Origin of the sequence: Mesorhizobium neociceri (assembly GCF_013520985.1) — a bacterium.
In the GTDB taxonomy this organism is placed as follows: domain Bacteria; phylum Pseudomonadota; class Alphaproteobacteria; order Rhizobiales; family Rhizobiaceae; genus Mesorhizobium; species Mesorhizobium neociceri.
Window position 1 is genome coordinate 1 of record NZ_JACDTY010000021.1, and the last position, 56,884, is coordinate 56,884.

Annotated in this window: 49 protein-coding genes, 3 pseudogenes and 1 riboswitch (1 of these 53 cut by a window edge); of the genes and pseudogenes, 21 read left to right on the plus strand and 31 right to left on the minus strand. The window is 62.7% G+C overall.

Features of this window, described 5'->3' with window-relative positions; genetic code table 11:
• The first annotated feature begins 249 nt into the window (after positions 1-249).
• Entirely contained in the window at positions 250-417 is a 168-nt protein-coding gene (rpmG, locus tag H0241_RS28875; protein WP_006201775.1) for a 50S ribosomal protein L33, read from the plus strand.
• A gap of 405 nt (positions 418-822) precedes the next feature.
• On the opposite strand, the gene H0241_RS28880 is transcribed toward rpmG, so the two are convergent.
• Together H0241_RS28880 and H0241_RS28885 are read right to left on the minus strand one after the other, a co-directional pair.
• Positions 823-2,196: a PleD family two-component system response regulator gene (locus H0241_RS28880; protein ID WP_181061179.1), complete on the minus strand. Its 1,374-nt coding sequence runs from the start codon at positions 2,194-2,196 to the stop codon at positions 823-825.
• Between the two features lie 33 nt (positions 2,197-2,229).
• A complete protein-coding gene (locus H0241_RS28885; RefSeq protein WP_023667574.1) occupies positions 2,230-2,601 on the minus strand; it encodes a response regulator in 372 nt (123 codons plus the stop codon).
• A 238-nt stretch (positions 2,602-2,839) separates the two neighbouring features.
• Here H0241_RS28885 and H0241_RS28890 point away from each other — a divergent pair, with 238 nt between their 5' ends.
• On the plus strand, positions 2,840-3,139 hold the full coding sequence (locus tag H0241_RS28890) for a DUF3572 domain-containing protein (protein WP_181061255.1): 300 nt from the start codon (positions 2,840-2,842) through the stop codon (positions 3,137-3,139).
• Positions 3,136-3,788, plus strand: a pseudogene (locus H0241_RS28895) (hypothetical protein). The gene H0241_RS28890 and the pseudogene H0241_RS28895 overlap by 4 nt, the downstream one beginning before the upstream one ends.
• 23 nt (positions 3,789-3,811) lie before the next feature.
• Here the strand turns inward: H0241_RS28895 and H0241_RS28900 are convergent.
• The 4 genes and pseudogenes from H0241_RS28900 to H0241_RS28910 form a co-directional block, all read right to left on the minus strand.
• Positions 3,812-5,332 carry a hypothetical protein gene (locus H0241_RS28900; protein WP_181061180.1) on the minus strand — a complete coding sequence of 507 codons (1,521 nt, stop codon included), beginning with the start codon at positions 5,330-5,332 and terminating at the stop codon, positions 3,812-3,814.
• 102 nt (positions 5,333-5,434) lie between these two features.
• Positions 5,435-5,509: pseudogene (locus tag H0241_RS35855) on the minus strand (GNAT family N-acetyltransferase); the annotation flags it as partial.
• Positions 5,510-5,518: 9 nt separating this feature from the next.
• On the minus strand, positions 5,519-7,036 hold the full coding sequence (locus H0241_RS28905) for a hypothetical protein (RefSeq protein WP_181061181.1): 1,518 nt from the start codon (positions 7,034-7,036) through the stop codon (positions 5,519-5,521).
• A 65-nt stretch (positions 7,037-7,101) separates the two neighbouring features.
• A complete protein-coding gene (locus H0241_RS28910; protein ID WP_181061182.1) occupies positions 7,102-7,677 on the minus strand; it encodes a GNAT family N-acetyltransferase in 576 nt (191 codons plus the stop codon).
• Positions 7,678-7,746: 69 nt separating this feature from the next.
• On the opposite strand from H0241_RS28910, the gene H0241_RS28915 reads away from it, so the two are divergent.
• Positions 7,747-9,075, plus strand: a complete 1,329-nt coding sequence (locus tag H0241_RS28915; protein WP_181061183.1) for a DNA polymerase IV — start codon at positions 7,747-7,749, stop codon at positions 9,073-9,075.
• Positions 9,076-9,085: 10 nt separating this feature from the next.
• Here H0241_RS28915 and H0241_RS28920 read toward each other — a convergent pair whose 3' ends face one another.
• Together H0241_RS28920 and H0241_RS28925 are read right to left on the minus strand one after the other, a co-directional pair.
• The gene (locus H0241_RS28920) at positions 9,086-9,589 is read right to left on the minus strand and encodes a hypothetical protein (protein ID WP_181061184.1); all 504 of its coding nucleotides are present in this window, start codon (positions 9,587-9,589) and stop codon (positions 9,086-9,088) included.
• 177 nt (positions 9,590-9,766) lie between these two features.
• Positions 9,767-10,042, minus strand: a pseudogene (locus H0241_RS28925) (hypothetical protein); the annotation flags it as partial.
• A gap of 108 nt (positions 10,043-10,150) precedes the next feature.
• Between H0241_RS28925 and H0241_RS28930 the strand changes: the two are divergent.
• Together H0241_RS28930 and H0241_RS28935 are read left to right on the plus strand one after the other, a co-directional pair.
• Entirely contained in the window at positions 10,151-11,707 is a 1,557-nt protein-coding gene (locus H0241_RS28930) for an AMP-binding protein (protein WP_181061185.1), read from the plus strand.
• Between the two features lie 116 nt (positions 11,708-11,823).
• Complete coding sequence (locus tag H0241_RS28935; protein ID WP_181061186.1) at positions 11,824-12,705, plus strand: DMT family transporter; 882 nt, start codon at positions 11,824-11,826, stop codon at positions 12,703-12,705.
• 11 nt (positions 12,706-12,716) lie between these two features.
• Here the strand turns inward: H0241_RS28935 and H0241_RS28940 are convergent, their stop codons facing one another.
• From H0241_RS28940 to H0241_RS28975, 8 genes are all read right to left on the minus strand, one after another.
• Positions 12,717-13,520: a potassium channel family protein gene (locus tag H0241_RS28940; RefSeq protein WP_181061187.1), complete on the minus strand. Its 804-nt coding sequence runs from the start codon at positions 13,518-13,520 to the stop codon at positions 12,717-12,719.
• 64 nt (positions 13,521-13,584) lie between these two features.
• The gene (locus H0241_RS28945) at positions 13,585-13,983 is read right to left on the minus strand and encodes a nuclear transport factor 2 family protein (protein WP_181061188.1); all 399 of its coding nucleotides are present in this window, start codon (positions 13,981-13,983) and stop codon (positions 13,585-13,587) included.
• Between the two features lie 113 nt (positions 13,984-14,096).
• Positions 14,097-14,465: a VOC family protein gene (locus H0241_RS28950; RefSeq protein ID WP_181061189.1), complete on the minus strand. Its 369-nt coding sequence runs from the start codon at positions 14,463-14,465 to the stop codon at positions 14,097-14,099.
• Between the two features lie 156 nt (positions 14,466-14,621).
• Positions 14,622-18,116 (minus strand): DNA polymerase III subunit alpha, encoded by a 3,495-nt coding sequence (gene dnaE, locus H0241_RS28955; RefSeq protein ID WP_181061256.1) that lies wholly within the window; start codon positions 18,114-18,116, stop codon positions 14,622-14,624.
• Between the two features lie 244 nt (positions 18,117-18,360).
• Positions 18,361-20,580 carry a xanthine dehydrogenase family protein molybdopterin-binding subunit gene (locus tag H0241_RS28960; RefSeq protein WP_181061190.1) on the minus strand — a complete coding sequence of 740 codons (2,220 nt, stop codon included), beginning with the start codon at positions 20,578-20,580 and terminating at the stop codon, positions 18,361-18,363.
• Positions 20,581-20,583: 3 nt separating this feature from the next.
• Positions 20,584-21,042, minus strand: a complete 459-nt coding sequence (locus H0241_RS28965; RefSeq protein WP_181061191.1) for a (2Fe-2S)-binding protein — start codon at positions 21,040-21,042, stop codon at positions 20,584-20,586.
• A gap of 231 nt (positions 21,043-21,273) precedes the next feature.
• Positions 21,274-22,209 (minus strand): AraC family transcriptional regulator, encoded by a 936-nt coding sequence (locus tag H0241_RS28970; protein ID WP_407941785.1) that lies wholly within the window; start codon positions 22,207-22,209, stop codon positions 21,274-21,276.
• Between the two features lie 198 nt (positions 22,210-22,407).
• A complete protein-coding gene (locus H0241_RS28975; protein ID WP_181061192.1) occupies positions 22,408-24,420 on the minus strand; it encodes an acetyl-CoA carboxylase biotin carboxylase subunit in 2,013 nt (670 codons plus the stop codon).
• 239 nt (positions 24,421-24,659) lie between these two features.
• Between H0241_RS28975 and H0241_RS28980 the strand changes: the two genes are divergently transcribed.
• The 7 genes from H0241_RS28980 to H0241_RS29010 all read left to right on the plus strand — a co-directional run bounded on the left by H0241_RS28980 (position 24,660) and on the right by H0241_RS29010 (position 29,885).
• Positions 24,660-25,787: an S-(hydroxymethyl)glutathione dehydrogenase/class III alcohol dehydrogenase gene (locus H0241_RS28980; protein ID WP_181061193.1), complete on the plus strand. Its 1,128-nt coding sequence runs from the start codon at positions 24,660-24,662 to the stop codon at positions 25,785-25,787.
• Between the two features lie 67 nt (positions 25,788-25,854).
• Complete coding sequence (gene gfa / locus H0241_RS28985; RefSeq protein ID WP_181061194.1) at positions 25,855-26,424, plus strand: S-(hydroxymethyl)glutathione synthase; 570 nt, start codon at positions 25,855-25,857, stop codon at positions 26,422-26,424.
• Between the two features lie 64 nt (positions 26,425-26,488).
• Positions 26,489-26,956, plus strand: a complete 468-nt coding sequence (locus H0241_RS28990; RefSeq protein ID WP_181061195.1) for a YaiI/YqxD family protein — start codon at positions 26,489-26,491, stop codon at positions 26,954-26,956.
• A gap of 22 nt (positions 26,957-26,978) precedes the next feature.
• Complete coding sequence (locus H0241_RS28995; RefSeq protein WP_181061196.1) at positions 26,979-27,659, plus strand: DUF1345 domain-containing protein; 681 nt, start codon at positions 26,979-26,981, stop codon at positions 27,657-27,659.
• A 135-nt stretch (positions 27,660-27,794) separates the two neighbouring features.
• Positions 27,795-28,661, plus strand: coding sequence for a cytochrome b/b6 domain-containing protein (locus H0241_RS29000; protein ID WP_181061258.1), 867 nt, complete (start codon positions 27,795-27,797; stop codon positions 28,659-28,661).
• 1 nt (position 28,662) lies between these two features.
• Positions 28,663-29,454 (plus strand): molybdopterin-binding protein, encoded by a 792-nt coding sequence (locus H0241_RS29005; protein ID WP_181061197.1) that lies wholly within the window; start codon positions 28,663-28,665, stop codon positions 29,452-29,454.
• A complete protein-coding gene (locus H0241_RS29010) occupies positions 29,454-29,885 on the plus strand; it encodes a GNAT family N-acetyltransferase (RefSeq protein WP_181061198.1) in 432 nt (143 codons plus the stop codon). Before H0241_RS29005 ends, H0241_RS29010 begins: the two co-directional genes overlap by 1 nt.
• Here H0241_RS29010 and H0241_RS29015 read toward each other — a convergent pair.
• Complete coding sequence (locus tag H0241_RS29015) at positions 29,882-30,883, minus strand: hypothetical protein (RefSeq protein ID WP_181061199.1); 1,002 nt, start codon at positions 30,881-30,883, stop codon at positions 29,882-29,884. The genes H0241_RS29010 and H0241_RS29015 overlap by 4 nt on opposite strands.
• A 175-nt stretch (positions 30,884-31,058) precedes the next feature.
• A riboswitch (glycine riboswitch) is annotated at positions 31,059-31,145 on the plus strand.
• A 149-nt stretch (positions 31,146-31,294) separates the two neighbouring features.
• Between H0241_RS29015 and gcvT the strand changes: the two genes are divergently transcribed.
• Genes gcvT through gcvP form a run of 3 tightly spaced genes read left to right on the plus strand, consistent with a single transcriptional unit; the run spans position 31,295 to position 35,597 of the window.
• A complete protein-coding gene (gene gcvT / locus H0241_RS29020) occupies positions 31,295-32,395 on the plus strand; it encodes a glycine cleavage system aminomethyltransferase GcvT (protein WP_181061200.1) in 1,101 nt (366 codons plus the stop codon).
• Positions 32,396-32,400: 5 nt separating this feature from the next.
• On the plus strand, positions 32,401-32,769 hold the full coding sequence (gcvH, locus tag H0241_RS29025; protein ID WP_112564620.1) for a glycine cleavage system protein GcvH: 369 nt from the start codon (positions 32,401-32,403) through the stop codon (positions 32,767-32,769).
• A gap of 17 nt (positions 32,770-32,786) precedes the next feature.
• Entirely contained in the window at positions 32,787-35,597 is a 2,811-nt protein-coding gene (gene gcvP, locus H0241_RS29030) for an aminomethyl-transferring glycine dehydrogenase (protein WP_181061201.1), read from the plus strand.
• 12 nt (positions 35,598-35,609) lie between these two features.
• On the opposite strand, the gene H0241_RS29035 is transcribed toward gcvP, so the two are convergent.
• From H0241_RS29035 to cpaB, 9 genes are all read right to left on the minus strand, one after another.
• Positions 35,610-36,716 (minus strand): GGDEF domain-containing protein, encoded by a 1,107-nt coding sequence (locus H0241_RS29035; protein ID WP_235984538.1) that lies wholly within the window; start codon positions 36,714-36,716, stop codon positions 35,610-35,612.
• Positions 36,717-36,940: 224 nt separating this feature from the next.
• A complete protein-coding gene (locus H0241_RS29040; protein ID WP_181061203.1) occupies positions 36,941-37,411 on the minus strand; it encodes a hypothetical protein in 471 nt (156 codons plus the stop codon).
• A gap of 173 nt (positions 37,412-37,584) precedes the next feature.
• Entirely contained in the window at positions 37,585-38,550 is a 966-nt protein-coding gene (locus H0241_RS29045) for a type II secretion system F family protein (protein WP_181061204.1), read from the minus strand.
• A gap of 1 nt (position 38,551) precedes the next feature.
• Positions 38,552-39,517: a type II secretion system F family protein gene (locus tag H0241_RS29050; protein ID WP_181061205.1), complete on the minus strand. Its 966-nt coding sequence runs from the start codon at positions 39,515-39,517 to the stop codon at positions 38,552-38,554.
• Between the two features lie 4 nt (positions 39,518-39,521).
• A complete protein-coding gene (locus H0241_RS29055) occupies positions 39,522-40,943 on the minus strand; it encodes a CpaF family protein (RefSeq protein WP_181061206.1) in 1,422 nt (473 codons plus the stop codon).
• Entirely contained in the window at positions 40,940-42,154 is a 1,215-nt protein-coding gene (locus H0241_RS29060) for an AAA family ATPase (RefSeq protein ID WP_142865011.1), read from the minus strand. Before H0241_RS29060 ends, H0241_RS29055 begins: the two co-directional genes overlap by 4 nt.
• 44 nt (positions 42,155-42,198) lie before the next feature.
• Positions 42,199-42,465 carry a hypothetical protein gene (locus tag H0241_RS29065; RefSeq protein ID WP_181061207.1) on the minus strand — a complete coding sequence of 89 codons (267 nt, stop codon included), beginning with the start codon at positions 42,463-42,465 and terminating at the stop codon, positions 42,199-42,201.
• A 4-nt stretch (positions 42,466-42,469) separates the two neighbouring features.
• A complete protein-coding gene (locus H0241_RS29070) occupies positions 42,470-43,870 on the minus strand; it encodes a type II and III secretion system protein family protein (protein WP_235984539.1) in 1,401 nt (466 codons plus the stop codon).
• Positions 43,871-43,948: 78 nt separating this feature from the next.
• Entirely contained in the window at positions 43,949-44,875 is a 927-nt protein-coding gene (gene cpaB / locus H0241_RS29075; RefSeq protein WP_328824871.1) for a Flp pilus assembly protein CpaB, read from the minus strand.
• 237 nt (positions 44,876-45,112) lie between these two features.
• Here cpaB and parE point away from each other — a divergent pair, with 237 nt between their 5' ends.
• Both parE and H0241_RS29085 read left to right on the plus strand, forming a co-directional pair.
• Positions 45,113-47,167, plus strand: a complete 2,055-nt coding sequence (gene parE / locus H0241_RS29080; RefSeq protein ID WP_181061209.1) for a DNA topoisomerase IV subunit B — start codon at positions 45,113-45,115, stop codon at positions 47,165-47,167.
• A 44-nt stretch (positions 47,168-47,211) separates the two neighbouring features.
• The gene (locus H0241_RS29085; RefSeq protein ID WP_181061210.1) at positions 47,212-49,281 is read left to right on the plus strand and encodes an FUSC family protein; all 2,070 of its coding nucleotides are present in this window, start codon (positions 47,212-47,214) and stop codon (positions 49,279-49,281) included.
• A gap of 4 nt (positions 49,282-49,285) precedes the next feature.
• Here H0241_RS29085 and H0241_RS29090 read toward each other — a convergent pair whose 3' ends face one another.
• Positions 49,286-50,407, minus strand: a complete 1,122-nt coding sequence (locus H0241_RS29090) for a DUF2336 domain-containing protein (protein ID WP_181061211.1) — start codon at positions 50,405-50,407, stop codon at positions 49,286-49,288.
• 151 nt (positions 50,408-50,558) lie between these two features.
• Between H0241_RS29090 and H0241_RS29095 the strand changes: the two genes are divergently transcribed.
• Both H0241_RS29095 and H0241_RS29100 read left to right on the plus strand, forming a co-directional pair.
• Positions 50,559-51,011, plus strand: a complete 453-nt coding sequence (locus H0241_RS29095; RefSeq protein ID WP_181061212.1) for a MaoC family dehydratase — start codon at positions 50,559-50,561, stop codon at positions 51,009-51,011.
• Positions 51,011-51,892 carry an HpcH/HpaI aldolase/citrate lyase family protein gene (locus H0241_RS29100; protein WP_181061213.1) on the plus strand — a complete coding sequence of 294 codons (882 nt, stop codon included), beginning with the start codon at positions 51,011-51,013 and terminating at the stop codon, positions 51,890-51,892. Before H0241_RS29095 ends, H0241_RS29100 begins: the two co-directional genes overlap by 1 nt.
• Positions 51,893-51,901: 9 nt before the next feature.
• On the opposite strand, the gene H0241_RS29105 is transcribed toward H0241_RS29100, so the two are convergent.
• Complete coding sequence (locus tag H0241_RS29105) at positions 51,902-52,486, minus strand: nitroreductase family protein (protein ID WP_181061214.1); 585 nt, start codon at positions 52,484-52,486, stop codon at positions 51,902-51,904.
• A gap of 166 nt (positions 52,487-52,652) precedes the next feature.
• On the opposite strand from H0241_RS29105, the gene H0241_RS29110 reads away from it, so the two are divergent.
• The gene (locus H0241_RS29110) at positions 52,653-53,618 is read left to right on the plus strand and encodes a hypothetical protein (protein WP_181061215.1); all 966 of its coding nucleotides are present in this window, start codon (positions 52,653-52,655) and stop codon (positions 53,616-53,618) included.
• A 33-nt stretch (positions 53,619-53,651) separates the two neighbouring features.
• Here H0241_RS29110 and H0241_RS29115 read toward each other — a convergent pair whose 3' ends face one another.
• The 3 genes from H0241_RS29115 to thrS form a co-directional block, all read right to left on the minus strand.
• On the minus strand, positions 53,652-54,482 hold the full coding sequence (locus H0241_RS29115; protein WP_181061216.1) for an outer membrane protein: 831 nt from the start codon (positions 54,480-54,482) through the stop codon (positions 53,652-53,654).
• Positions 54,483-54,649: 167 nt separating this feature from the next.
• Positions 54,650-55,588, minus strand: coding sequence for a lysophospholipid acyltransferase family protein (locus tag H0241_RS29120; protein WP_181061217.1), 939 nt, complete (start codon positions 55,586-55,588; stop codon positions 54,650-54,652).
• A gap of 85 nt (positions 55,589-55,673) precedes the next feature.
• On the minus strand, positions 55,674-56,884 hold the 3' portion of the coding sequence (thrS, locus tag H0241_RS29125; protein WP_181061218.1) for a threonine--tRNA ligase. Its footprint extends 763 nt past the window's final position; the window shows 1,211 of its 1,974 coding nt (coding positions 764-1,974); the start codon falls outside the window, past its right edge; its stop codon occupies positions 55,674-55,676.

The window sequence follows — 56,884 nt, forward strand, 5'->3', positions numbered from 1 at the left end:
CCCGAAACTTCCGCATTCTCCGGTCCTGTAGCCATGCTGCCCGTCTCATCCCCAGCCTCCGTTCGCTGGCGATAAAACCGGACAACTCATCTGCTACCTAATCCGGACAACTCGTGTGCTTACGACAAGCGCGCGCGCCGGGCTTGACTTTCCGGGCACGTTCTTTATGTGTCGCGCCAAGTTTCCCGCGTCCGGGTGTTTTCCCCCGCTCCAGCGGCCAAAACCCCACGAACATAACGGACTGATACAATGGCCAAAGCCGCAAACATCAAGATCAAGCTTCTGTCGACCGCCGACACCGGTTTCTTCTACGTGACCAGCAAGAACAGCCGTACCAAGACGGACAAGCTGTCCTTCCGCAAGTACGACCCGGTCGCCAAGAAGCACGTCGAGTTCAAGGAAACCAAGATCAAGTAATCTGGTTTTCATACGCTATGCAAAAACGCCGCCCTTTCGGGCGGCGTTTTTGTTTCAAGCTGCGAAATACGTGAACCCTCCGCAGTTTGGCGCGGACTGTTCATGTCATTTTTGGCAAAAAGGGGGCCGGTCGGCGTATGGCAGCGGTACGAGGAGGCCACTATGTGCCAGCGCCGGCCGGCCGACCCCACGGACCCAGGAGATGCGGCGGACCTGAGCATCATGGGGTATCGGTCGGAGCGATGCGGCTGTCTACCCTCGTGCCCACATCGCCTTTGTTCTTGCGTTGCACATTTGCGCAACAACGCTGGAAAATCAATAGTTTCTTAACCAAGGCTCGGGAATCGCTTGGATTAAGGTAAATTCCTAACCCTGTCGGGTTGACTGGATAATCCGGCGTCGAGCCTACGCCGCCTTGGCGACGACGCGGTTGCGGCCGCCGCTTTTGGCCTCGTAAAGCGCCACATCGGCGCGCTTCATCAGCGCCGCGACCGTGTCCGCGCCGTTCAGAACCGACGACACGCCGACGCTGACGGTGACTTCGATCGTCTTGCCTTCATGACCGATGGCAAACGGCATCTGGGCGATTTCGGCGCGAATGCGCTCCGCAACCTTTTCCGCCACCGTTGCGTCCGTGTCCGGCATCACAACCACGAATTCCTCGCCGCCAAAGCGGCAGGCAAGGTCGATGCCCCTGACATTCTTGCGCAGCCGCCGCGCGAATTCGCGCAGCACGTCATCGCCGCCATCATGGCCATGCGCGTCATTGACGGTCTTGAAGCGGTCGAGATCGGTGATCATCACCGACAGAGGCCGCCGTCGCGCCACGGCGCGGTCAAACAGCGTCTGCAGGTGGCTGTCGAGGTAGCGGCGGTTGTGCAAGCCAGTCAGCCCGTCGGTCACCGCCATCTCGATGGTCTGGGTGACGCTGGCGCGCAGCTGGTCGTTGTAGCGCTTGCGGCGCACCTGCGTGCGCAGCCGCGCCATCAGCTCGTGCTGGTCGATCGGCCGCATCAGATAGTCGTTGATGCCGAGTTCGAGGCCGCGGATGATACGGCCCTCCTCGCCTTCTTCGGCAAGCAGGATGATCGGCAGGAAGCGGGTGCGGTCGAGCGAACGCAATTGCGAGCATAGCCGCAGCGGATCGAAATCGGCGAAACCGGTCGAGATCAGCACGCACTCATACGGCGCCTCGGCGGCCTGGAAGAAACCGGCATGCGGATCGGTGGCGATGTCGAGTTCGGCGCTGCCGCGCAGCATTTTCTGGATGCGCTCGAAGGAGGATTTGCGCTCGTCGATCAACAGCACCTTCGGCGTCGCGTCCTCGGAGGTGAAGCTGCGGCTCAACAGCGCCTCGATGCCGATGTTGCGGGTGGTCGAGGCGCGCAGGCGCAACTCATCGGTCAGCGACTTCAGCCTGACCAGGCTTTTCACGCGCGTCATCAGCTGCAGATCGTTGACGGGCTTGGTCAGGAAATCGTCGGCCCCCGCCTCAAGGCCGCGCACCCGGTCCGAAACCTGGTCGAGCGCGGTGATCATGACCACCGGGATATGCGACGTCGCCGGATCGCTTTTCAACCGCTTGCAGACCTCGAACCCGTCCATGTCGGGCATCATCACGTCGAGCAGCACGACATCGACCTTGCCGTTTTCGCAGGTCTCGATCGCATCCAGCCCGTTGGACGCCGTCAGCACCTCGAAATATTCGGCCAGCAGCCGAACTTCGAGCAGCCGGACATTGGCAGGGATGTCGTCGACGACGAGGATCCGCGCAGTCATTTCACAAGGCTCCGGCTCGAATGGGTGCTGGCATCAGGCATCACCCAGATAGGATTTGATGGTCTCGATGAAACGCGGCACCGAGATCGGCTTGGAGATGTAGGCCTCACAGCCGCCCTGGCGAATACGTTCCTCGTCGCCCTTCATGGCGAAGGCCGTGACGGCAATCACCGGAATGGAATGGAGGTCATCATCCTCCTTCAGCCATTTCGTCACTTCCAGGCCTGATACTTCCGGCAGTTGGATATCCATCAGGATCAGGTCCGGCCGGTGCTGGCGCGCCAGATCGAGCGCCTCGAGGCCGTTGCGCGTGCGCACAGTCTCGTAACCGCTGGCTTCGATGAGGTCCCGAAAGAGCTTCATATTAAGCTCATTGTCCTCGACGATCATCACCTTCTTAGGCATCGATTTCCCGTCCCGGCCGGGCTTCTGCCTGAAGCCTGCCGTCATGCGCCCTTGTCCGAGCACACCAAACCCTCCTTCACTCTACGACAATATGATTGACGAAACGGAAACCCGCAGCTGTAAAAGCCATTCGGAATCCACCTCGAAAACCACATTGGATTGGGGCGGTGGCTTGCCGCAAGCGACGCTTGCCATTACTGCGGAAAAGAGACTCATTTCCGCAAACCAGAAGGTAATGATGGCAAACGCAGCGTCAATGCGCGAGGAGGCGGAAACCATTGCCGTGAGGGCACTGGGCTTCGTCGCCGCGGATCCCGAACTCCTGCCGCGCTTCCTGGCCATAACCGGCATCGAGGCGTCCGCCATCCGGCGCGCCGCGGCCGAACCGGGGTTCCTTGCCGGCGTGCTGCAGTTCATCCTCGCCCACGAGCCGACCTTGCTGCGTTTTGCCGAGGAAACCGGCACACCGCCCGCGTCAGTCGGCAAGGCGTTGCGCGCGCTGCCGCTTGGCGGCGATGACCATGAGCACTCGATATGAGCGACGATCCCGAGACGGCACGCCAGATCGCCGAACTTGCAGCCGACGACCGGCCGCTGTTGATCCTCGACGTCGATGATGTCGTGCTCGAATTCATCCGGCCATTTCCGCATTTCCTGAAATCGCGCGGCTTTGGGCTCACACTGGCCTCCTTCCGCCTCACCGGCAACATCGCCGAAACGGCGAGCGGCCGGCTGATCGAACAGCCGGAGGTGACGGCACTGCTTGGCGATTTCTTCGACGCGCAGGCCGACTGGCAGAGCGTCACCGACGGCGCCGAACAAGCGCTTGCCAGTCTCGACGGCCGCGCCGAGATCGTGCTTTTGACCGCCATGCCGCACCGCCATCGCGCGGCGCGCCGCGCCCATCTCGACGCGCTCGGACTGCCCTATCCTCTGTTGACCACCGAAATGGCCAAGGCCCGGCTGTGGCCAAGTTGCGCGGTAGCAAAGGCCGGCCGGTGGCCTTTGTCGACGACCAGCCCTCCAACCTCATCTCGGCGCGCAATTCGGTCGCCGACATCAATCTCTTCCATCTGATGGCCGACAACTCGCTGCGCGCTTTCATGCCGCCGGTGCCCGACGACATCATTTCAGTCGAGGATTGGCGCGACGCCGCGCCGAAAATAGCGAGCGCGCTCGGGCTCTGACCCAAGCTTCACAAGCCTGAAGATCAGGGCTGCAGCTTCGCCCCTGCCCCGCCGCTATTGCCCTCGCCGGGGCTAGCATCCTGACCGTCTTCCACGACCGGATCGGGCCCTTTCAGCATGGCGCCGTTGACCGTCACCGACCCATCGTGCTTCGCGTTGATCACCCATTCAATCCGGCCATCCGGCAGCGCCTTGGCAAATCCCTTGATGGCCAGCGCGCCGGTAAAAGCCTGCGAGGCCTGCGGGTCGGTCTTCGCCGCCTCCTGCAGGCTTGCCACGATCGTGTCGTAGCCGGTTACGTCGATCGTCACGTTGGCGTCGGGCTTCTTGCCGGGGAAGGTCATTTCGCCTTCCATGGCGACCTCGATGTCGCCGTTCTTAACCGTGCTGTGTCCAAGTACGAACTTTGGTGTCTTGGCCAGGAAATCGGCGGAAATCTCATCGCCGAAATCTGCCGGAAGCGGTGGATCCTTACTGAAATCGAGGGTTTCTATGGTTTTCCTCGCCATACTGTCGAGATCGATGTTGGCGCCGCCGAAATTCAGGTCGAGATCCGTCGGCAGCAGCGCAACGCTCCAGCTTGGCAGCATCTGCTGCGGCACCGTCAGGCCGGAGGCCTTGATGGCGTAGTTGATCTTGCCGTCCTTGGCGATGCCGTCCATGCCGACTGAGGTGCTCAGTTGCGCGGCACCGAACTTGCCGACCGGGCTTTCCACCTCAAAATCCTTGAAGCCATAGGTGCCATCGATCCGCTCCCACAGCGGCAGTGCGGCCGTCAGAAGCGACTTGAACTCCACTTCATTCGCCTTGAGCTTGGCCTCGTCGTCGGTGGCCGCAATGAAAGCAAACAGGTCGAGCAACGCCTTTGTCCGCAAACCCTTGCCGGTCGCATCCACGGAAAGTTCCGGCGCTTTTACAGCCAGCGGCAAACTCAGCCCTTTTTCGGGATCATTGACTTTGACCGTTTCGACGAAGTTCGCCAGCTTTTCCGAGGCCGTGAAATCGATGCCGCCATTCGCGGATTTGGTCGAAGCTAATGTTGCGGTGCCAGAGCCGATGCTGACGTTTGCCTGTTGCTTGGTCTCCCGGATCGCCATCGTCATGCCGCCTATCGAGACGTTTGCGCTCGCGAAAGCGGCCAGATCGGGGTCATAAACTCCATTGAATTTATGGTCCGATATCGAGACATCGACGTGCTGCGGCCCTTCAGGACCAACGAAATCAAAGGATCCCTTTGGAGACACCTCCATCGAAACGTCCCACCGAGCGTCCTGGCGTGGCTTGACCAGCATGGCGTACGGCGTGAGGTCGAACTTGAAGGCCTGCTGCGTTGCCAGCATTTCCGCCAACGGCTTGAAGTCGAACGCAAGCTTGTAGGCATCGCCTTCGACGGAGACTTTTACAAATCCAATGTCGAACGGCTTCTTGCCGAAATAGTGCGCCAGATTGTCGGAAAGCTGCTGCGCGCCCTGGCTGTCGACCGTCTGGCCAAACGCCGGCGCACTGCAGGCAAGAAGCAGAACAAATGGCAATACGCGCTTCATATCGATCCTCCACTCTATTGCGGCCGTCAAAACCGTTTCTGCCACTGGTAGGGAAATACCATCACAGCCGCAAGACAAGACCCATGGGATTGCTGGCGGCTGCTACAGCGCCAGCCGCATCAGCGGCCGGCCGGCCTTGCGTTCGACAAGCCGCTCGAAGCCGGCCTTTTCGAATACCGCAAGCGCTCAGGGTTTCAGCTTCGCCCCTGCCCCGCCTCCATCCGGAACGGTAGCTTTGCTCGGATCGAAAATGGAGTTATCCTGCACGGCATCGGCCGGCTTCAACATGGCGCCGTTGACGATGATCGAGCCGTCGGCCTTGGCGACCACCACCCACTCCAGTCGGCCGTCCGGCAGCGTTTTGGCAAATCCTTTGACGGCGAGTGTAGCCGGGAAAATCTCAGCAGCCTGCGGGTCAGTCTTGGCGGCTGCCTGAACAGCCTGCACGATCTTGTCGTAGCCCGCGACGTCCACCGTCATCGTCGCATCCGGTTTCATGCCCGGGAACGTCATCTCGCCTTCCATCGTCACTTCGACGCTGCCGTTCTTCACTATGCTATGCCCGAGCACGATCTTCGGGTTGTTCGCCATGAAATCGGCGGCCAAAGCATTGCCAAACTCGTCCGACAGCGGCGGATCCTTATTGAGATCAAAAGCTTCGATCGCTTTTTTCGCCATCGTATCGAGATCTATGTTGGCGCCTCCGACGTTCAATTCGAGATCGGTGGGCAGCATGGCGACGCTCCAGCCTGGTACAAGTTGCGGGGGAACGGTCAGCCCCGCCGCCTTGATGCTGTAGTCGATCTTTCCATCGTTGGAGATGCCGCCGATGCTAGTCATTACACTGAAATCTCTGAGCCCAAAATCACCCCGTGCCGTTGCAAAGGTCACGCCCTCGAAGCGATAGGACTCTTCCAGCCGCTCCCACAGGGGCAATGCACTTGTCAGCAGTGATTTGAGCTCGGCCTGATTTGCCTTCAGTGAGGCTTCGTCCTGGTTGGCGACGGCAAAACCGAGAAGATCGAGCAACGCCTTCGTGCGCACGCCATTCCCGGTAATCTTGGCCGACACCCTAGGTGACTTCATCGTGAACGGCACTTTCAGTCCCGTCTCATCTTGGTCAACCATGGCCGTTTCGACGAAATCAGCGATCGTCTGCGTCACGGCAAAATCAACGCCGCCGCCTGCGGATTTGCCAGCAGCCAAGATCGACGTTCCGGCGCCGACGCTGAGGTCCATAGGCTCCTTGGGATCTCTGGACGCCACTTGCATGCCGGCCATCGAGCCCGCCCCGCTGGTGAAAGCTGCCAATCCCGGATCGTAGATGCCGCTAAATGCGGAGCCGGAAACGGAGAACCGCGCCCCGTGCGGCCCCTCGACGTCGACGAAGGCGTTGGGCGTTAGATCTGACGACACGCTCCAGCTTCCGTCGTTGCGCGGTTTGACCAGAATCGCAAATGGCGCGAGGTTAAATGTCAGAGGGTCCTTGCGGGGATTTGCCCTAAGCACTGCATTGAAGTCGAGGGCTATCCGATATGCATCGCCGTCGGCCGAAATCTTCAGAATGCCGCTGTCGAGCGCCTTCTTGCCAATGTAACGCGACAGATTATCCGACAGCTGCCTTGCACCTTGACTATCGACAGCCTGCCCCCAGGCTGGCGTACCGATTGCGAGCAGCAAAACAAATGGCAAAACACGCTTCATCTTGACCCCCATTTTGAACGCAAAAACGCTTCAAGCATTGATAGTAAGATACCGTCACAACCACACTACAGCACCAGTCGCATCAGCGGTCGGCCTGCCTTGCGTTCGACAAGCCGGTCGAAGCCGGCCTTTTCAAACACACGCGACGAGCCGACGAACAGCCCAATCGAGCGCGAATCGCGTGACACGTCGATCGGGCAGGCCTCGACCAGCCGCGCTTTGTTCTGGCGGGCAAAAGCGATGCCGCCCTCGACCAGACGATGGCTGATGCCCCTGCCGCGTGCATTGGCGCGGATGAAGAAGCAGGAGATCGCCCAGACGCCCGGATCGCTGGCGTCGGACGGATCGACCGGCGCCGAGCCCCTGCCCCGATTGTTCCATTCGGGCACGTCGGCGCGTGGGCCGATCTGCATCCAGCCGACCGCTTGGCCACCCTCGAAAGCCAACAGCCCCGGCGGCGGCCCGGCCTCGATACGCGTCTTGATAAGATCCCTGTTGCGCTGCTTGTCGCTGCCGCGCCGCGCCGCCGGGGCCAGCCGGAAATAGGTGCACCAGCAGCCGTAACAGGCGCCCTGCTTGCCGAAGAGATCCTCGAAATCCGCCCATAGTTCGGGCGCCAGCGGCGCTATGGTCGTGCTCATGCGTTCTCTCCCGGCTAACCGCGCTTGTAGCGGCTTCCGTCCTGACGTACCATTGCATCTGTTCTCTTTATGTTCGCAGCGATGGCGGCCCCTGTCAACAATCCCGAGCACGGTTTTTGCCGCGACTGCCTGACCCTTCAGCGCAGCGATGTCAGACGCTGCGAGTGCTGCGGCAGCCCCCGGCTGGCCCGTCATCCCGAGCTTTATCGCCTGCATCTCGCCCATATCGATTGCGATGCCTTCTATGCGGCGATCGAAAAGCGCGACAACCCGGCGCTGAAGGACAAGCCGCTGATCATCGGCGGCGGCAAGCGCGGCGTCGTCTCCACCGCCTGCTACATCGCCCGCATCAAGGGCGTGCGTTCGGCGATGCCGATGTTCAAGGCGCTCGAAGCCTGTCCAGAAGCGGTCGTCATCCCGCCCAATATGGAAAAATACGTCCGTGTCGGCCGCGAGGTGCGCGCGCTGATGCAGGCGCTGACGCCGCTGGTCGAGCCGCTTTCCATCGACGAGGCATTTTTGGACCTTGCCGGCACCGAGCGCCTGCACGGCATGCCGCCGGCAGTGGTGTTGGCGCGCTTTGCGTTGACCATCGAAAAGGAGATCGGCATCACCGTTTCGGCCGGCCTCTCCTACTGCAAGTTCCTGGCCAAGGTGGCGTCCGATTTCCGCAAGCCACGCGGCTTTTCGGTGATCGGCGAGGCCGAAGCGCTGGGTTTCCTGGCCGAGCAGCCGGTGACGTTGATCTGGGGCGTCGGCAAGGCTTTCGCCGCGACGCTCGAACGCGACGGTATCCGCACAATTGCCCAATTGCAGCGCATGGAGCGCGCCGATCTGATGCGCCGCTATGGCGTGATGGGCACCCGGCTCTACCATCTGTCGCGCGGCCAGGATGACCGCCGTGTCGACCCCGACCAGGATGCAAAAAGCGTCTCGGCCGAAACCACTTTCGATACCGACATAGCTGAAATGGATGAACTGGTTCCGGTGCTGCGGGGGCTGTCTGAAAAGGTCTCGGCCAGGCTGAAGAAGTCAGGCATTGCCGGGCGCACCGTAGTGCTGAAGCTGAAGTCGCAGGACTTCAAGCTGCGCACCCGCAACCGCCAGCTCGGCGACCCGACAAGGCTGGCCGACCGCATCTTCCAGACCGGGCTCGACCTCCTGCGCAAGGAAGCGGACGGCACGAAATACCGATTGCTCGGTATCGGCGTCAGCGATCTCTCGGATGACGAGAAGGCCGACCCGCCCGATCTCGTCGACGTCGGCTCGCGCAAGCGCGCCATGGCCGAAAGCGCCATCGACACGCTGCGCGACAAGTTCGGCAAGAAGGCGGTGGAAACCGGCTACACCTTCGGCAGAGGCCGCAACGCCAACCCGCCCGAGCCGATCGAGGATTGACGCTCTGGGGTCAGATGCGCTGCAGATCGATGCGGCTCGTCACCACGCTCTTGCCGGTTTTCGGATCGACGTCGGTCACAGTCAGTCGCATTCCGTCGCCGCTGGTTTTCTCGACCGTCAACCGCGCCTTGCGGTCGCCATTGACCTCCGTCGCCCAGCTAATGCCGAGATTGATCGCGTTGCCCGAGCGGCTGCCGGCGAGTTGCGCAGGACCGGTGCGCGATCCGACATAGACGCCGGTGTACTTCGCCCCGCTGGCCTTCAGATCCGCGCTGATGGCGCGCGTCACCACGACAAGACCACGGCAGTTGCCGTCAAGCGACAATGAGGTCGAGGTCGCGTCGGAATTGAAAGTACAGGAGACATTCACCGTCGGTGCGTCGGTGGTGACCTTGACAATTCCTCTTCCGGCAAAATTTCCCTGGAACGAGCGCAGGAAATCAGCCTCGTCGGCACGAGCGTCCGCCGCAGCCATCAAGCAACCGGCAAGGACAAAGCATGCTAGTGATTTCATCATACTCTCCCCCGGGACGTATTGGAGATGCCACGCGTCCAGCGAAGCCGGCACCACGCAGACCTAGAACGCCTGCCCGCAAAACGGGTTCCGCTTTCAATATGACTGTTTTTGACGCCGCCCGGCCCAGTGCTGGCCGTTCGAATGCGTCGACTGGCGGTTGCGGCGGAAGCCAACCTAGGTGCGGTTGAGATCGATCCTGCTTGTCACGACCGTCTTGCCGGTCTTGGGATCGATGTCGGTCACGGTCAGGCGCATGGCGTCGGCGCCGATCTTCTCGACGGTCATCTGGGCGTCGCGATCGCCATTGACGATCTTTGCCCAGCGGATGTCGAGGTTGATCGCATCGCCGGTGCGGCTGCCGCTGAGTGCCGCCGGTCCGCTTTTGGAGCCGACATAGGTGCCGCTGTAGGTCGCTCCGCTGGTCGTCAGATCGGCGCGGATTTCGCGCGTCCGGGATCGGCGCCAGTAGCAGTTACCGAGGCGATTGTGGCAGTGCCTTGACCTCGGCATTCCGCCGTTGTTTGCTGGCGGGCCTGATGATCGATCCGGGGGTGGTCCATGTCTATCGCTGGCATTCTCGATCGGGCAGCCCGGATTGCACCGAACGCTGTTGCGATTGCACACGGACCCCGCGCGCTTCACACATATGCGGCGCTGAAAGCCCGCTCGGAGGCAATTGCCGGATTCCTCAAGAACCGGTTGAATCTGGCCGCAGGCGAACGCGTCGCACTCCTGATGAAGAATGCGCCCGAGTACGTCGAGGTGATGTTCGGCATCTGGAAAGCAGGCTTGGTCGCCGTGCCGATGAACGCGAAGCTGCATCCCCGGGAAATAGCCTACATGCTGGAGCATTCGGGCACGACGGCGGCATTCGTGACGGTCGACCTTGCCGGCGCGCTTAACGAGGCGGGGCGCTCTGTCCCGGGGCTAAAGAGCATCATCGACGTGGCGAGCAGCGAGTACAGCGATGCGCTGAAATGCGAAGCGGTCGAAGGCCGATGGGCGGCCCTTCCTGAAGACTTGTGCTGGCTCTTTTACACGTCAGGTACCACCGGCCGTCCGAAGGGGGCTATGATCACCCATCGCAACATACTGGCAATGTCCGCCAGCTACTTCATTGACATCGACACGATTGCGCCGGGCGATTCGATCCTGCACGCGGCACCCATGTCGCACGGCTCGGGGCTCTACATCTTTCCTCATGTGTTGGGCTTGGCTACTCAAATCATCCCCGAATCAGGCGGCTTCGATCCGCTGGAAATTCTTGAACTGGCTAAGGTACATCAGAGACTCAGTCTTTTCGCGGCGCCGACCATGGTGCACCGGCTCGTCAATCATCCGGCAATTGGCGACTTGGATCTGTCGGGGCTGAAAACGATCATCTACGGCGGCGCGCCCATGCTGGTGGAAGACGTCAAGCGCGCCCTGGATGTGCTGGGTCCGCGCCTTGCGCAGTTGTACGGCCAGGGGGAGGCCCCAATGTGCATCACGGGGCTCGCTAAACGTTTCTACGCCGACCGCTGGAACCCCAGGTGGGAGGCGCTGATCGGATCGGCAGGCTTCCCGCAAGCTGTCGTCGACTGCGCGGTGATGGATGCAGACGACCGGCCGCTGCAAGCCGGCGAGATGGGCGAGATCTGCGCGCGTGGCGAGTCGGTGTTCGCCGGCTATTGGCAGAACGAGGAAGCTAGCGCGGCCGCGCTACGCAACGGCTGGCTGCATACGGGCGACGTCGGGGTCATGGACAAGGACGGGTTCCTGACTCTGCTCGACCGATCGAAGGACCTGATCATCTCCGGCGGCAGCAACATTTATCCTCGGGAAGTCGAGGAGGTGCTGCTGAAGCACGAGGCGGTCTCTGAAGTTTCGGTTGTCGGCCGCCCTCACGCCGAGTGGGGAGAGGAGGTTGTCGCCTTTGTCGTTGCAAGGCCCGGCAGCAACCCGACAGCAGCCGAACTTGACGCCTTGTGCCAAAACCATGTCGCACGCTTCAAGCGGCCAAAGGCTTACCGGTTCCTCGCCGAGCTGCCGAAATCAAGCTATGGGAAGACCTTGAAGCGCGAACTGCGCGACATGCTGGCGGAGGAAACTTCGCGCGACACTGCGGTGAATTAATTCCAGGCCGCAGGGTGACGCTCTCGACCGTGAGGACGATCAGCCGGATGACGGTGGCCCAGTCGAATGCGGCGACTAGCGGTTGCGGCGCGGCCGTGGTCTTGCGACATAGCGCCATGGTCCCTGCTCCCTCGATCCCCAAGGCCGCGTTCTGGATGGCGCTGTCGATCGCCTCGTTCCTGGCGATGTCGGTCGCCGGCCGCGCAACGACCGCCGAGCTCAACGTCTTCCAGGTGCTCGAACTGCGCTCGGTGATCGGCTTTTTCATCCTGTTGCCGCTGGTGATGATGAGCGGCGGTTTCGCCGCGATGCGCACGCAGCGGCCGCTGGCCCATATCGCCCGCAACGTTATCCACTATACCGGCCAGGCGGCATGGCTCTATGCACTGACGCTGATCCCGCTTGCGGTGCTGATCTCGATCGAATTCACCACGCCGATCTGGACTGCCATCCTGGCCGTCAGCTTCCTTGGCGAAAGACTGTCGCGGCCAAGGCTGGCGGCGATCGTGCTCGGCCTGATCGGCGTCGTGGTCATCGTGCGCCCCGGCGTCGGCTCCATGGATCCGGGCCACCTTGTCGTTCTCGGCGCCGCGGTCTGCTTCGGCATCTCGCTGGTGCTGGTCAAGTCGCTGACGCGCACCGACAGCGTCGTGCGCATCATCTTCTGGATGCTGGTCATCCAGTCGGCGGTCGGCCTCGCGCCGGCGCTTTATGAGTGGCGCAATCCCTCGCTGGCGCTCTGGCCGTGGATTTTCGTCATCGCCTTCACCGGCATGTCGTCGCATTTCTGCCTGGCGCGCGCGCTCGTCTATGCCGACGCCACCATCATCTCGCCGATGGATTTCCTGCGCGTGCCGCTGTCGGCGCTGGTCGGCTGGCTGCTTTACAGCGAGCAGATCGACATCTTCACCGCCGGCGGCGCCGCGCTGATCCTGATGGGCAATCTGCTCAACCTGCAGCGCAAGGCCGTGAAACCGGCCGAGGTCGCAGCTTCGTAGCGATCCGCCGGTCAATTCCCCTCATCAGGTATGTTGAGCAAGTGGCCACAGGCCTTGCAATGCACGGCATCCGGCTCGTGCCGCTGCAGGCCGCAGTGCGGACAGGGAAAGAACACTTTGGCAGGGCGGAAGATCGCCGTCGCCAGCCGGACGAACAGCGATATGCCGATGATCATGGTGACGATCGCGGTCAGCTTGCCGGCTATGCCTGGCAGCACGATGTCGCCGAAACCGGTCGTCGTCACCGTAGCGACGGTGAAATACAGCGCATCGATATAGTTCTCGAGGCCGGCGCCGGTGCGGAAGAAGAAGGTGTAGACGAAGCCTGTGATGATAAACAGGAACGTCAAAAGATTGATGACCGCGTGGCTCGCCTCGCGCCAGGGCCTCAGTCCGCGCATCTCGAAATGCCGCCACAGCGAGCCGCTGCGCGACAGCGACCACAGCCGCAGGATGCGCAGGAAAGCCAGATTCGCCAGCGCCGTCGGCATCAGCAGCGTCAACAGGATGAAGACATCGACCCAGGATGTCGGCTGCTTCATCAGCCGAAGCATGTCGTTGGAGGCCAAGAGCCGGGCAATCAAATCAGCGGCGACCAGGGCGGCGACGGTATAGTCGAGCCACAGGAATGACGGCTTGTCCTGGAGCACGGGCGTGGCGATGAAGAAGGCGATGATGGCGAGGTCGATGATAACCGCCGCCAGTTGAAACCGAAAGGCTGCCGGTGTGCGGCCGTGATAGAGCTTGCGCAGCCTGTCACGCAGCCGCGCCATGACAGAGCCTTGCTGCAATCCGTCCTTGTCATGCTCTTTCATGACAAGGTGCGTAGCGTCCGCGGCCGAGGACGTCCAGTAGGCTTGGCCGAGCCGGTGAACGTCGTCAGCCTTCCACCACTTTGCCGTCGGGCCCGACAAGGCGCCAGGCCGAGGCAGTATCGTAGATGAACCGCTCCTCGACGATCCGTTCGCCGCGCCAGCGCTGTAGGGCCACCTCCTCCAGCCGCCGCACGGTGCCAGCCTTGTCGATCCTGTCGAAGGTCCAGCGGATGGCGACATGATCGCCGTCGACCAGGAACGTCTGGACCGGATGCGTGTGCATCCTCTCGATCCGGTCGAGCGCGGCCTGCTCATGCGCCATCAGCGTTTCGATGCCACGCCGTGGAACGCCGAGATTCTCCTGCATGGTCGCATCGTGATGGTAGAAGTCGGCGATCGCCTTGACATGGCTGCCTTCGACCACCTCCTTGAGGAAGGCTTCGACGCGTTCGCGGCTGGGCATGGTTGTGCGTTCCTTTGAAGTTCGTGCTCAACGCATGTGGTTCAAAGGAACTTCACTTCAACCATGCGAGGCATGCTGGCCCTATCGGCTGCAATGTCAGGCCCAGAACAAAGTCACTTCGCGATGTGCTGGCCGACATCGATGCGATTGCCGTCGGGATCCTCGAAGACGAAGGCGCGCAAGCCATAGTCATGATCGCGCAGGCCTTTGACGATGCGAAGGCCGTGCGCCTTGCAGGCGTCATGCATGGCATCGACGTTTCCGACCATCATATGCGTGACGTTGAAATGCACGGCGCGATGATCCTTCTGCAGGGTCAAATGCAGTTCGGCATCGTCGCGTTCCAGGATCATGAAGCCGACCGGGTCGCCATTCTCGAGTGTCTTGGAAAAGCCGAGCACACCGCAATAGAAGGCGGTGCTTTGCATGTCAGCGACAGGCAGCATGGCGGCAATACGGCCGAGACGGATAGGGTTGGTCATCGTAACTTCAGAACGGTGAAGAACCGCGCGTTGCTCCATGGACGGTGCCATGTCGGCAATTCGGATTCCTGATTATCGGTTCGATGAGACGGTGCCCACAGATCAAAAACTACAGACGATCCCCGTGCCGGTAAACCCGTTTTGCCGAAAATCGGCTTACACCAGTTCCACCTCGACCACACCCGGCACGGCGCGCATCGCGGACGCGATCTGCGGCGAGATGCGGTAGCGGTTTGGCAGTTCGATCTCGATTTCGCCCTGGCCGGCGTCCTTGATCAGCACGAAGCTGACCTGGCCCTCGCCCTTCACCGCCAGCTGGCCGGCCAGCATGCCGATCGGTGCGGCGTCGCGCACGAAGATGCGCAGCGCCTTCTGGATGCGGCTTGCCTCATCCTCCAGCGACTGCACCGTCTGGATGCGCAGGTTGACGCCTTCCGGCCTGTCCTCGGCCGAAACCGTAATCACCACCGAGCGGCCGGGTTCGAGCAGGTCGCGATACTGCGCCAGCCCCTCTGAAAACAGCACGGCTTCATACTGGCCCGACGTGTCGGAAAAGGCGATGACGCCCATCTTGTTGCCGGTTCGGGTCTTGCGCTCCTGCTTGGTGGTGACGGTGCCGGCAAGCCGCCCGGCGGCGGCACCGCGCTTCACCGCAGCCGAGAACTCGCCCCAGTTCTGCACCCGCATCTTCAGCAGCGCCGCCTTGTACTCGTCGAGCGGATGCGCCGAGAGATAGAAGCCGACGACCTGGAATTCGCGATGCAGCCGGTCGGCGGCAAGCCATGGATCGGTCTGCGGCAAATTGAGCGCTTGCGACTGCGCGCCAAGTGAAGCGCCGAAAATGTCGTGCTGGCCCGAGATGGCATTTTGCTGCGCCAGTGAGGCTAGTCCCATCATCCGCTCGACGCCGGCCATCATCTGGGCCCGGTCATGGCCGAAACAGTCGAGCGCACCTGCCATGATCAGGCTTTCGAAGACGCGCTTGCCGACGATCTTCGGGTCGACCCTCTCGCAGAAATCGGCGAGGTTCTTGAACGGCTTTTCGCCGCGCATCGCGACGATGTGCTCGACCGCCGCATCGCCCACGCCCTTAAGCGCGGCCAGCGAATAGTAGATGCGGTTCTCGCCGACCTCGAAATTGCGGAAGCTGGTCATCACCGACGGCGCCACCACCTCGATGCCGAGCCGCAGTGCATCCTGGCGGAAATCGGCGAGCTTGTCGGTGTTGCCCATGTCGAGCGTCATCGACGCCGCCAGGAACTCGACGGGGTAGTGCGCCTTGAGAAAGGCGGTCTGGTAGGACACGACGGCGTAGGCGGCAGCGTGCGATTTGTTGAAGCCGTAGTCGGCGAACTTGGCCAAAAGGTCAAAGATGAAGTCGGCCTGCGGCTTGCCGACGCCGCGCTCGACGGCGCCGGAGACGAAGCGCTCGCGCTGCTTGTCCATCTCGGCGCGGATCTTCTTGCCCATAGCGCGGCGCAGAAGATCGGCTTCGCCGAGCGAATAGCCCGACAGCTCCTGCGCGATCTGCATCACCTGTTCCTGGTAGACGATGACGCCTTGCGTCTCCTTCACCAGATGGTCGATCTTGGGATGGATCGAGGCCATCTCCTCCTCGCCATGCTTTCTGGCGTTGTAGGTCGGGATGTTCTCCATCGGACCCGGCCGGTAGAGTGCCACCAGCGCGATAATGTCCTCGATGCAGTCGGGCCGCATGCCGATCAGCGCCTTGCGCATGCCGGCACTTTCCACCTGGAACACGCCGACCACTTCGCCGCGCGACAGCATGGCGTAGGTTTCGGCATCGTCGAGCGGGATATTGGCCAGATCAATCTCGATGCCGCGGCGGCGGATCAGCTTCACCGCCGTCTCCAGCACCGTCAGCGTCTTCAGGCCAAGGAAGTCGAACTTCACCAGCCCGGCCTGCTCGACATATTTCATGTTGAACTGCGTGACCGGCATGTCCGAGCGCGGATCGCGGTACATCGGCACCAGCTCCGACAAAGGCCTGTCACCGATGACGATTCCGGCGGCGTGCGTCGAGGCGTGGCGGTAGAGCCCTTCCAGCTTCTGCGCCATATCGAGCAGCGTCTGGACGATCGGTTCCTTCTCGGCCTCTTCGGCAAAGCGCGGCTCGTTGGCGATGGCATCTGCCAGCTTGACCGGATTGGCCGGGTTCTGCGGCACCATCTTGGACAGCTTGTCGACCTGGCCATAAGGCATCTGCAGCACGCGGCCAACGTCGCGCAGCGCCGCGCGCGCCTGCAACGTACCAAAGGTGATGATCTGGCCGACCTGGTCGCGGCCGTATTTCTGCTGGACGTAGCGGATGACCTCCTCGCGCCGGTCCTGGCAGAAGTCGATATCGAAGTCGGGCATCGACACGCGGTCGGGATTGAGGAAGCGCTCGAACAGCAGCGAGAAGCGCAGCGGGTCGATATCGGTGATGGTCGTCGAATAGGCGACCAGCGATCCAGCGCCCGAACCGCGGCCCGGCCCGACCGGAATGCCTTGCGCTTTGGCCCATTTGATGAAGTCGGCAACGATCAGGAAGTAGCCGGGGAATTTCATCTTCTCGATGATGGAGAGCTCGAAATCGAGCCGCTCGCGATATTGCTCGACCGTGTAGCCGGCAGTGGGTCCATGCGCCGCCAGCCGCGCCTCCAGCCCCTCTTGGGCCTGGCGCCGCAGTTCGTCGGCCTCCGCCTTCAACGCCGCCTCATTGTCGGCGACGTCGCCGCCGGTAAAACGCGGCAGGATCGGGTTACGGTTCTTGGGATAGTAGGAGCAGCGCAGCGCGATCTCGACGGTGTTGTCGATCGCCTCCGGCAGATCGGCGAACAGCCGCGCCATATCCGCCTGGCTGCGCAGGAAATTGTCCGATGTCAGCCGGCGGCGATTGTCTGCCGCGACCACCGAACCCTCGGCAATGGCAATCAGCGCGTCATGTGCATCATAATCGTCGCGGGCGGAAAAGAACGCCTCATTGGTGGCGACCAGCGGCAGGTCATGGATATAGGCAAGATCGACCGATGATTTTTCGATGGCGCGGTCATAGCCGGAAACCCGGTCCAGCTCGACATAGAGCCGGTCGCCAAACAGCGCCTTGAGCGCCAGCAACCTCGCTTCGGCAAGATCGCGGCGGTCCTCCTTCAAGGCCCGGCCGATCGGACCGCGCGGTCCGCCGCTGAGGCAGATCAGTCCGTCGCAATGGCCTTCCAGCATTGCCGTCGTCAGATGCACCGCCTCGCCAGGCGGTGTCTCAAGATAGACCTGGCTGACCAGCCTGACCAGATTGCCGTAGCCTGCCTCTGTGGCGGCGAGCAGCACCACGGCATGTATCTCCGGCCCATGGCGGCGGCGATCGCGCTGCGCGTCGCTGGTCTCGCCGGAAAAGGCGAGATCGATCTGGCAGCCGATGATCGGCTGGATGCCTTCCTTCACCGCCTTCTGGGCGAATTCCAGCGCGCCGAACAGATTGTTGGTGTCGGTGACGGCGATTGCCGGGCACTCGTCCTTGACGGCATGACCGACAACGGCGGCGACCTGCAAGGCGCCTTCGAGCAGCGAGTACGCCGAATGCACGCGCAAATGGATAAACGGCCGCGCCGGCGCCTCCGGTCTTGCCGCCTTGGCAATCGCCTCGCGCAGCAAGGGATCGCGTGTGGTCTTTTCGTCTGCCACTCGAGTTGGCTTTCAATCTGGTCAGCGAATCTGGTTGTCGTCGTAATCTAGGCTGCTGTGTCGCCGCCCGCCAGCATTCCCGACCCCGATATCTGCCGATCGCCGATAAACTGAACGCCCGGGCGAACAAGCCGTCGATGCCCGAAACCAATCCAGCTCGTCACGCGGTTCCAACCCCCGACCGCGAGCGAGCCGGCCGGGGGTTGTCAGATCATGCATTGAGCGTCTTGGTAAAGGGCATAACACGGATCCGCTTGCCCAGAGCTTTATACACAGCATTGGCTACCGCAGGCCCGACCGGCGGAACGCCCGGCTCGCCGATACCCGTAGGCGGATTGGCGGAAGCAAGGATATGGACCTCCACCACAGGCATGGCATCGATCCGAAGTGGCGTATACGCATCGAAGTTGCTCTGATCGACCTTGCCTGCCGTCAAGGTGATTTCCTCGCCCAGAATGGCGCCCAAACCAAAACCTATGCCGCCCTCGACCTGAGCGCGCACCTGGTCCGGATTGACCGTCAACCCGCAATCAACGGCAGCCACGACCCGCTCGACCTTGACGCCGCCCTTGCCATCCGTCGAAACCTCGGCAATCTGCGCCACCACCGAGCCAAAGCTTTCGGCCACGGAAACGCCGCGGAAGCGGCCCTTAGGCAACGGCTTTGTCCATCCGGCTTTTTCCGCCGCGAGCTTGAGGACGGTCGCGTGACGCGACTGCGGCTCGAGCATCGACAAACGGTATTCGATCGGATCACGTCCTGCCGCTTCGGCAACTTCGTCAATGAAGGTTTCTGCCGCAAAAGCGGTATGCGTCGAACCGACGGAACGCCACCATAGAACCGGAACGCCGACATCCGTGGTGGTCAGGCCGACAATCTGGTTGGGAATGACATAGGGCAAGTTGTTCGCCCCTTCGACGGATGTCGGATCGACGCCGTTCTGGACCATGCCGTCAAACATCGTCTTTGCCATGATGGATTGGCCAACCACGTGAGCGCTCCAGGCAACGAGCTTTCCGCTGCTGTCGATCCCGGCCTTCAGCTGGTGCACATAAGCGGGCCGATAGCGGCCGGCGCGCATATCGTCCTCGCGGGTCCATTGCACCTTTACGGGCGCCCGGTATCCGATGGCCTTGGCAATATACACCGCCTCGACAACTACGTCGCCGTCGAACACGGCCCGCCGGCCGAAACTGCCTCCTGTTTTCATGACATGCAATTGCACTTTGTCCGGCGTGATACCGACGATTTGGCTGGCGAGCGTCTGATACACATCGGGGAACTGGTGGCCGCCCCAGATCTCCAGCGTCCCGTCCTCGTTCCTGCGCGCGACAGCATTCAACGGCTCCATCGCGGCGTGCGCCAGATAGGGAAACTCGTAACTTGCTTCGATGACCTTGGCTGCGGCCGCGAAGCCGGCTTCGACGTCACCATCCTTGCGCGCAACGGCCGTTGGAGCCTTGCCGGCGAGATCCTTATACATCGACATGAGTTCCTGAGAGCTGCGCTTTTCGGCCGCCGTCTCATCCCAAACAACCGTGACGGCGTCGCGCCCCTTCATGGCAGCCCACATATGCTCGCCGACGACGGCGATGCCGCGCGGCGTCTCGACGACGTCGACAACGCCCTTGACCGCACGCGCTGCCGCGGCATCGAAGGACTTGAGCTTGGCGCCGAAGAGGGGCGGATGGATCATCACGGCCGTCAGCATACCGGGCAGTTTGATGTCGATCGTGTACTGCTCGGTTCCGTTCGCCTTGCGGGCACTGTCGAACCGCTTCAGCTTGGCATTGCCGATAAGCTTCCAGTCGCCCGGTTGCTTGAGTTTCACATCGGCCGGCGTGGGTATCGCGGCCGCCTTGGCGGCAAAGGCCCCAAAGCCGCCGGTCTTGCCGGATGGATGCGCCAAGACGCCGTTCTCGATGGTAATTTCCGCTGGTGGGACACCCCATTCGGATGCGGCGGCGGCCACCAGCACGGCGCGCGCGGCGGCGCCAGCCTTGCGATAACGCTCCCAGGAGGTGACCATCGACGTGGATCCGCCCGTTCCCTGGATGGCGCCGCCGAAGGCGACGTTGCCATAGGCCTTCACATTGCCGGCGACACCACGAACATCGATTGCCGACCAATCGGCATCGAGTTCATCCGCCACCAGCGTGGCGAGGCCGTTATAGGAGCCCTGCCCCATCTCGAACTGCGACGAAAGAACCGTCACCTTGCCGTCGCCGTCGATCGTCAGATAGGGACTGAAGGTATGCGGCCCGGCCTCGTCAGCCGGCGTCCCGCTAGCGACTGCAGGCGACGCGGCGAGAATCCGGTAGCCGACTGCGATACCCGTGCCGGCAGCAAACACGCCCAACAGGAATTGTCGTCGGGACGCCTGTGCCTGGACCGTGGGAAGAACGACATATTGCATCAGTTTCGGAATCATGGCTCAGGCCTCCAAACGCTTTGCAGCTTCGTGAATCCCGGCACGGATTCGGTGATAGGTGGCGCAACGACAGAGATTGCCCGTCATCGCGGCGTCGATATCGTCGTCGGTGGGCTTTGGATTGTTCGTGAGGAGATCGGTCGCCGACATGATCTGCCCGGACTGACAATAACCGCATTGCGGAACATCGAGATCGGCCCAAACCGTTTGCACGGTTTTCGCCACCTTGCCCGCGAGCCCCTCGATGGTGGTCACTTTCGCAACACCTATATCGCCGACGAACGTCTGGCAGGAACGTACCGGCGCGCCGTCCAGAAGGACGGTGCAGGCGCCGCATTGCGCCATGCCGCAACCGAATTTCGTTCCCGTCAATCCGACGAGGTCGCGGATCACCCAGAGAAGCGGCATGTCAGCCTCGGCGTCGACCTGATGTTCGTTTCCATTGATCGTTAAAGTCACCATGGTGTTCACCTCGCTTTGTGTGTGCGCTCGTGGAGCTTCCATTCCGGCCCCTGCCGGTTCGGGCTCTGGTCATCTGTCGATTGTCGATCGAATTTATAAGACCCTGATGAAGGCCGACAGGCTCGATCCTGCCTGATTGTTGCTCAATCCTGTCGTACCAGCCACTTTGTGCGTACGCACTTTGAATTTTGTGATGGGTTGGGCAGCGGCCCCATTCGATAGACGGTTGCGCTAAACCGACGGAGCTCTGGTTGAATCATTCAGGATGGCCTTGACGTCACGCAAGGGCGGATGACCGAACATGCGGCGATATTCCCGACTGAACTGCGTCGGGCTCTCGTAGCCGACCCTGAGCGCGGCAGTCGCCGCATCGTGCGATCCGGAAAGCATCAGTTCCCGCGCATGGTGCAGCCGCAGATGCTTCTGGAATTGCAGGGGGCTCATGGCCGTCATTGCACGGAAATGATGATGCAGTGTGGACACGCCCATGTTCGCCTTTTCCGCCAGCGCATCGACACGAAGCGGCAGGGTGTAGTTCTCCCTCAGCCAGGCAACCGCTTTTGCGACGCGGTTGCTGTGCGTTCCAGCGAGTGCGAAACGGCGCAGCAGTGCACCCTGTTCGCCGGTGAGCAGTCTGTAGAAAATTTCATTTTGGATGTGACGGGCCATGAAAGGAATATCATCCGGCGAATTTACAAGCGAAATCAGTCGCAACAAGGCATCGAACAGTTCCGGCGTAGCCGCACCCACCACCACACCCCGGTCGCGGTCCGACCTATTCGCTGGGTGCAGGTCGTGGTCGGCAATCAGTCGTCGAAGCGCCTCCAGGTTCAGCGGCAACATGGCTGCGACGTAAGGCTCCACCACACTTGCCTCGCAGATCTGACCCGTCATCGGCAGACCGACAGTGGCGAGGACGAAGAATGATTCATCGTAGATGATCGTTTCATCGCCGACGGTGATGCGCTTGCTTCCCTTGATGATCAGCGACAGGCTGGGCTCATATAAGACGAAATAAGGCCCGACAGGCTCAACAATGCGATAGAGCGAAAGCCCGGGTATCTCGTGCTTGAAACTGACACCGTCCCACGGCAACGGCGACAGCAAGTCGAGTATCCGTGAGCGCGTTGTAGCCGTTTGAGCCCGCAGATCCTTTCCGTCGAGCAAAATTCCCTCCATAGAACCGCTCATTCCGAGCGTTCGTTTCAAACAGGCCTTGGCGAGTGGTCTGCCACTGTGGCAACTCACAGGAGTTGATGCCAGCGAGCCGCACTTTCAAGAGGATTGTGGAAACCAAGAAGTGTGGCCGTAGATCACCGCCGCCCGCCCGACGACGGTCCTTGAGACGCGGTTCGGGTGTTAAGATCAGGCAAACTCCATGATCACCGCGTCAACGGCCAGGCTGTCACCCGGCTTGGCGTTGAGCTTCGACACAACAAGATCACGATCGGCGCGCAGCACGTTTTCCATCTTCATCGCCTCGACCACGGCCAGCGTCTCGCCGACCTTGACCTCCTGGCCCTCGGCGACCGCGATCGACACGACCAGGCCCGGCATCGGGCAAAGCAGCATCTTGGACGTGTCCGGCGCCACCTTCTCCGGCATCAGCCTTTCGAGCTCGGCCGTGCGCGGCAACATGGCGCGCGCCGTCACCGACATGCCTTTCCAGGCGATGCGCAAGCCATTCGGCAGCGGCCGGATCTGCGCTGTGACCTTCCGGGCACCGACATGGCCGCGCCAGATCAAATCACCCGGCCGCCAGTCGGAGGTCACCGTCAGCGCCTTGCCACCGTCAATCGACAGGTCGATTTCCATCGGGATGGAGATCATGCCTTCGAGGATCGCAGCCTTGAGATAGTCCTCGCCGATCTTCACCACCCAGTCGCGCTTGAGCGCGCCTGAATGCGGCGCCAGCCGCCCGCCCAGCCGATCGAGCCGGTCACGGCGCAAAAGCTCCACGGCGGTGGCGATCGCCGCCAGCACCGCTTTTTCGTCATCGTCCGGAACGATCGGTGCGAAACCGTCAGGATATTCCTCGGCGATAAAGCCCGTCGATATCCGCCCTTCACGCCAGCGCGGATGCTGCATGAGTGCCGCCAGGAACGGAATGTTGTGCTCGATGCCGTCGACAATGAAACTGTCGAGCGCTTCCGACATGGCATCGATCGCCTCGATACGCGTCGGCGCCCAGGTGCAGAGTTTTGCCACCATCGGGTCATAGAACATCGAAATCTCGGAGCCTTCGGTGACGCCGGTGTCGTTGCGGATGACGACGTCGCCGAACGTACCCTCCTCCGGCGGCCGGTATCGCGTCAGCCGGCCGATCGACGGCAGGAAATTGCGATAGGGATCCTCGGCGTAGAGTCGGCTTTCCACCGCCCAGCCGTTCAGCTTGACGTCGCTCTGCTTGATATCAAGCTTTTCGCCGGCGGCGACGCGGATCATCTGCTCGACCAGATCGATACGGGTGATGAGCTCCGTCACCGGATGCTCGACCTGCAATCGTGTATTCATTTCAAGGAAATAGAAGTTCTTTTCAGCGTCGACGATGAACTCGACGGTGCCGGCGCTCTGATAGTCGACCGCCTTCGCCAACGCCACGGCCTGCTCGCCCATCGCCTTGCGCGTCTTGGCATCGAGGAAAGGCGACGGCGCCTCTTCTGCGACCTTCTGGTTGCGGCGCTGGATCGAGCATTCGCGCTCGCCGAGATAGAGCGCGGTGCCATGCGCGTCGGCCAGCACCTGGATTTCGATATGGCGCGGATCGACGACGAACTTTTCGATGAAGACGCGGTCGTCGCCAAACGAGCTTTTGGCTTCCGAGCGCGCCCGGTCGAAGCCGTCGCGCACTTCCGACTGGCTCCAGGCGATGCGCATGCCCTTGCCGCCGCCGCCGGCCGAGGCCTTGATCATCACGGGATAGCCGATTTCGCCGGCAATCTTTTCGGCATGGTCGGCATTCTCGATGACGCCGAGCCAGCCGGGCACGGTCGAAACTTTGGCCGCATTGGCGAACTTCTTCGATTCGATCTTGTCGCCCATCGCCTTGATCGCCTTGGGTTTTGGGCCGATGAAGACGATGCCTTCCGCCTCCAGCGCTTCGCAGAAGGCGGCCCGCTCCGAGAGGAAGCCGTAGCCGGGATGCACTGCCTGCGCGCCTGTCTCCTTGCAGGCGGCGATGATCTTTTCCGGCAGGAGATAGCTCTGCGCGGCGGGCGATGGTCCGATATGCACGGCTTCGTCGGCCATCTCGACATGCACGGCGTCGCGATCGGCGTCGGAATAAACCGCTACGGTGGCGATGCCCATCTTGCGCGCCGTCTTGATGACGCGGCAAGCGATCTCGCCGCGATTGGCGATCAAGATTTTCGTGAACATCGAAGGCGTTTCCTCGGGTCTTTCGTCCTTCTTATGGGCTTCGGCAGCCGGGCTCAAGCACCGCCCGGCCGCGCACTCATCAAGACACTTCCCGCACGCCAAGCCCGTGCCGCGAGGCGAAGATCGGGCTCGCCGACGGCTGGGCCAAGATTTGCGCCATCTTTGGTCGCCAAACCGGGTTGAAACAGTATAAAAATCCTGAAAGCCTGAAGACCAATCGCCTTGGGAGGAACTGCCTGATGAAAACCCGCGCCGCTGTCGCTGTCGCCGCCGGAAAGCCGCTGGAAATCATGGAGGTCGACCTCGACGGACCGCGCGAAGGCGAGGTGCTGGTCGAGATCAAGGCGACCGGCATCTGCCACACCGACGAGTTCACCCTGTCGGGCGCCGATCCCGAAGGCCTGTTTCCAGCGATCCTCGGCCATGAAGGCGCCGGCGTCGTCGTCGATGTCGGCAAGGGCGTCACCTCGGTCAAGAAGGGCGATCACGTCATCCCGCTCTACACGCCGGAATGCCGCCAGTGTCCGTCCTGCCTGTCGCGCAAAACAAACCTCTGCACCGCCATCCGCGCCACGCAGGGCCAGGGCCTGATGCCGGACGGCTCGTCGCGCTTCTCGATCGGCAAGGACAAGATCTTCCACTATATGGGCTGCTCGACCTTCTCCAACTTCACCGTGCTGCCCGAGATCGCGGTGGCCAAGGTCAACCCGGACGCGCCCTTCGACAAGATCTGCTACATCGGCTGCGGCGTCACCACCGGCATCGGCGCGGTCATCAACACCGCCAAGGTCGAGCAAGGCGCTACCGCCGTTGTCTTCGGCCTCGGCGGCATCGGCCTCAATGTTATCCAGGGCCTGAAGCTGGCCGGTGCCGACATGATCATCGGTGTCGATTTGAACAACGACAGACGAGCCTGGGGCGAGCGCTTCGGCATGACGCATTTCGTCAATCCGAAGGAGATCGACGGCGACATCGTCCCTCACCTCGTCAACATGACCAAGCGCGGCGCCGACCAGATCGGCGGCGCCGATTACACATTCGACTGCACCGGCAACACCAAGGTGATGCGCCAGGCGCTGGAAGCCTCGCATCGCGGCTGGGGCAAGTCTGTCGTCATCGGCGTCGCCGGCGCCGGCCAGGAGATTTCGACCCGACCGTTCCAGCTGGTCACCGGGCGTAGCTGGATGGGCACCGCCTTCGGCGGCGCGCGCGGCCGCACCGACGTGCCGAAGATCGTCGACTGGTACATGGACGGCAAGATCCAGATCGACCCGATGATCACCCATTTGCTGAAGCTGGAGGATATCAACAAGGGTTTTGATCTCATGCATGAGGGCAAGTCGATCCGAAGCGTGGTCGTTTACTAGGAGAAGAAAGCCGCCGACCGAAGGGCCAGCGACTGAAGTTGCACGGGTTCAACAAGGGAGGAATAAAATGCCTGAAAAACTGCATCCGAAAATCGACAATGGCTTACCCAGGGAAAGCGCCAGCTTTGCCGGCGGCACGCTGGTCTGCGCCTGCACCAGCAAGCCGGTCAAAGTGAAGGTCAAGGGCCAGATCGCCCACAACCACGCCTGCGGCTGCACCAAATGCTGGAAGCCTGACGGCGCGGTGTTCTCGGTCGTGGCGGTCGCCGGCACCGGCGACGTCACCGTCACCGAGAATGGCGACAAGCTGAAGGTGGTCGATCCCTCGGCGACGATCCTGCGCCATGCCTGCACCGGCTGCGGCGTCCACATGCACGGACCGGTCGAGCGCGACCATCCGTTCAAGGGCCTGTCCTTCATCCATCCCGAGCGTTTCGAGGAAGACGGCTGGTCACCGCCGGGCTTCACCGCTTTCGTCTCATCGATCATCGAATCCGGTGTCGACCCGAAGCGCATGGACGGTATTCGCGCGCAGTTGAAATCGATCGGGCTCGAGCCCTATGACTGCCTGAACCCCGGCCTGATGGACTATATGGCCACCTGGACGGCGAAGAAGTCGGGCGCCCTGCCGGCCTGACAGCACGAGATTTCTGGCATGGGGCCGGGTAACATGCCGGCCCCATGTCCGTTTTGGAGAGACAATGCACGCACCCGCCATCTACGTCGACGCCGACGCCTGCCCGGTGAAAGCCGAGGTCGAAAAGGTCGCCGAGCGCCATGGCGTCGTCGTTACTTACGTCTCCAATGGCGGCCTGCGTCCCTCACGTGATCCGATGATCCGCAACGTCGTCGTCTCCAAAGGTGCCGACGCCGCCGACGACTGGATTGTCGACAACGCAAAATCCAACGACATCGTGATCACCGCCGACATCCCGCTTGCGGCCCGCGCCGTGGCGCTCGGCGCCTATGTGCTCGGCCCCACCGGGCGGCCGTTCACGCCTGAAACCATCGGCATGGCGGTGGCAATGCGCGATTTGAAGCAGCATTTGCGCGAGACCGGCGAGAGCAAGGGCTACAATGCCAGCTTTGCACCGCAGGACCGCTCGCGCTTCCTGGGCGAACTCGACCGTATCTTGCGGCGCGCGCTGAAATCCGTCACACCGGGCTAGAAACGGCACCAGGGGCCGGACTATGGCGACAGATATCCCCGTCACGAACCCGCTGCACCGGCACAAGCAATTCCTGGTGTCGGCCTGCGTCGGCCTGCCGGCATTGGTTATCGCGCTGATCGCGGGCTTGCCGCTTGCCTATTCCGTCTCGGTCGCTGCCGACGCCTTCTTCGTCGTCTTCATTGCGCTGGTCATCGCCAAGATGCCGCTGCTGTCCGGTCGCTATCTCAGCAAGAATGCGCGCGAGGTCGACCTGCCGGTGCTGGGCATCTTTGCCATCACGCTCGGTGTCGTCAGCATCGCCATCGTCCTTTTGTTCCTGCTGATCAACCACAAGGACCGCGACCCGATCGAACTCGGTATCGCCATGCTGTCGATCCCGCTGGGCTGGTTCACCATCCACTGCCTGGCGGCACTTCACTATGCGCATGTGTACTGGATGGACGGCGACGCGATCGATGCCGAGACCAAGAAGAAGATCCCGGTCGGCGGCCTCGATTTTCCCGGCAGCAAACGGCCGGATGGCTGGGATTTCCTCTATTTCGCGACGGTGATCGGCATGACCGCACAGACCGCCGACACGGCAATAACCACCTCGCATATGCGCCGCGTCGTGCTTGTCCACTCGATTCTGTCGTTCTTCTTCAACACGGTCATCGTCGCCGCCGTGGTCAATCTCGCGGTCAGCTTGGGCAACCCGTAACAATCCGTGCCCGTAATAAAAACGTGATCGCATGAAACATCGCTTTCGATAGCGACGTATTGGGAGGACAAGGACGAGCGCGGCCATGCCAGGATCGCGCAGCCGGAAGGCGAGGAAAAGATGGAAACCATTGCCATGAGCCAGGCCATCGCCGAAGCGGATACAGCCGCGCCGAAGGACACTACGCTGATCTACCGGCAATCGCGCTGGACGCGTCTGACGCACTGGCTGTGGGCCATCTCGCTGTTCTTCATGTTGTTGTCCGGCCTGCAGATCTTCAACGCCCGCCCGCAACTCTATATCGGCAAGCAGTCCGGGTTCGGATACAACAACACCGTCTTTGCCATCGGCGCCGAAAACACCGCCACCGGCCCACGCGGCTATACCGAAATCTTCGGCCATCGCTTCGACACCACCGGTGTGCTCGGCTGGTCCGGCCCCGCCGGCCAGGAAACCTCGCGCGGCTTTCCGTCCTGGGCGACCATCCCGTCTTACTACGATCTCGGCACCGCCCGCGTCGTGCATTTCTTCTTCGCCTGGATACTGACCACCACACTGGTGGTCTGGCTTGTCGCCAGTCTCATCAACGGCCATCTGCGCCGCGATCTGGCGCCGCGCCTGGACGATCTCAAGCGCCTGCCGCAGGACATCGTCGACCACGCCAAGCTCAGGTTTCACCACACCCGTGAATACAACACGCTGCAGAAAATGGCTTACGGCGGCGTGCTGTTCGTGCTGTTGCCGCTGATGATCATCACAGGCCTTGCCATGTCGCCGAGCATGAACTCGGTGCTGCCCTGGCTCAATGAACTGCTCGGCGGAAGGCAGACAGCGCGCACTATCCATTTCACGGTGATGCTGCTGCTGGTCGGCTTCTTCATCATCCATATCGTGATGATCCTCGCCGCCGGCCCCATCAACGAACTGCGCTCGATCATCACGGGCTGGTACCGCACCGACCCTCCCGCACATGACGACAAGCCCGCCGAGAGGAGCATCTGACATGGCCAAATTCCAGATTAGCCGCAGAAAATTCCTGACCTCGGCAAGCCTCGGTGTTTCCGGCATCATGCTGTCGGGCTGCGATGCCTTCGACAGCCAGCTTGGCATGGGAGACGGCCTGCGCAGTTTCCTCGAAAATGCCAATGGCCTGACCTATCGGGCTCAACGGCTGCTGGCCGGTCGCGATGCGCTGGCACCGGAATTTTCCGAGGCCGACATCCGCCAGCCGCAGCGCCCGAACGGCGTCACCGCGCCAGACGACGATACCTACAAGGGCCTGCTCGCCAACAATTTCGCCGACTGGCGGCTGGAGGTGACGGGTCTGGTCGAAAAGCCGCTGTCGCTCAGCCGCGAGCAGCTGCAGAACATGCCGAGCCGCACCCAGATCACCCGTCACGACTGCGTCGAGGGTTGGAGCTGCATCGCCAAATGGACCGGCACGCCGCTGTCGCTGGTGCTCGACCAGGCTGTGGTCAAGCCTGAGGCCCGCTACGTCATGTTCCATTGCCTCGACACGATCGATCGCAGCCTCTCCGGCGAGATCAAATATTATGGCACCATCGACCTGATCGACGCCCGCCACCCGCAAACGATCCTCGCCTACGGCGTGAACGGCAAGCCGCTGCCGGTCGAAAATGGCGCGCCGCTGCGCGTGCGCGTCGAGCGCCAGCTCGGCTACAAGATGCCGAAATATCTCTACAAGATCGAGTTGGTCGACAGCTTTGCCAATGTCGGCGGCGGCCGCGGCGGCTATTGGGAAGACAATGGCTATGACTGGTATGGCGGGATTTGATGGCGGCTCGCCTGCAGCCCGAGCACGATCTATCGCCCACCGAACTGAATGCTCTCGAGGAACGTCTCCACGCAGAAAATCGTCGCGTCACAAACCGCGACGATGACCGGCAGCTGGCCTTTGTCATCCGCAACGAGGCGGGAGACGCGATCGGCGTTGCCGCCGGCTATTCCTGGGCGGGCACGTCCGAACTCACATTGATGTGGATTGACGAGGCCCATCGAGGTCTCGGCTATGCAAGGCAGTTGCTAGACGCGTTTGTTGCCGAGGCCGCCAGCCGCGGTGTTCGCAAGATCTGGGTCTCCACCCATGACTTTCAGGCGCCAAGCCTATATGAAAAGGCCGGCTTCGAACGCATGGCCGAACTCGCGGACTGGCCCGAAGGCCACTCCAACGTCATCCTCTGCAAAACGATAGCAGGTACGGCCTAGGCAACCTTGTCGAGCAGCGGCTTGAGCGCCGGATGGATCTCCGGCGAGGCATGCTTGATCAGCGTCAGCAGCGCGCGTTCATTGTCATGCAACGGCCGGCCGGCGCCGATGCGTTCGGCCAGCCATTTCGCCTCATCGGCGTCGATCGTTTCGGCGCGGCGGGCAAGCGCCTCGGCGGCGCGGTTCTTCGATTCCCATTCGGCCTCGATATCACCGGGCGAACGATAGGCTTCCATGATGCCGGCAAGCCCACCCGACACCATGCGCCCGAAGAAGCCGCCGATCTCGGGTTCCGTGTGGTCGAAAAAGCCATCCCGGCGCAACGCCACATCGCGCGTCGGCGCTTCATAGCCAGCCGAACACATGACGAAATTGGCGAGCGCCTTGACGAACAGTTCGTTCCAGGACGGATCATTGTCTGCCGCGGAAGTCTGCTCGTTGATCCTGAACAGCACTTCGGCCTCGGCGCGGGTGACGGCGATGTTGCCGTCGCCGCCATAGGCATAAAGGATGCGGCGCAACAGATCAACCTCGGCCTTGGCGACCAGCCCGGGAACCAGCGCGCCGCCGAGCATCAGCGGCCCCTTGCCGTCGACCACCGCGTGGGCCACCTGCTCCAGCGCATAGGCGGAGAGCCGGCCGGGCGACGATTTCGCCCGCTCCAGCACATGCACCAGCAGCTCCAGCTCGGTCAGGCTGTCGACCAGGCCGTCACGCGAGATGGTGCTCACAAGCCAATTGGCATTGTCCTCGGAGATATAGCCGGCCGGCTTTTCCTGGTGGACGATGTAGTCGGTGACCGCCTCGACGAAGAATTGAGGCCATTCCGAGCATTTGTCCTTGGCCGTCGCATCGAGCGCGAACAGCGCTTCGGCCTCACCGCGCGTCACCACGCCGTCGGCGAACACTTCTGCCCGCAGCATGACGACGTCTTCCGCCATGATGCGGTCTTTAGAGGCCAGCCCCGCCACCGGCGCGCTCCCGATCTGTTCGCCCATCTGTCAGTCCCCGTCCGCCGTGCCCAACGCAATTGCCGGCCAAGCTATCAGCATTGTCTTGAAAAACCGGCAAACGGCGTGGTTAGCGAAGACTTGTCAGGAAGATGTCGCTGGCAGGTGACAAGGTGTCGCCGACAAGCTATGGATGGCGCGTCGAGGGCTCGGGTCTGAGTCCTACCTGTTTGCGGGAGAGAGCAGCGCGAGCTGCCGCCGAAGGGGAAATCGCCCGAAATCTCTCAGGCAAAAGAACCGTAGACGGGAAAGACACTCTGGAAAGTCGGGGCTTGCCCCCGCGCCGAAGGTGTAAGCGTCGCCGACAGAGTTCCGGTTGCGCGAGTCTCTCAGGCTTCAGACAGAGGGGCACGGACTGGTCGCCAGCAGCGGCCGATTGCGTGCGACTCTGGAGATGACATGACGGGCGACGATACCAAACACCTTCCCCTCGAGGATCTGCACAGCTCCGCCGGCGCGCGCTTTGGCGCCTTTGCCGGCTGGTCGATGCCGCTGACCTATCCGGCCGGCGTGATGAAGGAGCATCTTCACACACGCGAACATGCCGGCCTGTTCGACATTTCGCACATGAAGCTGTTCGAGGTCAGCGGACCGGGCGCCGTCGCCCTCTTGAACCGCGCCTGCCCGCTCGATGCTGGGGCGCTCGAGATTTCGCAGTCCAAATACACCTTCTTCCTCAACGAGGCCGCCGGGATCATCGACGATCTGATCGTCACCCGGCTCGGCGATACCAGGTTCATGGTGGTCGCCAATGCCGGCAATGCGGTCGAGGACGAGAAGCATCTGCGCGCGCTGGCGATCGATTTTGAGGTGGAAGTCGATGCGCTCGACCGCGTCTTCCTCGCCATCCAGGGGCCGGAAGCCTGGGCTGCCTTGTCCCGCGCCGGCATCGAGACCGGTTCGCTGCTGTTCATGCACGGCATAGAGCCGAAGCAGAACTGGTTCATGAGCCGCTCCGGCTATACCGGCGAGGACGGCTTCGAGATCGGCCTGCCGGAAGCGAATGCGCGCGCCCTGGTCGCGAAATTGCTCAAGGATGCGCGCGTGCTGTGGATCGGCCTTGCCGCCCGCGACTCGCTTCGGCTGGAGGCTGGCCTCTGCCTGCATGGCCAGGACATCACGCCGGAGATCGACCCGGCCAGCGCCGGCCTGATGTGGGCGATCCCCAAGGAGATCAGAGCCACTGGCGCCTTCATCGGCGCAGACGCACTGCGGTCCATCCTGGAGCGCGGGCCGTCGCAAAAGCGCGTCGGCCTGAAGCCGGAGGGACGCCAGCCGGTGCGCGCAGGCGCTGCCCTGTTCGATGCCGACGGCAATGCGGCCGGCCATGTCACCTCAGGCGGTTTCGGCCCCTCGGCCGGTCATCCCGTCGCCATGGGCTACGCCACAACGGCCCTGGCCAAGCCGGGTGCAAAACTCTTCGCCGACGTTCGCGGGACGAAAATCCCGATCGATATCAGTTCCTTGCCCTTCACTCCTCATCGCTACCGCAAAGGATAATCCCGATGGCAAAAACCTATTTCACCCAAGATCATGAATGGCTGAGCGTCGAGGGCGGCATCGCCACCGTCGGGATTACCGACTACGCGCAGGAACAGCTTGGCGACCTCGTTTTCGTCGAACTGCCTCAAATCGGCACGAAGCTGAGCAAGGGCGATACCGCCGTGGTCGTCGAATCCGTCAAGGCCGCCTCCGACGTCTATGCGCCGGTTGACGGTGAGATCACCGACGCCAACGGCGCGCTGTCGTCCGACCCGTCGCTGGTCAATTCGGCGGCGACCGGCGACGGCTGGCTTTGGAAGATGAAGCTCGCCGACGAAGGCCAACTCGCCGGCCTCATGGATGACGCCGCCTACAAAGCCCATATCGGTTGATATCAGGACCTATTGCAATGAGCGCAGCACTTACCCCCTTCTCGGCCCGCCACATCGGTCCTGATGTCAACGATGTCAGAGCCATGCTTGCGGTGATCGGCGTTCCCTCCGTCGAGACGCTGATCAGCCAAGCCGTGCCGCAGTCGATTCGCCTCGACCTGCCGCTGACCCTGCCCGCGCCGGCCAGCGAGGCCGAAGCCCTGGCCGAATTGTCGGCGACCATGGCAAAAAACACAGTGCTGAAGAGCTTCATCGGCGCCGGCTATCACGGTGTCCATGTGCCGCCGGTCATCCAGCGCAACCTGTTCGAGAACCCGGCCTGGTACACCGCCTATACGCCCTATCAGGCCGAGATCAGCCAGGGTCGGCTGGAAATGCTGTTCAACTTCCAGACGCTGGTCACTGAGCTGACCGGCCTGCCGGTGGCATCGGCCTCGCTGCTCGATGAAGCGACCGCGGTGGCCGAAGCGGTCGGCATTGCACTGCGCCATCACCGCGACAAGCGCACCAAGGTGGCGCTGGCCGGCACGCCGCATCCGCAGACGCTGGACGTGGTGCGCACCCGCGCTGAGCCGCTCGGCATCGAGATCGACGGCGAGACCATCGACGACAACACCGCTGCCCTGCTGGTCTCCTGGCCGGACACGTTTGGCGTCTATGGCGACCACAAGGCGGCGATCGACAAGGCTCGCGCCACCGGCGCGGTCGTCGTCTTCATCGCCGATCCGCTTGCCCTCACGCTGACCGAGGCGCCCGCCAGGCTTGGCGCCGATATCGCCGTCGGCCCGATGCAGCGCTTTGGCGTGCCGATGGGCTTTGGCGGCCCGCATGCCGCCTATTGCGCCGTTTCCGACAAATTGACCCGGCTGATGCCCGGCCGGCTGGTCGGCCAGTCGACCGACAGCAAGGGCCGCCCGGGCTATCGTCTCGCCCTGCAGACGCGCGAACAGCATATCCGCCGCGACAAGGCGACCTCCAACATCTGCACTGCCCAGGCGCTGCTTGCCAACATGGCAACGGCTTATGCGATCTGGCATGGTCCTACCGGGCTGCAGGCGATCGCAGCACGTATCCATGAACTCGCCAATCGCCTCGCGGCAGGCCTGAAGACTTCAGGCGTTTCCGTGCTCGGCTCAAGCCGCTTCGACACGGTGACGGCCGAGGTCAAGGGCAAGGCAGCTTCGATCGCCGCTGCCGCTGAAAAGGGTGGCCGGTTGCTGCGCGTCATCGATACCGACCGCATCAGCATCGCCTTCGACGAAACCTCGACGGAGGCCGACCTCGGAGCGATCGCCGACCTGTTCGGCGCCAAGCCAGCTGCTGCCGAAGCCGGCATGATGCCCGGCAAGCCGCGCGGCAAGGAATTTTTGACCCAGCCGGTTTTCCGCGAGAACCACTCCGAAACCGACATGATGCGTCTGCTGCGCCGGCTGGCCGACAAGGATTTGGCGCTCGACCGCACCATGATCCCGCTGGGATCCTGCACCATGAAGCTCAACGCCGCGGCTGAAATGATGCCGGTGAGCTGGCCGAGCGTCGCCAATCTGCATCCCTTCGCGCCGGCCAGCCATTCGGCCGGCTATCGCGCCATGGTCGGCGAGCTCGAAGGATGGCTGGCGGAGATCACCGGCTTCGACGCCGTCAGCCTGCAGCCCAACGCCGGCAGCCAGGGCGAATATGCCGGCTTGCTCGCCATCCGCGCCTATCACCGAGCGCGCGGTGAAGGCCATCGCACCATCTGCCTGATCCCGCAGTCCGCGCATGGCACCAATCCGGCGAGTGCGGCCATGGCCGGCATGAGCGTCGTCGTCGTGCGCTGCCTTGAGGACGGCAATATCGACATGGATGATATGCGGGCCAAGGCCAACGAGCATTCGAAGAACCTCGCTGCGCTGATGTTCACCTATCCCTCGACGCATGGCGTCTACGAAGAAGGCGCGCGCCACCTCTGCGCTCTCATCCATGAGCATGGCGGCCAGGTCTATTTCGACGGCGCCAACCTCAACGCGCTGGTCGCGCTGGCGCGCCCTGCCGACATCGGCGCCGATGTCTGCCACATGAACCTGCACAAGACCTTCTGCATCCCGCATGGCGGTGGCGGCCCGGGCGTCGGCCCGATCGGCGTCAGGGCGCATCTGAAACCCTATCTGCCGGGTCATGTCACCGAAGGTTCGGCGCATGCCGTGTCGGCCGCACCGTTCGGCAGCGCTTCCATCCTGCCGATCACCTGGATGTATATCCGCATGATGGGCGCCGCCGGCCTGAAGCAGGCGACGGAGACGGCCATCATCTCGGCCAACTATGTGGCGACGCGGCTCGCGCCGCACTTCCCGCTTCTCTACAAGGGCAGGCACGACCGGATCGCGCATGAATGTATCCTCGACACCCGCGTGCTCAAGGAGAGCGCCGGCATCAGCGTCGACGACATCGCCAAGCGGCTGATCGACTATGGCTTCCATGCGCCGACCATGTCGTTCCCGGTTGCCGGCACGCTGATGGTCGAGCCAACCGAGTCCGAGCCCAAGCGCGAGCTCGACCGGTTCTGCGAGGCGATGATCGCCATCGCCGGCGAGGCGGCGAAAGTGGCGAAGGGCGAATGGCCGCTCGAGGACAACCCTCTGGTCAACGCCCCGCACACGGCGGCCGAAACACTGGCCGGCCAGTGGACGCACCCCTATACGCGGCTGGAAGCGGCCTACCCCGCCGGCGACGTGGATACGGCGGCCAAATACTGGCCGCCAGTGTCGCGCATCGACAATGTCGCCGGCGACCGCAACCTCGTCTGTTCCTGCCCGCCGCTGTCGGAATATCTCGGCGCCGCCGAGTAGAGGCTTAACTGATCAAGCCGAACGCAAGGCCGGCCCGTCGGCCTTGCTCTTACGGTCGTGGACAAGCACGCGGTTTCGTCCGGCGTGCTTGGCCGCATAGAGCGCCTTGTCGGCCTCGGCCAGTACCTCGTCGAGGCTGCTGCCGCCCTCCTCGCCAAAGCCGATGCCGCCGCTGACGGTGCTGCGCAGCGGACCGCGCGGCGTCGGCACCACTTCCGCCCCGAAGGCGACGCCGATCCTGCTGGCAAAGTCGTAGGCCTTGTCTTCAGTCATCCGCGACATGACCAGCGCGAACTCCTCGCCGCCCAGCCGGAAGGCGTCGACGCCGGCCCTGTCATACTTCTTGATGATTGCGGCGAAGCGGCAGAGGACCCGGTCGCCCACCGGATGGCCATAGACATCGTTGGTCCGCTTGAAATGATCGAGGTCGAACATGGCGATCGACATGAACGGACCGAAGTCTCGCTCGCCATAGAGCGAGTTCAAAGCCCGCCGGTTCATCAGCCCGGTCAGCGGGTCGGTCAAGGTCTCGGCCTTCAGTTCGATCTGCGCCTGCAAATGGTGCAACGACAGCGTCAGTGCACCGAGCGCAGTCATGCAGGCGACCGCCACGACGGAGTTCAATCGCTCGGCCCAATTGTCGGGCGCGACGCCGAGCACCCACTGACCCTTGACCAGAAGCACAGCGCCGCAGAGGCCGAAGGACAGACCACAGACGCCGCTCAAGGCCGAAACGACCAGCAGAATGCCGCGATCATGACCGCCCTTGATCCAGAACATCACCCCGATCGAGGCGAGCAGCACTGTTACCGTCACATAGGTGAGGATGAAGCCGACACCGTCGAAGCCGAGATAGGTCACGCCGGCGCAGACAACCATCGCAACCAAGGCCGGCAGGACGGCGCGACTGTAATTGCGCACGTCGAGGTATTGCATGGCTGAAAGCGAAAGGGCCAGGAAACCGAGGCTGAGTAGCGCCAGCGCTGCCTGGCAAAGCAAGGGGTTGGGTTCCCTGGTGTAGCGCCAGAACACGATGACGTGGGCGACTAGGACCAGAATGCCGCACGCGACCGTCAGCACGAATCGCGCCCGCGGCGCCGTGAACCAGATCGCGAACATGGTAATGCTCAGGCATGTGCCTGACAGCGCGGCTGCCAGCAGGAGCGAACTGAAATCCAGCATGGGTGAACGACAGCCTTCAGGGATCGTCGGTTGCGCTGCATCATAGGCGAGCGGTCGCCTCGGGATACCGTTTTTGGCCGGCCTTCCAGTGCAACTTTCCGACAGGGTTTACAAACCGTCGATAGATAACTGCAGATGCTGCAAACGACGGTTGCGAAGCCTTACCCCTTGTTGAGCAGCGCCAGATTGGCGTTGACGACCGTCGGGTCGGCCATGCCGGCCCTTGCTTCCATCAGCAGGGCTCTTGCCTTCTTCTTGTTGCCGCGCAGCAGCTGCGAATAGCCCATATTGTTGACGATCTGCGGCTTGCGCCCGGCAACCTTCAAAAGCTGATCGTAGGCACGGTCGGCGAAGTCGAAGCGGCCTAGCTCGTCATAGGACGCGGCCAGCCCCATCCATCCCTCGGCGCTGTCGGCCTTGAGCTCCACGGCCTTGCGGAAATGCTGTTCAGCCAAGCCGTAATTGGCATCGCGGAATTGCGCCTTGCCTTGCGCCAGATCGGACGTGCTGACGTCCTTTGCCGCCGGTTGGATCGATGTGGTCTTGGTCTTGTCGACGTTCTCGGTCGTACAGCCGCTGACCATCAAGACGGCCGCTAGCGCGGCCATTGCCGTGAAACTTCTGTGACGCATGCCCCTGGCCCCAATCGCCCGATTTACCGGGTCATTCTCTGGGGATCATTTGTACAGGAGAGCGATTAAGCTTCGGTGCTGAAATGCGCTGAAAATTTGGTTTCCGGCTTACCAGCCATTAACCACCAGCGCCCTCAGATGTGCAGGAGCCCGTCTCGAAATATCGAAATATCCTACTGCGCTGCGGTCATTTTGACGATGATGGGGATGACGGCGATCATCAGCACCACCGGCAGGATGCACACCACCACGGGCACCGACATCTTGGCCGGCAAGGCATGTGCCTTTTCCTCAGCCAGCGACATGCGCTTGTGGCGCATTTCATCGGAGAACACACGCAGCGCCCCGGCGAGGCTGGTGCCGAGTTCCTTGGACTGCTGCAGGAGCGTTGCGAAGGAGCGCACCTCGTCCAGGCTGAGGCGGTCGGCGAGCGCCTTCAAGGCATCGTCGAGGCTGCGGCCAGCCCTCAGTTCCAGCGACACCAGCTGCAGGTTCTGGCTGAGCGACGGATAGGTCTTGGCCAGTTCCTTCGAGACGCGCTCGATGCCTGCTTCCATGCTCATGCCGGCGTCGGAGCAGACGATCATCAAATCCATGAAGTCGGGAAAGCCGTTGCGGTATTCGCGCATCTTTTCCCGCACCTTCTGGCTGAGCACCAGGCCGGGCACGAGATAGCCGGCGGCTCCCGACAGGATGATGAAGGTCCAGCGGCTGGTCGCGGTGGAATCGGCGCTTGCCATCCAGTGGTTGACCAGGAACGCGCCGATCGCCGTGCCCACGAGGCAGGCAAAGCGGATCAGGAAGAACGTGCCGACGGCGCGCGGCTCCATATAGCCCGCCTGGATCAGCTTCATGCGCAGCCGGGCGACATTTTCCGGATCGCTTTTGGCGTAGAATTCCTGCGCCCGCTTCACCGCCTTCTCGCGCACGACGCTTTGGCTCTTCTTCGGCGCCGGCTCGACCTGTTCGGGAGCCTTCCTGTCGTCGACCTTGAGCCGGCGCTTGAGATCGTTGCGGTCGCCTTTGGCCATCACCAACGGCCATGCCACCGCGCCACCGCCCAAGGCCAGGAGCAGCGCGGCCACCGGCATCAGCGACGTCGGCGCCAGCGAGGCGAGAAACTGGATCACCTGTTCCATCTCAGAACCGGAAATTCGACATCTTGAACATGATGATGTTGCCCAGCATCAGCCACGTCACCGAGCCGCCTAGCAGATACCAGGTCTTCGGCACATCCCAGACGCTTTGATAGAATTGCGGCATCATCACCATGATGGCGGCGAACAGCAGCGCCGGCACCGCCGTCAGGATATAGGCCGACATACGGCCTTCGGTCGAAATGGCGCGCACCTTGCGGCGCAGCTTGCCGCGTTCGCGAATGGTCGTCGACAAGCCGTCGAGGATCTCGCGCAGATTGCCGCCCGAACTCGTCTGGATCGACACCGCGGTGACGAACAGCGGCAGATCCTCCTGGCCGACCCGGTCGAACAGCGAATTCAGTGCCGAGACCAGGTCGGAGCCATAGGTCACTTCGTCGGAGATAACGCCGAACTCGCTGCCGATCGGATCGGGCATCTCGCGCGACACCATGGAGATCGCAACCGGCACCGGATGCCCGGCCTTGAGGCCACGCGTGATCAGCTCCAGCGCCTCCGGCAGTTGCACGCCGAACCGCTTGACCCGCCGGCTGCGCTTGGTACGCAGCACCAGCACCGGCAGCAGTGGCGCGAGCATCACAAACAGCAGAATGCCGAGCAGCAGCGGCAGGCCGTACCAGAGCGCCGTGAGCATGATCGCCAGCGCCACGCCTGTCGTTATCGTCAGGAATTTCGGCAACGGCATCACCATACCCGACTGCGTGCGCAGCGCGCGGAAGCGGTCGGGCGAGAACAACGACGTGCCGGCATCCAGGCCGCGCTCCTTGCGCAGCTGGATCAGCACCTGTTCCTGGCTGATCTTGTTTTCCTGCAGCTTCATGCGCCGGTTGATGGCCACGCGCTTGTCGCTGCGGCCGGCATAAAGCAGATAGCAGCCTTCGGCGATCATGATGCCGGTCAGCGCTGCCGCGGCATAAACGACATAGATTGGGCTGAAACTCTCGAACACGCAGCTACTCCTGCGGCCGGCCAGGTTCGAAATACTTACCGGGGAATTCGATGCCCATATTGCGCAGATCCTCAAGAAAGCGCGGGCGAATACCGGTCGCCTCGTAGTGACCGAGGATGGTGCCATCGGCTTCCATGCCGGTACGCACGAAGCGGAATATCTCCTGCATCTGGATGACGTCGCCTTCCATGCCGGTCACCTCGGCGACGCTGGTCACCTTGCGCTTGCCGTCGGACAGACGCGTCAACTGGACGATAAGGTCGAGCGCGCTGGCGATCTGGCTGCGGATCGACTGCACCGTCATCGGCATGCCCGTCATGCCCAGCATCTGCTCGAGACGTGAAATGGCGTCGCGCGGCGTGTTGGCGTGGATGGTCGCCATCGAACCTTCATGGCCCGTGTTCATCGCCTGCAGCATGTCGAAGGCTTCCTCGCCGCGACACTCGCCGAGGATGACGCGGTCGGGGCGCATGCGCAGCGCGTTCTTGACCAGGTCGCGCTGCTTCAGCTCGCCATGACCTTCGATGTTGGCGGGGCGCGTTTCCATGCGCGCGACATGCGGCTGCTGCAGCTGCAGTTCGGCCGCGTCCTCGATGGTGATCAACCGTTCGTCTTCCGGAATGAAGGCCGACAATGCGTTGAGCATCGTCGTCTTGCCAGTGCCGGTGCCGCCGGAGATGATGGTGGTTTTGCGGGCATGCACGGCGGCGGCCAGCACCTCGGCCATGTTCTGGGTGATGGCGCCGAATTCGACCAGCTTGTGCAGGCCGAGCTTGTTCTTGGAAAACTTGCGGATCGACACCAGCGGCCCGTCGACGCCCACCGGCCGGATGGCGGCGTTGAAGCGTGAGCCGTCGAGCATGCGGGCATCGACCATCGGCTGCGATTCATCGACGCGGCGGCCAACGGCGGCGACGATCTTGTTGATGATGCGCAACAGATGCGCCTCATCCTTGAAAGGAATATGGACCTGCTGCAGCTTGCCGCGTTTTTCGACGAAGCAGTTCTGGTGGCCGTTGATCAGGATGTCGTTGATGTCAGGGTCCTTGAGCAGCGGCTCCAGCGGGCCGAGGCCGACCATCTCATCGACGATGTCGTCGACCAGCGCCTCGAGCTCGACGGTGTTGATCGCCATCCGCTCCTGGCGGGTCTTTTCCGACACGAATTCCTGCACCTGCCGGCGCATTTCTTCCTTGGGCAGGCGCTCCAGCGCGACCAGGTTGATCTCTTCGAGCAGCATACGGTGGATGCGCACGCGGGCGTCGAGCACCTTGTTGGCGCTTTTTCCCGGTGTTGTATCCGGTTTCGGCGGCAAGGCCTTGCGGATCGTCGGAATGACCACGGCGTGGTGCGCAACCGGCGCCACCTCGGCCGACTTCAGCGGGCGGACGTCACGGTTCTGCAGGGTCGAGAAGCGGCTGGTCATCCGGCTTTCCTCTTCAGGAGGCCCCTGCCGATGCCGAACAGCGAGCGTGATTTCTCCGGCGTCGCGACGGCTTCTTCCGGCAGGATGATCTTCTTCAGATCGTTGACGACATTGGCGTTCGGGTCGATCTCGTGCAGCGGCACGCCGCGGTCGACCGCTTCACGCACAAGCCGGTAATTGTTGGAGATGCCGCCGACGAAATGCTCGCCGAGGATTTCCTGGACATCCGCCTGCTTGATGCCGTTGTCGAACATCTTCTGCTCGAACCGGTTGACGATGACATTCGGCTTCACTTCCTTGCCGGCCGTCTCGTAGACCGCCTGGATCAGCCGCTGCGTATGGCGCAGGCACGGCACCGTCATTTCGGCGACGATGTAGAGTTTGTTGGAGCCGAGCAGCACCGTCTCCGTCCACGGAAACCAGGTGCGCGGCATGTCGATGACGACATTGTCGAAATAGGCAGAGACGAGATCGAGCATGCGCACCACGACATCGGTCTTGAATGAGCGCATTTCCGATGGATGCGTGGGGGCGGCCAGCACGCAGAGCCCGCTCGCATGCTTGGACAGCATCACATCCAGCAGCTGCCGGTCGAGGCGCTCAGGCTGGTTCTCGATTTCAGTGATGTCGAAGCGCGGCTCGAGGTCGAGATATTCGGCGCAGGCGCCTTGCTGGAAATTGAGGTCGACCACGCAGGTCGACGCGCCGCGCGTCACCGAATGATGCAGCTGGAAGGCGGTCTGCAGCGCCAGCGTCGTGGTGCCGACACCGCCGGCGGCCGGCATGAAGGTGTAGATCTGCGACTCGGTGTTTTCCTCGCGTCCCGGCCCTTGCAGGGCGCGGATGACCGAACGCACCAGATCGGCGGTGGTGATCGGCTTGACCAGGAAATCGGCGACCTGGAGCTGCACCAGGATGCGCACCGCTGCCGCGTTGAACTCCTGGGTGACGACGACGACCGGAACGCGGCCTTCGAGCCGGCGCATGATGCGCTGCAGCGACTCGATCTCTTCCAGCTTTGCCGCATCCATGTCGACGATGAGCGCGCCGAAATCGGCTTCCTGGACCTCGCCGCGCAGTTCGGAAATGTTCTTCTCGACGGTCGAAAGCTGGATCACCTCCGAGGCCGCGAAAGCGGTGCGCGTATCCTGCACAAAGGTCCGGTCGCTGGACACCAGCAGGATTTTCTTGGTCTTGATGCCGCTTGCCATTTTGTCAGCCTGTCAGGTCATTCCCGGTCAAATCGCCAGGCAAATCAATCGGTTGTCGCTGTTGGTTGCACGGCCTTGGCAGCAGCCGCCTGATCGGCGGCGTTCACCGCCGCCTCACTGCGCTGCGCCGGCACCAGCAGCCTGGTGTTCTGGACGCCGTACTTCCAGGGATCGACCATCTGCATGGCCGTATTGGCAGCCTGCGCGTTGCCGGCGGCCGTCGTCGGCCCCTCGCTGCGGATGTAGTCGTCGCTGGTGCAGCCGCTGGCGAGGCCGGCGAATAGCAGGGCGATGCATGGTCCCATGCGCATGGCTTCAATCCTTCGGCAGGTCGAGGAAATGCCCGACCGTGGTGACCGGGGCCGACTGTGCCGTGCTGCCGCTGGCCATTGCCATTGCACGGTTGGCATCGGACGTTTTCACTTCTTCGGTGTTGTTGAGGAAATAGTCGACATTGCTGGCCGGCTGCGTGCCGTCGGTCGGCTCGAGCAGCTTCTTCGACGGGTCGACCGGCTTGACCAGATAAGGGGTGACGATGATCACCAGGTCGGTCTCGCGCCGCTGATAGGATTTCGAGGAAAACAGCGAGCCGAGCACCGGCAGCTTGCCGAGGCCGGGAAGACGCGAGGTGGTGATGTCGTTCTGCGACTGCAGCAGACCGGCGATCATGAAGCTCTGGCCGTTCTTCAGGTCGACCGATGTCCTGGCGCGGCGCACGATGAAGCCCGGCACCGAGATCGTACCGATATTGTACGAGGCCGAGGCATCGATCGAGGACACTTCGGGCGCGATGTCGAGGCTGACCAGCCCGTCCTTCAGTACGGTCGGCGTGAAATCCAGGCTGACGCCGTATTTCTTGTAGCTGACGGAGATCTTGCCATTGTCCTCGGAAACCGGGATCGGGAACTCGCCGCCGGCGAGGAAGCTTGCCGTCTGGCCCGAACGGGCGATCAGGTTCGGCTCGGCCAGCCGCCTGGCAAGGCCACGCTCCTCCAGCGCCTTGATGGCGACGTCGATCGACAGGCCGTTCGACAGCAGCCGGCCGATGATCTCGCCATTGCCGGCCGCCGGCACCGAGCCAGGCTCGATGGTGACATCGCGCCCGCCAAGGCCGTAGGCGAAATTGGCGCTGTATTTGGCGCCGAGATCCTGTCCGGCCTGGCGGTTGATCTCGACGAAGCGAACGTTGAGCTGAACCTGCTGCGAAGACGAGATGTTGACCGAATTGATCACTTCTTCATTGCCGGAGAAGCGGCTGGCGATCTTGCTCGCCTTCTCGGCGGCGACCGCGTCATCGGCTTCGCCCGACAGCACGACGCGGCCGTTGGCCGAGCCGACCTTGATCTTGGCGTCCGGCACGCTGGCGCGAATGGTGCTGGCCAGCTGGTCGGTGTCCAGCGTCACTTCGATGTCGACGGTGCCGACCAGCTGCTTGTTCTCGTCGAACAGCGCGATGCCGGTGGTGCCGAGATTGTTGCCCAGCACATAGAAGGATTTGTCGGTCAGCGGATTGACGTTGGCGATCTCCGGATCGCCGATGACGATCTGGTAGAAGGCGGCATTGGTCATGATCGTCTTCGGCTTGCCCTTGGCAACCTTGATCGACGCATTCTTGGTCGACGACACATAGACGATGTCGTTGTCGGCCCTGGCCGGCGCGCTGAGGCCGAGCATTGCGGCCGCGGCGAAGCAAGCCGTCACCGCAAGCGCCCGCATTGGGCGCAGTCCTTTCGTCATCCGATATGCATGAAGTCCCGACATCTGTCCCGTCCCTCGTCCGGTCCCCACCGGCAGTTATGGCTGGTCCCGCGCAGGAACCTGGTATTCTTCGACCTGCGTGCCGCGCGTCACGATGATCGTCTTGAATTTCGGCTTCTCAGGCTCCTTGGTCGCGGCCGTGAACAGCGCGCCGGCCGCGGCCTGGACGCCGGAGGCAACCGAACCGCCGAAGGATGAGATGGTGGTGACGCCGTCCTTGGCAGTGCCGCCATCGGCGGCCGAGCGGAGCGACAGCGACAAGGTGCCGACGGTGCGGGCAAGCGCCACTTTCTGCGCGCCGTCAGTTGTCACCTCGATGGTCACGGAATTGGCGATCTGCGGCGTGGTCTGGCGCTGGTCAGCGCCCTGCCCGACGGTCAGCACCTTGGCGTCGGAGACGACGATCTCGGAGGTGACTGTGGAGCCGGCAGCGCCTTGCGCGTTCTTGGCCACTTCCTGGATTTCGCCGGCGTCGCGTGTCAGCACCACGTCGACCCGGTCGCCCGGCATCACAAAGCCGCCGACGCCAGCGATCTCGTCGGTGCGGATGGTCACCGCCCGCATGCCGGGCGTCATCATGTTGGACAGCGTCGCGCGGCCATTCGGCCCCGACAGCTTGCTGATCAGCACCGGCTCGTTGATCTCGATCGGCGACAACACCACGCGGCTGCCTTCGGCAAGCAATGCATTGATGGTGGTGAATGCGCCCTGCGGCACCGAGCCTTCCGACCACGGGATTTCGGTGAGCTGCGCGCGGTCGAGTTCCATGCCGTAACGCAGCGGCGCGTTGGCCACGACGATGGTCTTGAACTCGACCTTGGGGGTCACGGGCGCCGGGATCGATGCCGTCTTTTCCTCGGCATCGGCCTTGGCCTGGCTTTTAACCCAGAAATCCGCGGCAAAGATCGAGATCGCGCCGAAAACGGCGGCGATGCCGATCATCGTTATGGCCTTGCCCCTCACAACTAACCCCTGACACCTGATGGTCTTTTATTTGTTGAGGGCCACGCTAGGCCGCTTAGTTAAAGATTCAGGAATCCCGGGCGCTCCGCACGGACCTATTTTCGCCGGCTTGGTTATCGAAAGGTTTTAGGATAAGAAGGGGTTAATCCCCGAACGTAACAGGAACTTCCGTCGCTTGGCGCTGAAAAGCGTGGCAGTATCGACGGGTGATTCGCGGCACCGGATTCTATGGCAGGCATGGACGACAACAACGATCTTTTCGGCAATCTGGAAAAGCAGCCCCAACCTGCCCGCGCGACCGCGCGCCCGGCCGATCCGCTGGTGCAGGCCGCGAAACGCCCTGTTGCCACCAAGGATGGCAGCGAAGGCTACAGCGCCGCCGACATCGAGGTGCTGGAAGGGCTGGAGCCGGTGCGGCGCCGTCCCGGCATGTATATTGGCGGCACCGACGACAAGGCGATGCACCATCTGTTCGCCGAGGTCATCGACAATTCGATGGACGAGGCGGTTGCCGGCCATGCCACCTTCATCGATGTCGAGCTTTCGGCCGACGGGTTTTTGACCGTTACCGACAATGGCCGCGGCATCCCAGTCGACCCGCATCCGAAATTCAAGAAACCGGCGCTCGAAGTCATCATGACGACGCTGCATTCGGGCGGCAAATTCGACTCCAAGGTATATGAAACGTCAGGCGGCCTGCACGGCGTCGGCGTCTCCGTCGTCAATGCGCTGTCGGACCATCTCGAGGTTGAAGTCGCGCGAGGCCGCCAGCTCTACCGCCAAAGATTCTCTCGTGGCGTACCGGTAAGCGGGCTGGAGCACCTCGGCGAGGTGCACAACCGGCGCGGCACAAAAATCCGCTTCCATCCCGACGAGCAGATTTTCGGCAAGGGCGCGGCCTTCGAGCCGGCGCGGCTCTACCGCATGACGCGCTCGAAAGCCTATCTGTTCGGCGGCGTAGAAATCCGCTGGAGCTGCGATCCGTCGCTGATCAAGGAAAAGGACCAGACGCCGGCCAAGGCGGAGTTTCATTTCCCCGGCGGGCTGAAGGACTACCTCAAGGCATCGCTCGGTGACGACTTCCAGGTGACGCGCGAAATCTTCGCCGGCAAGAGCGAGAAACAGGGCGGCCACGGCTCGCTGGAATGGGCGGTGACCTGGTTCGGCGGCGACGGCTTCATCAATTCCTACTGCAACACCATCCCGACCGGCGAAGGCGGCACGCACGAGGCTGGCTTTCGCAATGTGCTGACACGCGGGCTTCGCGCCTATGCCGACCTCGTCGGCAATAAGCGCGCCTCGATCGTCACCTCCGAGGACGTCATGATCTCGGCGGCGGGCATGCTGTCTGTGTTTATCCGCGAGCCGGAATTTGTCGGCCAGACCAAGGACCGGCTGGCGACGATTGAGGCCATTCGCATCGTCGAGACCGCCATCCGCGATCCCTTCGACCACTGGCTGGCCGACAATCCGCAGGAAGCCTCGAAGCTGCTGGAATGGGTGATCGCGCGCGCCGACGAACGGGTGCGCCGGCGCCAGGAAAAGGAAGTGTCGCGCAAGAGCGCGGTGCGCAAGCTCAGGCTGCCCGGCAAGCTCGCCGACTGCACGCAGAATGCCGCCGCGGGTGCCGAGCTGTTCATTGTCGAAGGCGACTCGGCCGGCGGCTCGGCCAAGCAGGCGCGCGACCGCGCCAGCCAGGCGGTCCTTCCGCTGCGGGGCAAAATCCTCAACGTCGCCAGCGCCGGTACCGACAAGCTGGCCGCCAACCAGCAGATTTCGGACCTGATCCAGGCCCTCGGCTGCGGCACGCGCTCAAAATACCGTGACGAGGATTTGCGCTACGATCGCGTGATCATCATGACCGACGCCGACGTCGACGGCGCCCATATTGCCTCGTTGCTGATCACCTTCTTCTACCAGGAGATGCCGAACCTGGTGAACGGCGGCCATCTCTATTTGGCGGTGCCGCCGCTCTATTCGATCCGGCAGGGCGGCAAAGTCGCCTATGCCCGCGACGATGCGCACAAGGACGAGCTTTTGCGCACCGAATTCACCGGCCGCGCCAAGGTCGAGATCGGCCGCTTCAAGGGTCTGGGCGAGATGATGGCCGCGCAGCTCAAGGAAACGACCATGGACCCGAGGAAGCGCACGCTGCTCAGGGTCGATGTCATCGATGCCGTGGCGGCGACCAAGGATGCGATCGATGCGCTGATGGGCACCAAGCCCGAGGCGCGCTTCCGCTTCATCCAGGAACGCGCCGAATTCGCCGCAACGGAAGTGCTGGATATCTGAGCGTCAGCCGGTCTAGCCTGCGCTTCTGATACGGAGACCAGCTTGTGATCTGGGCGCGGCTGAAGAGCTACTTCGAAACCAGTTTGGCTGGCCTGACGCAGCCGACGCGCTCGGACTGGATTTTCGCTCTCCGCACCGTTTCGGCCGGTCTGATCGCGCTTCTCGTTGCCTACGCGCTGAAACTCGACCACCCACAATGGGCGATGATGACGGTCTTCATCGTCGCCCAACCGGTCGCCGGCATGGTGCTGGCGAAAGGTTTTTACCGGCTGCTCGGCACGCTGGCCGGCGGCCTTGCGGCGATCGCCATCACTTCCGTTTTCGGCACCAACCCCTGGCTGCTGGTCACGGCGTTGTCCGTCTGGATCGGGCTGTGCACGCTGGTTTCGTCGCTGCTGCGCAACCCGGAAGCGTATGGCGCCGCCCTTGCCGGCTATACCGCGATGATCATCGGGCTGCCGGCTTTCGGCCAGCCGCATGTGATCGTCGATCTCGCTGTCGCGCGCTGCGCCGAGATCGTGCTCGGCATCGTCTGCGCAGGGCTGACCAGCCGGTTGATCCTGCCCAAGCTGGCGGCCGACGCCATCATCTCCAGGCTGAAGCGCAGCATCCTCGACCTTGCCACCTATGCCGGCGGCGCTTTTTCAGGCGGCGACCCGGCGACGCTGGCCGGCCTGCATCGCAAGCTGATCGCCGATGCCCAGACGCTGGCCGAGATGCGCACCTATGCCCGGCTCGAAGCGCCGAGCTTCGCCACCCGCGCCCATCCGGTCCGCCGCACCATCGGCCAGCTCCTGTCAGCGCTGTCGGCGGCACGCGCGCTGCATTCGCACGCCGCGCCGAAAAACGCCGCGCTCATTCCGGTGCGCTCCGAACTGCAGTCGCTGGTCAGCGAACTTGCGGCCACGCCCGAGGCGCTGGACGACACATCGTCCTGGGTAACGCGGCTCGACGCGATCGCCGGCAAGGCCCGGCAAATGCCCGACGCCTCGACCGATCAGGGCGACGACAGGGTCGGAACCATAACGCGCCTGACCATCGCCGCCGATTTCGCCGAAGCCTTCCAGCAGGTGTTGCGCGGTCTCGACGCCCTGCGCGCGCCCCCAACGGGGCCGGGTCGGGGCAACAGGCAGCCGCCTGCGCTGGTGGTGCACCGCGACTACCCCGGCGCTTCGCGCAATGCCATACGCGCCGCTGTTGCCACGCTGGCGGTCGCCGCCTTCTGGCTGACGACGAAATGGTCCGACGCGGCAGGCACAGTTATTCTCGTTGCGGTCGTCTCCAGTCTTTTCGCCGCCCGGCCTGACCCGGTGCAGGTGTCCTGGGGCTTCTTCAAGGGAACGCTGCTGGCCTTGCCCTTTGCCTTCCTCGTCGGCCAGGTCGCCCTGCCTGCCCTGCCCGGCTTCGGCTGGTTCACGCTGTTTGTCGTGCCGATACTGATACCGACGGCGCTGGGCATGGCCAATCCGCGCACCGTCGGCGTGGCGACGGCCTTTGCCATCAACTTCCTCGCCTTCCTCAGCCCGCACCAGGCGATGACCTATGCTCCAGGCCCATTCTTCGCCGGCTCGGCTTCGGTGCTGGTCGGCATCCTGCTGGCGATCGGCGTCTTCATCGTGGTGCTGCCAGCCGACCCATGGCTCGCGGCCAACCGCATCGTGCGCGCCATGCGCGAGGACCTGGCGCGGCTGTGCCTGCATGATCGGGTGCCTCGGCGCTCAGCCTTCGAGAGCCTTGCCTATGACCGGATCAACCAGCTGATGCCACTTTTGCAAAACGCCGGCAGGAAAGGCGATGCCATCCTCAGCGGCGGCGTCGCCGCCGTGACCATCGGCCTCGAAATCCTGCGCCTGCGCGCCGCGCAGCAGAACCCGGGCATTCCGTCCGAAACCGCGCTTTCGATCACCAATTTCCTGCGCGGCCTGGCGCGTGAACTGCTGTTTCGCGCACCAGGCGATCCGCAGACGGCGACCGTCGCCGTCGCCCGGCAATACGCAGCCAGCCTCAACGAACGCAGCGGCAGTGCCGACACGCTGCAGATCGCAGCCTCGCTGCGCATCATCGCCGCCGCGATCGAGGATTTCCCGGATTTTTTTACCAAGGACCGGAGCTAGGACCTCAGGCCGCGGCTATCGCCAGGGCATGCCCACGCGCGTTTTCGCGTAGCGCGTCGAGATGGATGGACTTGACCAGCCCGGCGAGATCGCCCTCGGTGGCCTGGCCGCCCAATTCCTTCAGCATCAGCCAGCTGACTTCCTGCACGCCGGCGACGCGCTTGCCGTTGGCGACCTCGCGCCAGATCTTGAGTGCGCGCAGGATGATGCCATGGGTGGGAGCGGCAAGGCCGGCGCCGCGAAACAGCGCCTGCAGCGCAACGTCTTGTCCGCCGGCAAGCAGCGCCCGCACCCGTTGTTCCGACTGCTGGCTGAGCGCGACCAGGGTCGAGCCGAAGAAGTCGACCTTGCCATGGGCAATGGTGCGGATGATGAAGCTTGCGGTCAGGTCGCCGCGCAGGCGAAGATGCTCGATGAGCGCGCCATGTTCCTCCGTGCGCGTGCCTTCGACCAGCCGCACCGAAGCCTTGACGCAGGCATCGCGCGTGACGCGCTCGGCTCTGGCCGCCCCCATCAGCGCCATCACCAGCGGTGAACCCTTCAGCGTTTCGCCGAGCTTCACCAGCAGCATGTGCCGGCAGTCGGCGGGCAACCTGATATCGGTGACCATAGCCTCGCGCACATGAGCGATATGGCCGTGCCGTTCAGCCATGCGGCGAAAGCTGAGCGACGCGATATCGGCGCCGTCATTGGCGAGCAGCGCGGCGCACGCTTCCGGTTCGCCGATCTCGGCAATGGCCGCGGCAACCGCCATCGAAACGATCGGCCGGTCGGCGATCAGTTTTTGCGTCGCCTTGTGACCGGCGGCAACGCGGTCGATCAGGTCGGCATCGGTGAGCAGCGGCGAGCGCGCCAGCACCAGGGCAGCCACTTCCGGCTGGTCGGAGGCGAGCGCGCTGATGATCTGCAGCGGGGCGTGGTGGCTCATCGACAGCGCCTCGGCCAGCGCCAGCCGCACCTTCGACGAGGCGTCGTCGAGCAGCAGCGTCAGCGCCGCCTCGGCGGCGCAGCGGTCCTCGAAAGGCAGGTCGGAATTGATGTAGGCGCGAGCCAGGGCGCTCGCCGCCGCGGCGCGCTCCGAAACCCTCGCCGTGTAGATCCATTTGAGAAAATGCGAGACAACCATACTGCCTGCTTACGCCCCTTGCCGAAAAGCTTCCGGCCCCAGGAATGACCCTAGGCAGAAAAGGTTTACGAACGGTTCACCATGTTTATTAACTGGCTTGCGGGTGGCATGGGCAGCGCCTATCAACCGTCAATCAGATGAGGAGGAAACAATGGCCGGGCTTTATCTTGAAGAGTTCGTCGTCGGCCATGTCTTCCGGCACACGCTGCGCAAGACCGTCACCGAGAGCGACAACATGCTGTTTTCGGTGATGACGCTGAACCCGCAGCCGCTGCATATCGACTTCGACTTCGCCGCCAAGAGCGAATGGGGCAGACCGCTGGTCAATTCATTGTTCACGCTCGGCCTGATGATCGGCATTTCGGTCAATGACATCACCGTCGGCACCACGGTTGCCAATCTCGGCATGAAGGAGACGGTATTTCCGCACCCGGTCTTCCATGGCGACACCATCCGTGTCGAGACGACGGTGCTGTCGGCCAGGGCATCGAAATCGAAGCCGGACCGTGGCATCGTCGAGTTCGAGCATCGCGCCTACAATCAGAACGACGCACTCGTCGCCAAATGCACGCGCCAGGCGATGATGATGAAAAAGGCGGTCTGATGCGCTCTCTGTTGTTTGTGCCCGGTGATTCCGAAAAGAAGCTGGAGAAAGGCTTTGGCGCCGGCGCCGACGTGGTCATCGTCGACCTTGAAGATTCCGTGGCGCCGCAAAACAAGGCGGCGGCGCGCGAGATCGCGGCACGCTTCATTGCCGCCAACAGGCAGCAGACAAGCTCCGCCATCTATATCAGGGTCAACGATCTCTCGACCGGATTGACCGACGATGATCTGGCCGCCCTGGTCCCGGTCAAACCCGACGGCATCATGCTACCGAAGTCGAACAGTGGCCAGGATGTGCAGCAGCTCTCGGCAAAGCTCCGCGTGCATGAAGCCGAAAACGGATTGCCGGACAGCGCCATAAAAGTCCTGCCGATCATCACCGAGACCGCTGCCGGCGTGCTCGCGGCCACGACCTATGCCGGGGCAAGCGCCCGACTTGCCGGCCTAACCTGGGGCGCTGAGGATCTGTCGGCGGCGATCGGCGCCCGCGCGGCGCGCGACGAGAACGGCCGCTACACCGATGTCTTCCGCTTCGCCCGCACCATGACCATCCTTGCCGCCGGTGCAGCCGAAGTCGCGGCGATCGACACGGTCTTCCCCGCCTTTCGCGACATGGCCGCCTTCGAGGTAGAATGCATCGAGGCTGAGCGCGACGGCTTCACCGGCAAGATGGCGATCCATCCGGCGCAAGTGCCGGTCATCAACGCCGCCTTCACGCCATCAGCCGAGGCGGTGCGACGTTCGCAGGCTATCGTCTCTGCCTTCGAGGCGGCCGGAAATCCTGGCGTGGTTGGCATTGACGGCAAGATGTACGACCGGCCGCATTTGCGACTGGCCGAACGGCTTCTGGCTCGCGCCAAGGCGGCCGGGGTTCCTGCTTAGTCTGAACATTCAGCCGTTCCACGGCCCGGTGTAATCGGCATAGAGCTTTGCCGGATCGGGCCGCGGCCGTTCCGGCGCCGGCCCCTGGTAGGAGCCGATATGGATGAAGCCGACGACGCGTTCCTGCGGCGCCAGCCCCAGCAGCGCCCTGCCCTCGGCCACGTCGGAATACCAGTTGCTGATCATATTGGTGCCATAACCCAGCGCATTGGCTGCGATCATCAGGTTCATCGCCGCCATGCCGCCGGACAGGAACATTTCCCATTGCGGGATTTTTGGATTTTCCTTCGGGCTGGAGACCACGCCGATCACCAGCGGCGCACGCGAAAACCGCGCCAGTTCCTGGTTGCGGCGGTTTTCCGGCAGCGGCCCTTCGCGCTGTTCGGCAAGGGCGGCGAGCTTCCTGCCGATCTCCACGCGCGCCTCGCCGCGATAGAGGATGAAACGCCAGGGCTCCAGCCGTCCATGATCTGGCACGCGGCTTGCGGCGGCGATCATGGTGGCAATATCGGCATCGCTGGGCGCCGGTTCCTTCAATTCAGGAATCGGTGCGGAGTTTCGGGTCAGCAGGAAGTCGATGATCGGCGACGCCATGGGGGCCTGGTCTCCTAAAGCACTCGATTTTGAGCTGAAGCGCGCCATTGCGGATCGGGGCGGCTCGGGCATTGGCGCGGACGCGCCAGACGAAAGAGCCTGTTGCCAAGGCGGATCGGACTCTTAAGCCTTGAAATTGCCACCGCCTTGGGCTTCAACGCAAGGCATGTTTGAGGGGACATTGCGCCTTTTCCTGATTTGGCTCGCCGCCGCGCTGTTGATGGTGCCGGCCTCCATGGCCATGGCGCAGAACGCCGACGGCATCGCCAATCTGAAACTCCCCGATATTTCGAGCTACGCATCGCCCAAAAGCGGGACGTCGTTGGCGCTCAGCGGCGGTGGCGCCATCACGCTGTCGGCGCAGTTGACCGACAAGGGTGCCGACATCACGCGCGGCATCGTCTGGCGCGTGTTCAAGCCCGAGGCCACCAGCGACGGCAAGCTGCCGATGGTGGCGTCCGCGCACGGCGGCACCGCGGTGTTCCAGCTTGAACCCGGCAGCTATCTGGTCCACGCCTCCTACGGACGCGCCGGCGCCACCAAGCGCATCACCGTCGGCAAGGACGCCAAGCGCGAAAGCCTGGTGCTCGATGCCGGCGGCCTCAAACTCGACGCGGTGCTGTCGGGCGGCGTGCGCATTCCGCCGAAAAAACTGCGCTTTTCCATCTATGAAGGCACCGCCGAGGCCAATGGCGACCGCGCCTTGATCATCCCCGATGTCGAGCCGAACAGCGTCGTGCGGCTCAACGCCGGCGTCTACCATGTCGTCTCCACCTATGGCGCGGTGAATGCCGTCATCCGTTCCGACATCCGCGTCGAGGCCGGCAAGCTGACCGAAGCCACGGTCGAGCATCGTGCGGCCGAGATGACCATGAAGCTGGTGCGCGAGACCGGCGGCGAAGCGATCGCCGATACATCCTGGTCGCTGCTCAACGAATCCGGCGACCCGATCAAGGAAGCCGTCGGCGCCTTCGCCTCGATGGTGCTGGCCGAAGGCCAGTACACCATCATCGCCAAGAACCGCGACCGCATCTACCAGAAGGATTTCACCGTCGTCGCCGGCCAGAACCAGGAGATCGAGGTCCTGGCCACCGAGGCCTCGGCGATCGATCCCGAGGAAGGCGCCGACTGATCGGCGCGCCAGCTTGACCTCAGTTTTGGCCGTTCAGTTGAAGTGGTAGTTCAGGCCAATGCGTACGGTCTGTTCGTGATATTTGGCGGACACTTTGAAATCGACCGGTGTTATGGTGGCGGCATCGAAAGTCTGCTTGCCAAGATCGACATACAAGTATTCGGCCTTCACGCTCCAGTTCGGGGCTAGCATCGTCTCCACGCCTGTTCCCAGCGTCCATCCCACCCGAGTTTCCGACGCTGAGTCGTCGCCGCAGATCGTTGCGTCGGGAAAACAGCCCTGGGTTAGGTTGTCGACGTGAAAACCGAGTCTCGTCTTGCCGTATGCCAGGCCGCCGGTGGCATAGACCAACCATTGTGGATTGACGAGATAGCCCGCGCGAGCGCGCACGGTGCCATACCAATCCACTTTCTTGCTGACGCTGGTGCTTGTGCTGTCGAAAAAGGGAGGATCAATGATAACAGCCGTTTCCGAACCTTTTATGCCAGATGCTTGCAGGTCCGCCTCAACGCCGACGACCCAGTTGGAAGGCAGCTGCCAGTTGTATCCGAGCTGGCCACCGCCAACGATGCCTCGTGCTGAGGGCGACAACGACGTTGGAAACGAACCGGATTCTACGAGAGCGTCTATAATTCCCTGAATATCTTCGATCGGAAAACCTGGCGGCGCACGTTCAGGCGCAGGTTTCAGCGCCAATGTCGGGTCGCCTGAATCCCAGCCATAGCCGATATTGGCGCCGACATAGACGCCGCTCCAGGACGGAGTTGCGGAAGACGGATCGGCCGCGTTGGCCGGCCCCATCGCAATGGCGCTGGCTGTACCGAGAACCAGACCGGTCAATACAATAGAATTCGAAATATTCATGGCATAGCTCCCATCCTATACTTGTATTAGCAAATTGAGGGGGCTGTGACTGTGGCTGCTTAGCCACAATCACGCCATATTTATCGAGGGTTACGCGCCTCGCAAGCCAATCTCGATTTTCTGAAAATGAGCCGCGAACGTCTGGCTTCTGAAGCGGCGGCGCTTCGTCAGGCGGCCTTGCGCAGCCGGCGCGGCAGGAAGTGGACGCGGCCGCGCGGTGCGTCAGGCGCCAGATCGAAAACGCCGCGACGGAGGCGGTCGAGCAAGGTCTTGCGGTCGCGCAACGGCTCCAGCTCGTCCCAGCGCAGCACGTTGCCGACGCGCACGTCGATCGCTTTGCCGGACAGTCGCGCGAATTCGCGGATGAGCATCGAAAGGCGCAGCGTCAGCGACGCCTTGCCGACGAATTTCGCCACCCTTCCCTCACGCTCGGCCATGTTCATGGGACCGCTGACCAGATGGAACAGCCGCCCGTTCTGCCCGGAAAAATGCATCGGCACCACCGACGCCTTGGCATCCTGCACGAGGCGAGCCGGAAACATCTTCCACGGCAGATCGCGCGCCCGGCCAAAGCCTTTCGGTGCGGTGGCGACGCCGCCGGCCGGAAACACGACGATGGTGACGCCCTCTTTCAACAGCCGCACCGCCTCGTGGCGCACCGCCATGTTGTTCTTCACCGCGTCCTTGGTCTCGGAAAAGTCGATCGGCAGCGAGTACGGTTCCATCTCGCGGATCTTGAGCAGATCCTTGTGGATCATGACGCGGAACGGACGCTCGAGCTGCTCGACCAGCGACAGCACGGCAATGCCGTCGCCGATGCCGAATGGATGGTTGGCGACGATCACCAGCGGTGTGTCAGGCAGCTTCGCCGGCGGCCATTGATCGGCGCTGCGCACCGTGACGTCGATCAGCTCCAGCATACGGCTGAACACGCGCTCGCCGGTTGGCGCCACCTGGCGGCGCCAGAAATCGTAGAGCGCCGCGAAGCGGTCGCGCCCCGACAGGCCTTCGATGGAATGGATGACCCAGCGCGTCAGCGCCGGCTGGCTCGCATTGGCGTAGGAGAGCTCGGGAAACGGTCTTTCCCGCATTTTCAGCTTGAGCATGGGGGCTCGTTACAAGGTTGGCGTGACAGGCATGTGAAAATGGCGGTGGATCGCTCCACCGCCATTTCTACAAAACATTGATTGCTCAGGCCGCGCTGCGCCTGCGGTCGGGCGAAGTGGCCTCGTCGGACAGCAGCTTCAGCGCGTCGGCCAGTATGAGCGATTCCTGGTCGCGGGAGCCGAGCCGGCGGATGTTGACCGTCTCCTCCTCCGCCTCGCGCTTGCCGCAGACCAGGATCACCGGAACCTTGGCCAGCGAATGCTCGCGCACCTTGTAGTTGATCTTCTCGTTGCGCAGATCCGCTTCGGCGATAAGCCCCGCCGCCTTCAACTGTGCGACAACCTTCTTGGCGTAGTCGTCGGCATCCGAAGTGATCGTCGCCACCACTACCTGCAGCGGCGCGAACCACAGCGGGAAATGACCGGAATAATGCTCGGTCAGGATGCCGAGGAAGCGCTCCATCGAACCGCAAATGGCGCGATGCACCATCACCGGCTGCTTCTTTTCCGAATCCGAACCGATGTAGAAAGCGCCAAAACGCTCCGGCAGGTTGAAGTCGACCTGCGTGGTGCCGCACTGCCATTCGCGGCCGATGGCGTCCTTCAGCACATATTCGAATTTCGGCCCGTAGAAGGCGCCCTCGCCCGGATTGATCGAGGTCTTGATGCGATTGCCCGAGCGCGTGCGGATCGTGTCCAGCACGCTGTTCATGATCGCTTCGGCGTGGTCCCAGGCCTCGTCGGTGCCGACGCGCTTGTCGGGCCGCGTCGACAGCTTCACGCTGACCTCGTCGAAGCCGAAATCGGCATAGGTCGACAGGATCAGGTCATTGATGCGCAGGCACTCGGCGGCGAGCTGATCCTCGGTGCAGAAGATATGCGCATCGTCCTGTGTGAAGCCGCGCACGCGCATCAGCCCGTGCAGCGCGCCGGACGGTTCGTAGCGATGCACATTGCCGAATTCTGCAAGCTTTACGGGCAGATCGCGATAGGATTTCAACCCGTGCTTGAAGATCTGCACATGGCCCGGACAATTCATCGGCTTCAGCGCGAACACGCGGTCGTCGTCTGTGTCGTCGCCGGCCACCGTCACCTTGAACATGGCATCGCGATACCAGCCCCAGTGGCCTGACGTCTCCCACAGGCTCTTGTCCAGAACCTGCGGCGCGTTGACCTCCTGGTAGCCCTGCTCGTCGAGGCGGCGGCGCATGTAGTTGACCAGGTTCTGGAACATCTTCCAGCCCTTGGCGTGCCAGAAGACGACGCCCGGGCCCTCTTCCTGGAAATGGAACAGGT

What these genes read in the sequence shown, in the direction of transcription:
- rpmG (WP_006201775.1), top strand. Translation starts at nt 250, where the DNA reads ATGGCCAAAGCCGCAAACATCAAGATCAAGCTTCTGTCGACCGCCGAC.
- H0241_RS28880 (WP_181061179.1), bottom strand. Translation starts at nt 2,196, where the DNA reads ATGACTGCGCGGATCCTCGTCGTCGACGACATCCCTGCCAATGTCCGG.
- H0241_RS28885 (WP_023667574.1), bottom strand. Translation starts at nt 2,601, where the DNA reads ATGCCTAAGAAGGTGATGATCGTCGAGGACAATGAGCTTAATATGAAG.
- H0241_RS28890 (WP_181061255.1), top strand. Translation starts at nt 2,840, where the DNA reads ATGGCAAACGCAGCGTCAATGCGCGAGGAGGCGGAAACCATTGCCGTG.
- H0241_RS28900 (WP_181061180.1), bottom strand. Translation starts at nt 5,332, where the DNA reads ATGAAGCGCGTATTGCCATTTGTTCTGCTTCTTGCCTGCAGTGCGCCG.
- H0241_RS28905 (WP_181061181.1), bottom strand. Translation starts at nt 7,036, where the DNA reads ATGAAGCGTGTTTTGCCATTTGTTTTGCTGCTCGCAATCGGTACGCCA.
- H0241_RS28910 (WP_181061182.1), bottom strand. Translation starts at nt 7,677, where the DNA reads ATGAGCACGACCATAGCGCCGCTGGCGCCCGAACTATGGGCGGATTTC.
- H0241_RS28915 (WP_181061183.1), top strand. Translation starts at nt 7,747, where the DNA reads ATGTTCGCAGCGATGGCGGCCCCTGTCAACAATCCCGAGCACGGTTTT.
- H0241_RS28920 (WP_181061184.1), bottom strand. Translation starts at nt 9,589, where the DNA reads ATGAAATCACTAGCATGCTTTGTCCTTGCCGGTTGCTTGATGGCTGCG.
- H0241_RS28930 (WP_181061185.1), top strand. Translation starts at nt 10,151, where the DNA reads ATGTCTATCGCTGGCATTCTCGATCGGGCAGCCCGGATTGCACCGAAC.
- H0241_RS28935 (WP_181061186.1), top strand. Translation starts at nt 11,824, where the DNA reads ATGGTCCCTGCTCCCTCGATCCCCAAGGCCGCGTTCTGGATGGCGCTG.
- H0241_RS28940 (WP_181061187.1), bottom strand. Translation starts at nt 13,520, where the DNA reads ATGAAAGAGCATGACAAGGACGGATTGCAGCAAGGCTCTGTCATGGCG.
- H0241_RS28945 (WP_181061188.1), bottom strand. Translation starts at nt 13,983, where the DNA reads ATGCCCAGCCGCGAACGCGTCGAAGCCTTCCTCAAGGAGGTGGTCGAA.
- H0241_RS28950 (WP_181061189.1), bottom strand. Translation starts at nt 14,465, where the DNA reads ATGACCAACCCTATCCGTCTCGGCCGTATTGCCGCCATGCTGCCTGTC.
- H0241_RS28960 (WP_181061190.1), bottom strand. Translation starts at nt 20,580, where the DNA reads ATGATTCCGAAACTGATGCAATATGTCGTTCTTCCCACGGTCCAGGCA.
- H0241_RS28965 (WP_181061191.1), bottom strand. Translation starts at nt 21,042, where the DNA reads ATGGTGACTTTAACGATCAATGGAAACGAACATCAGGTCGACGCCGAG.
- H0241_RS28975 (WP_181061192.1), bottom strand. Translation starts at nt 24,420, where the DNA reads ATGTTCACGAAAATCTTGATCGCCAATCGCGGCGAGATCGCTTGCCGC.
- H0241_RS28980 (WP_181061193.1), top strand. Translation starts at nt 24,660, where the DNA reads ATGAAAACCCGCGCCGCTGTCGCTGTCGCCGCCGGAAAGCCGCTGGAA.
- gfa (WP_181061194.1), top strand. Translation starts at nt 25,855, where the DNA reads ATGCCTGAAAAACTGCATCCGAAAATCGACAATGGCTTACCCAGGGAA.
- H0241_RS28990 (WP_181061195.1), top strand. Translation starts at nt 26,489, where the DNA reads ATGCACGCACCCGCCATCTACGTCGACGCCGACGCCTGCCCGGTGAAA.
- H0241_RS28995 (WP_181061196.1), top strand. Translation starts at nt 26,979, where the DNA reads ATGGCGACAGATATCCCCGTCACGAACCCGCTGCACCGGCACAAGCAA.
- H0241_RS29000 (WP_181061258.1), top strand. Translation starts at nt 27,795, where the DNA reads ATGAGCCAGGCCATCGCCGAAGCGGATACAGCCGCGCCGAAGGACACT.
- H0241_RS29005 (WP_181061197.1), top strand. Translation starts at nt 28,663, where the DNA reads ATGGCCAAATTCCAGATTAGCCGCAGAAAATTCCTGACCTCGGCAAGC.
- H0241_RS29010 (WP_181061198.1), top strand. Translation starts at nt 29,454, where the DNA reads ATGGCGGCTCGCCTGCAGCCCGAGCACGATCTATCGCCCACCGAACTG.
- H0241_RS29015 (WP_181061199.1), bottom strand. Translation starts at nt 30,883, where the DNA reads ATGGGCGAACAGATCGGGAGCGCGCCGGTGGCGGGGCTGGCCTCTAAA.
- gcvT (WP_181061200.1), top strand. Translation starts at nt 31,295, where the DNA reads ATGACGGGCGACGATACCAAACACCTTCCCCTCGAGGATCTGCACAGC.
- gcvH (WP_112564620.1), top strand. Translation starts at nt 32,401, where the DNA reads ATGGCAAAAACCTATTTCACCCAAGATCATGAATGGCTGAGCGTCGAG.
- gcvP (WP_181061201.1), top strand. Translation starts at nt 32,787, where the DNA reads ATGAGCGCAGCACTTACCCCCTTCTCGGCCCGCCACATCGGTCCTGAT.
- H0241_RS29035 (WP_235984538.1), bottom strand. Translation starts at nt 36,716, where the DNA reads ATGTTCGCGATCTGGTTCACGGCGCCGCGGGCGCGATTCGTGCTGACG.
- H0241_RS29040 (WP_181061203.1), bottom strand. Translation starts at nt 37,411, where the DNA reads ATGCGTCACAGAAGTTTCACGGCAATGGCCGCGCTAGCGGCCGTCTTG.
- H0241_RS29045 (WP_181061204.1), bottom strand. Translation starts at nt 38,550, where the DNA reads ATGGAACAGGTGATCCAGTTTCTCGCCTCGCTGGCGCCGACGTCGCTG.
- H0241_RS29055 (WP_181061206.1), bottom strand. Translation starts at nt 40,943, where the DNA reads ATGACCAGCCGCTTCTCGACCCTGCAGAACCGTGACGTCCGCCCGCTG.
- H0241_RS29060 (WP_142865011.1), bottom strand. Translation starts at nt 42,154, where the DNA reads ATGGCAAGCGGCATCAAGACCAAGAAAATCCTGCTGGTGTCCAGCGAC.
- H0241_RS29065 (WP_181061207.1), bottom strand. Translation starts at nt 42,465, where the DNA reads ATGCGCATGGGACCATGCATCGCCCTGCTATTCGCCGGCCTCGCCAGC.
- H0241_RS29070 (WP_235984539.1), bottom strand. Translation starts at nt 43,870, where the DNA reads ATGCGGGCGCTTGCGGTGACGGCTTGCTTCGCCGCGGCCGCAATGCTC.
- parE (WP_181061209.1), top strand. Translation starts at nt 45,113, where the DNA reads ATGGACGACAACAACGATCTTTTCGGCAATCTGGAAAAGCAGCCCCAA.
- H0241_RS29090 (WP_181061211.1), bottom strand. Translation starts at nt 50,407, where the DNA reads ATGGTTGTCTCGCATTTTCTCAAATGGATCTACACGGCGAGGGTTTCG.
- H0241_RS29095 (WP_181061212.1), top strand. Translation starts at nt 50,559, where the DNA reads ATGGCCGGGCTTTATCTTGAAGAGTTCGTCGTCGGCCATGTCTTCCGG.
- H0241_RS29100 (WP_181061213.1), top strand. Translation starts at nt 51,011, where the DNA reads ATGCGCTCTCTGTTGTTTGTGCCCGGTGATTCCGAAAAGAAGCTGGAG.
- H0241_RS29105 (WP_181061214.1), bottom strand. Translation starts at nt 52,486, where the DNA reads ATGGCGTCGCCGATCATCGACTTCCTGCTGACCCGAAACTCCGCACCG.
- H0241_RS29110 (WP_181061215.1), top strand. Translation starts at nt 52,653, where the DNA reads ATGTTTGAGGGGACATTGCGCCTTTTCCTGATTTGGCTCGCCGCCGCG.
- H0241_RS29115 (WP_181061216.1), bottom strand. Translation starts at nt 54,482, where the DNA reads ATGAATATTTCGAATTCTATTGTATTGACCGGTCTGGTTCTCGGTACA.
- H0241_RS29120 (WP_181061217.1), bottom strand. Translation starts at nt 55,588, where the DNA reads ATGCTCAAGCTGAAAATGCGGGAAAGACCGTTTCCCGAGCTCTCCTAC.